The organism is Enterobacter chinensis, assembly GCF_034008295.1.
GTDB lineage: Bacteria > Pseudomonadota > Gammaproteobacteria > Enterobacterales > Enterobacteriaceae > Enterobacter > Enterobacter chinensis.
This window is the reverse complement of the sequence record NZ_JARDVI010000001.1, coordinates 113,802-169,320: the sequence shown is the minus strand read 5'-3', so window position 1 is coordinate 169,320 and position 55,519 is coordinate 113,802. Positions and strand designations below refer to the sequence as shown.

Genomic DNA, 55,519 nt, shown 5'->3' with positions numbered 1-55,519 from the left:
CCCCCACCAGCTTTCGGGACCTATCCATCTGTCGCCGGCGCAGAGGCTTACACCCGCGGCGACAATGAGCAACAGCACCAGCAAAAACAGGCGACGTCGATCGGAACGGTGCTGGCGATGGGCATAATCAAGCATATGTACGGTTATTAGTAGCGTGAGATGTAATTGATTTTACGGCGGGTTTACCAGAGAGCGCAAAGAAAAAAGGCCGCGTGGGCGGCCTTTTTGGTTAGTTCATATTACTCTGCTTTGGGCGTTGCGTTTTCGACACGGCTTTTTAACTTCTGGCCGGGTCTGAAGGTCACCACGCGGCGGGCTGTAATGGGAATATCTTCCCCCGTCTTCGGGTTGCGACCCGGACGTTGGTTTTTGTCTCGCAAATCAAAATTGCCAAAACCGGAGAGTTTTACCTGCTCACCATTTTCCAGAGCACGACGGATCTCTTCGAAAAACAGCTCTACCAGCTCTTTGGCATCCCGTTTGCTAAGCCCAAGCTTATCAAACAGATATTCTGACATTTCAGCTTTTGTAAGCGCCATAGGTTCAATCCCTCAATGATGCCTGGAATCGCTCTTTTAATGCCTCTACACATTTGGCGACGGTAGCGGCAATCTCCTCTTCTTCGAGTGTACGGCTGGTATCCTGAAGGATAAGGCTAATAGCGAGGCTCTTGAAACCTTCTGCTACGCCCTTGCCGCGGTACACGTCAAATAAGTTTACGCCAACTACCTGATTTACGCCAACTTTCTTACATTCGGCCAAAATATCTGCTGCGGGCACGTTTTCCGCGACCACAACCGCGATGTCACGGCGGTTTGCCGGGAAGCGGGAGACGTCCTGAGCCTGAGGAATCACGCGGTCTGCCACCAGGTTCCATTCCAGCTCAAACACGATGGTACGGCCGTTCAGGTCCAGTTTACGCTCCAGCTCAGGGTGAACAACCCCAATGAAACCAACGCGTTTGCCGTCTAAATAGATGGCCGCGCTCTGGCCCGGATGCAGCGCCGGGATGGCTTCTGCGCGGAATTCAATTTCAGATAATTTACCGGTCAGATCCAGAATCGCTTCCAGATCGCCCTTCATATCGTAGAAATCAACCGTGCCTTTTGCCAGGTCCCAGTGCTCTTCATAGCGGTTACCGCTGATAGCGCCAGCCAGCATGAGATCCTGACGGATGCCTAAATTTGCCTGATTATCCGGCACAAAGCGCAAACCGCTTTCGAAAATTCGCACGCGGTTTTGCTGGCGATTCTGGTTATAAACGATAGTGCCCAGCAGCCCCGTCCACAGGGACAGACGCATTGCAGACATTTCGCTGGAGATTGGGCTTGGCAGGATCAGCGCTTCCTGGCCCGGGTGGATCAGCTGCTGCAGTTTTGGATCAACAAAACTGTAGGTGATCACTTCCTGGTAGCCTTTGTCGTTCAGCATGGTTTTCACACGCTTCAGGGACAGATCGGCTTCACGGTGGGAGCCCATCACCAGACCGGCCTGGACAGGCTCGTCAGGGATGTTGTTGTAGCCGTATACGCGGGCCACTTCTTCCACCAGATCTTCTTCGATTTCCATATCGAAACGCCAGGATGGCGCAACGGCTTTCCACTCGTCCTGGCCTTCGGTCACGTCGCAACCCAGACGCTTCAGGATATCGGTCACCTGCGCATCGGCAACATGGTGCCCAATCAGACGATCCAGCTTGCTGCGACGCAGGGTGATGGTTGCGCGCTTCGGCAGAGTCTCTTCACTGGTGACGTCGATAACCGGGCCCGCTTCACCGCCGCAGATGTCAATCAGCAGACGGGTCGCACGTTCCATCGCTTTGTACTGCAGCGCCGGGTCAACGCCGCGCTCGTAGCGATGTGAGGCATCGGTGTGCAGGCCATGACGACGGGCGCGACCGGTGATAGAGAGCGGGCTGAAGAACGCGCATTCCAGCAGCACGTTTTGCGTCTCATCGTTCACACCAGAGTGTTCACCGCCGAAGATACCGCCCATTGCCAGCGCTTTAGCGTGGTCGGCAATAACCAGCGTGTCAGCGTTCAGTTTCGCTTCGCTGCCGTCCAGCAGAACCAGGGTTTCCCCCTCTTTCGCCATACGGACCACAATACCGCCTTCGATACGATCTTTATCGAACGCATGCATCGGCTGGCCCAGCTCCAGCAGAACGTAGTTAGTCACGTCAACTACCGCATCGATAGAACGGATACCGCAACGACGCAGTTTTTCTTTCATCCACAGCGGGGTTGGCGCTTTAACGTTGATGCCTTTCACCACGCGACCAAGATAGCGTGGGCAAGCATCCGCAGCGTCAACCTGAATAGGCAGCACGTCACTGATGGTCGCTTCAACCGGGACGATCTCCGGCGCATTCAGCTCGGTCTGGTTCAGCACGGCAACGTCGCGCGCCACGCCGATGATACCTAAGCAGTCAGCGCGGTTTGGCGTGACGCTGATTTCGATGGTGTTGTCATCAAGCTTCAGATATTCGCGGATATCGGTGCCGATTGGCGCATCCAGCGGCAGCTCAATGATGCCGTTGTGATCGTCGGAAATACCCAGCTCGGAGAACGAGCACAGCATGCCTTCAGACGGCTCACCGCGCAGTTTGGCGGCTTTAATTTTGAAATCACCCGGCAGCACCGCACCCACGGTCGCCACGGCCACTTTCAGCCCCTGACGGCAGTTTGGCGCACCGCAGACGATATCCAGCAGACGGTCACCGCCCACATTAACCTTTGTTACGCGCAGTTTGTCAGCGTTAGGGTGCTGACCGCACTCCACCACTTCACCAACCACCACGCCGTTGAATGCCCCTGAAACCGGCTCAACACCGTCCACTTCCAGACCCGCCATGGTGATCTGGTTAGAAAGCGCGTCGCTGTCCAGCGTGGTATTCACCCATTCGCGTAACCACAGTTCACTGAATTTCATTGTTCTGTCCTGCCCTTATTTAAACTGTTTGAGGAAACGCAGATCGTTTTCGAAGAATGCACGTAAGTCGGTCACGCCGTAGCGCAGCATGGTCAGACGTTCCATGCCCATGCCAAACGCAAAGCCGGAGTAAACTTCCGGATCGATACCCACGTTGCGCAGCACGTTTGGATGCACCATGCCGCAGCCCAGCACTTCCAGCCATTTGCCGTTTTTACCCATCACGTCAACTTCCGCAGACGGTTCAGTGAACGGGAAGTAGGACGGACGGAAACGGACCTGCAGATCTTCCTCAAAGAAGTTGTTCAGGAAATCGTGCAGCGTGCCCTTCAGGTTGGTAAAGCTGATGTTTTTATCAACAATCAGGCCTTCCATCTGGTGGAACATTGGGGTGTGGGTCTGATCGTAGTCGTTACGATAGACGCGGCCCGGCGCAATGATGCGGATTGGCGGTTCCTGATCCTTCATGGTACGGATCTGAACGCCTGAGGTCTGGGTACGCAGCAGACGCGTAGCGTCGAACCAGAAAGTGTCGTGGTCAGCACGAGCCGGATGATGGCCAGGAATATTCAGGGCGTCGAAGTTGTGGTAATCATCTTCGATTTCCGGGCCAGTCGCCACGGTAAAGCCGAGCTCACCGAAGAAACTTTCAATGCGGTCAATCGTACGCGTGACCGGGTGCAGACCGCCGTTTTCAATACGACGACCCGGCAGAGAAACGTCGATCGTCTCTGCGGCCAGACGCGCGTTCAGCACCGCACTTTCCAGCTCAGCTTTGCGCGCATTCAGTGCCTGTTGCACCTGCTCTTTGGCATCGTTAATCACCGCACCCGCTGCCGGGCGTTCTTCTGGCGGCAGTTCACGCAGGGTAGTCATTTGAAGGGTCAGGTGCCCTTTCTTACCAAGATATTCGACGCGGACATTGTCTAACGCGGCAACATCTGAGGCCTGATTAATGGCGGCTGTTGCACTGGCAACCAGCTCTGCGAGATGTGACATGATTTTCCTCATTATGTCGGTGCAGACACCGATCTGGTGGAGTTATTCTCTCAAATTCAGGCACAAAAAAAGCCTCCATCGGGAGGCTTATCTGGCGCTGTTTTTCGTTTCATCTTTCACGCGCTAGCCTCCTGAACTCAGGTGCTAAAGTAAAAGAAGAAGCGGAAAATAGCAGCATTCATGCTTGCGTTACCTTGTAGGGTAAAAACCGTTAAGACCTTATTGAAAAGCCTGGACGGGTAAAAGTCAATGTTCTGATAAAGTTATACCCTAAATAATTCAAGTTGTAACAAGGCGGCAAGAGAGAGAATCCTCAGGAGCTTACATCAGTAAGTGACTGGGGTGAACGAACGCAGCCAACGCAGGTACAGCTTGAAGTATGACGGGTATATGAAAAGAGGGAGCAAAGCCCCCTCTTCCAACTGGCTTATGCCAGTGCTGCTTTCGCTTTTTCGACCAGAGCGGTGAACGCTACTTTGTCGAATACTGCGATGTCAGCCAGGATCTTACGGTCGATTTCAACAGAAGCTTTTTTCAGGCCGTTGATGAATTTGCTGTAAGAAATACCGTTCTGACGTGCTGCTGCGTTGATACGCGCAATCCACAGTTGACGGAACTGACGCTTACGTTGACGACGGTCACGGTAAGCGTACTGACCTGCTTTGATAACAGCCTGGAAGGCAACGCGGTATACGCGTGAACGCGCACCGTAGTAGCCTTTAGCTTGTTTCAAAATTTTCTTGTGACGTGCACGTGCAATTACACCACGTTTTACGCGAGCCATATGTGCTCTCCTGTATCTATATTCTTAGTAAAAAAATTAAACGTTAACGGCTTATGCGTACGGCAGGCACGCGATAACCAGACCCAGATCGCCTTTAGAAACGAGGCCTTTTGGACGCAGGTGACGTTTACGCTTAGTAGATTTTTTGGTCAGAATATGACGCAGGTTTGCGTGCTTACGCTTAAATCCACCACCACCGGTTTTTTTGAAGCGCTTAGCAGCACCGCGTACGGTCTTAATTTTTGGCATCTTAATAACTTCCACTTCGCATTGTTAAATAAACGAAACATAGGCGAACAAAACCTATGAAACCCGAAGGCTCCACAGATTTTGCTGCTTGAAGGCCTTACTGTTTCTTCTTAGGAGCGAGCACCATGATCATCTGGCGGCCTTCGATCTTCGTAGGGAAGGATTCGACTACTGCCAGTTCACTCAGATCTTCACGGACGCGGTTAAGCACTTCCATGCCGATCTGTTGGTGGGCCATCTCACGACCGCGGAAACGCAGTGTGATCTTGGCCTTATCGCCATCTTCCAGAAAGCGAATCAGGCTGCGGAGTTTTACCTGATAATCGCCATCGTCGGTACCAGGACGGAATTTAATTTCCTTAACCTGGATAACTTTTTGCTTCTTCTTCTGTTCCTTAGAAGACTTACTCTTTTCATAAAGGAACTTGCCGTAGTCCATAATACGACAAACTGGCGGTTCGGCGTTAGGGCTGATTTCAACTAAATCTACTCCAGCTTCTTCAGCTTTTTCGATCGCTTCTCTCAGACTCACAATCCCCAGTGGTTCACCTTCAAGATCTGTTAAGCGAACTTCCTGGGCGCGAATCTCGCCATTGATACGATTCGGACGTGCCGTTTGAACTCGTTTTCCGCCTTTAATACCTTATTCCTCCAGTTGTTGAAGACTGCGGCTGCGAATCTCTTGTTGCAGCTTCTCAATCACTTCACTTACGTCCAGGCTGCCCAGGTCTTTACCACGGCGGGTGCGAACGGCAACTTTGCCTGCTTCCACCTCTTTATCACCACAGACCAACATATACGGGACACGACGTAAAGTGTGCTCGCGGATTTTAAAGCCAATCTTCTCATTTCTCAAGTCTGCTTTTACGCGAATGCCCGCATTTTGAAGTTTCTGCGTCAATTCTTTAACGTAATCCGCCTGAGAATCGGTAATATTCATCACGACAACCTGCACTGGCGCAAGCCAGGTTGGGAAGAAGCCTGCAAACTCTTCGGTCAGGATGCCGATGAAGCGCTCCAGAGAACCGAGGATTGCGCGGTGAATCATTACCGGCACCTGACGCTCGTTGTCTTCGCCAACATAAGAGGCGCTAAGACGCTGAGGCAGGGAGAAGTCCAGCTGTACAGTACCGCACTGCCAAGCTCTGTCGAGACAGTCATACAGGGTAAATTCAATTTTCGGACCGTAGAATGCGCCCTCGCCCAGCTGGTATTCGAACGGAATGCCGTTCTCTTCCAGCGCCACGGCAAGATCCGCTTCTGCGCGATCCCATGTCTCATCGCTACCGATACGTTTTTCCGGACGCGTTGAGAGTTTGACCACGATTTTCTCGAAGCCAAAGGTGCTGTACATATCGTAGACCATACGAATACAGGCGTTAACTTCATCACGTACCTGATCTTCCGTACAGAAGATATGCGCATCATCCTGAGTAAAGCCACGAACACGCATCAGACCGTGCAGCGCACCTGATGGTTCGTTACGGTGGCAGCTACCGAACTCCGCCATACGCAGCGGCAGATCGCGGTAAGATTTCAGACCCTGGTTGAAGATCTGAACGTGGCCTGGGCAGTTCATTGGCTTAATGCAATATTCACGGTTCTCAGAAGAGGTGGTGAACATCGCATCTTTGTAGTTGTCCCAGTGGCCGGTTTTTTCCCACAGCACACGGTCCATCATGAACGGGCCCTTCACTTCCTGATACTGGTACTCTTTCAGCTTGGAGCGTACGAAGGTTTCCAGTTCACGGAAGATAGTCCAGCCATCGTTATGCCAGAACACCATACCCGGCGCTTCTTCCTGCATGTGGTACAGGTCAAGCTGCTTACCGATTTTACGGTGGTCACGCTTCGCGGCCTCTTCCAGGCGCAGCAGGTACGCGTTCAGGGCTTTTTTATCGGCCCACGCGGTACCATAAATACGCTGCAACATCTTGTTGTTGCTGTCGCCGCGCCAGTAGGCACCCGCGATCTTCATCAGTTTGAAGTGATGACAGAAGCGCATGTTCGGCACGTGCGGTCCACGGCACATGTCGACGTATTCTTCGTGATGGTACAAGCCAGGCTTGTCATCATGCGAAATGTTTTCGTCAAGAATTGAGACCTTGTAGTTCTCGCCGCGCTTCACGAAGGTTTCACGCGCTTCGTGCCAGCTGACTTTCTTCTTGATGACGTCATAGTTCGTTTCGGCGAGCTCGTGCATACGTTTTTCGAGCGCGTCAATATCTTCCTGAGTCAGGGTGTGATCAAGGTCAACGTCGTAGTAGAAACCATTGTCGATAACCGGACCGATCGCCATTTTGGTGTTTGGCCACAGCTGTTTGATAGCATGGCCAAGCAGGTGCGCGCAGGAGTGACGAATGATCTCCAGACCTTCTTCGTCTTTCGCGGTAATGATTGCAAGCGTCGCATCGTTTTCGATCAGATCGGACGCATCAACCAGCTCACCGTTAACGCGGCCGGCGATAGTCGCCTTCGCGAGACCAGGACCGATGTCCAGGGCAACATCCATTGGGCTAACAGCGTGGTCGAAATGGCGTTGGCTGCCATCAGGAAGAGTAATTACAGGCATTTTATATCCTTATTTGCAGTGATGCCCCACACATAAGAGCATATACAAAGAAAATAATCGTGATTTGACAATAGATTACGACACCATCTGACCAACAATCGTCAAATTGGTTCGTCATCATTCACCTGCCGAAAATCAGACTACGTCGGATTTACAGCAAGGCTTGCAATGTTAACACTAACAAAAGGGAGATTGCACCCTCTGCCGGCAGATTGATGCGCTGGCACTTTCGCATGAATTTGCAGGTCGCATATTCCCGGTGCTCGCATTCCAGAAATGCTGGGCTACTCTTGAACAGGTCTTTAAACCCAAAGGTGCATACCATGAACGTATCTAGTAGAACGGTTGTGATATTGAACATCCTTTCAGCCACAGGTTTATTGTTGATTCTCGCCGAACGATTCCACTGGTTCTGAGCCTAACCCTGCGCTGGCATAACCCAATCGATCCTGAGAAGGGGCATATTTCGGCCCTGTTTGGTAGACTGTGGATATCAACGGACAAGGATTAGGTTATGCCAACAAAACGATTTGCCGTAAAACACTGGAAAATGGTGCTGGTGCTGATTGCCATCTGCGGCGCAATGCTGCTACTTCGTTGGGCGGCAATGATTTGGGGCTAGAGGCGAATAGCAGTAATCAGAAGGGACGTCAAAAGGCCTGAGATGAGAAACGGGCCGACATCATCATCGGCCCGCCATTATTACATTCTGTAACCCAGTGAAATCGTGGTTCTGCGATCGGTATGATCCGGTGCAGTTTCTGGTGGTGAAGAGTTCCAGGTTACGTTGTAAGCCACTTTCAGACCAAAGTGCTCGTTGATAGCCACGTTCAGCGCCGTCTCAGAGTTCAGCGTCGTATCGTCGGCACCAAATACTGAAACACCCTGGGTAAATTTGGTGTTGTCCGTCATCTGCCAGGCATAGGTACCGGAAGCGTAACCGAGCGGTTGGGTTTTGGTATCACCATCGGTGTACTCGTCATAACGCACACCCGGACCGAATTCAAAGCGGAAGCTGTGTACCGGACCATTCAGGAACTGGCGACCATAACCGGCGGTAAACACATCGCGCTGACGATATCCGTTGTAACGGTCGGTTAACCAGCTTGCCTGACCAAACAGGTAGTCATAGTCAGTCATGTTGTAACGGCTACGTCCGCCTACCGCATATTTCTCGGAAGAGCGTTCGTCATTAGCGGACGTGTTGCTGGCATTGCCCCACAGAGACCAGGCGGTGTTGCTACCGTACCAGGTGAGCGTACTGTCCGCCGTCAGAGAAGAGCTTTTCGTGTTACCGGATTGTGCCAGATACCCTGCGTTCAGGTTACCTTCAAAAGGTTTTTTCGCGGTGGTGGGATCGTCCATGACAGTAAAAACGGTATCATCGGCGGCTGCGTTCATAGCTGCAAACACGCCACCCGCCAGCATCAGTGCAGCGGGAACTGTCTTTAAAAGCTTCATTTTATTAAGGAGTCCGTACAACAAAAAAAGAGACCACACGGTCCCGGAATCTTTCTTGAGGATCAATGACAAGGCGTCCAGAGAAAGGTAACAAATTATAAAAAGCCGCAAATAACATAGCAATGTTTTCTTATTTCATTTTTTGAATAAGAACGATCCCAAAAAGCGTTTTATTTTATATAACCCGCGCCTCACTTTTCGTCAGTATTCATATTTAAAATCATACTGTTATTTACATTGCCTTCCTGACAAATGGTGCCAGACTAATAAGAACCCACGCTAAAAGGAGGTAATGATGGTTTCTATCTACACCCTGACGCTCTCCCCTTCCCTTGATTCCGCAACCCTGACGCCGCAGATTTACCCGGAAGGTAAATTGCGCTGTAGCGCCCCTGTCTTTGAGCCCGGCGGCGGCGGTATCAACGTGGCGCGCGCCATTACACACCTCGGCGGTAAAGCGACGGCAATTTTCCCTGCCGGCGGTGCCACCGGCGAACACCTGGTCTCTCTGCTGGCAGATGAACAGGTGGCCGCAGAGACCGTCGAGGCCAAAGACTGGACGCGGCAAAACCTGCATGTCCACGTGGAATCAAGCGGCGAGCAGTACCGTTTTGTCATGCCTGGTGCGAAACTTAGCGATGATGAATTTCGTCAGCTTGAAGAGAAAGTGCTGACGATAGAAAGCGGTGCGCTGCTGGTAATAAGCGGCAGCCTGCCGCCCGGCGTAAGCCCGGAAAAGTTAACCGGGCTGATTCAGGCCGCGCAGCAACGCGGGATCCGCTGCATTGTCGACAGCAGCGGCGAGGCCCTGCAGGCGGCCCTGGTACCAGGCAATCTTGAGCTGGTCAAACCCAACCAGAAAGAGCTAAGCGCACTGGTCAACCGCGCGTTGACGCAGCCTGATGATGTTCTCACTGCCGCGCAGGAGCTGGTACGCAGCGGCAAAGCACGACGCGTCGTGGTTTCCCTTGGCCCTCAGGGGGCACTGGCAGTTGATGAAGCGTCGTCCGTTCAGGTTGTCCCGCCGCCGATGAAAAGTCAGAGCACGGTAGGCGCTGGCGACAGCATGGTGGGCGCGATGACGCTGAAACTGGCGCAGGGCGCGTCGCTGCTGGAAATGACACGTTATGGCGTGGCGGCAGGCAGTGCCGCAACCATCAACCAGGGCACGCGTCTTTGTTCGTTATCCGATACGCAAAAAATTGTCGATTACCTGTCCCGAAATTAACGCCTGTTCCCCTTCATCTTTATGGAGGGGAATGTCATCTCTGAGTCGCCAAACGCAAACTATCGACTATGCTAAGAAAACTTCCATGATAACAATGAGGTGAATTATGAGCAGTGGTGACATCACCCGCTACGTCGTTACCATCAACCTTCATGAAGCATCGCTGACCGAGCTGAATGAGCTCAATAACGCCTTCACCCGGGCTAATTTTCTCCTCACGCTCACGGATGACGAGGGCAATGTTCATGATTTAGGCACCCTGGCATTTGGCCTGATAACCCCCCTGAGCCAGGAAGAGGTTCATGCGCTGGGCGCCAGTCTGGTGGAAAGTGTGACCGACAAGCCAGCCGAAATTGACGTGAAAACCTGGGAAAGCTGGCAGAAAAAAGAACAATAAGTGCCCTGTATGAATTTAAACCGCTCAGGTGTGCGTTAGTTCGTATTTTTTTACCGCAATTATGCGCTAACTTTATGATCTGGCAGACAACATGGGAGAGAAAACATGTGGCAGGCTATCAGTCATCTTTTAAGTGAGCAACTGGGTGAAGGTGAAATCGAACTGCGTAACGAACTGCCAGGCGGTGAGATCCATGCCGCGTGGCATTTACGCTACGCTGGGCGCGATCTTTTCGTTAAATGCGACGAGCGAGAGCTGCTCCCAATATTTACCGCCGAAGCCGACCAGCTGGAGCTACTGTCGCGCAGTAAAACGGTGACCGTCCCGCAGGTCCTGGCCGTGGGTAGCGACCGCGACTACAGTTTTCTGGTCATGGAATATCTCCCTGCCCGCCCGCTGGATGCCCACAATGCTTTCATTCTCGGTCAACAGTTAGCGCGCCTGCATCAATGGAGCGACCAGCCGCAGTTTGGTCTCGATTTTGACAACGACCTCTCCACCACGCCACAGCCCAACGCCTGGCAGCGCCGCTGGTCGACGTTTTTTGCCGAGCAGCGCATTGGCTGGCAGCTTGAGCTGGCCGCTGAGAAAGGGCTTGAGTTTGGCAATATTGATGCCATCGTCGAGCATGTTCAACAGCGTCTGGCATCCCACCAGCCTCAGGCCTCTTTGCTTCACGGCGATTTGTGGTCCGATAATTGCGCGCTGGGTCCCAACGGCCCCTACATCTTCGACCCGGCCTGCTACTGGGGTGACAGAGAGTGCGATCTTGCCATGCTGCCGCTACACCCTGAGCAGCCACCGCAAATATACGACGGGTACCAGTCTGTTTCCCCCCTACCGCCCGGTTTCCTCGATCGCCAACCGGTATACCAGCTTTATACGCTGATGAACCGTGCCATTCTTTTTGGCGGTGAACACCTTGTTAACGCGCAGCGGGCGCTGGAACGCATGCTTGCCGCCTGAGAAGAGAACGGGTGGCCTTACCGCCACCCTTATCGATTACAGAAAACCGAGCAGTGAGAAAAAGAAATATCCCGCCACAATGATGAGCACGGGAAGGATATAGAGCGGGAAAATCTGCAGGAAAATGGTATGACGCGGAACAACAATACGGGATTCAATCTGCTCCCGACTCATTCCTTCCGGGCCTTTGGCCTGTTCCAGAATTAACTGGTCCTCAACGCCTTCGCGTAAAAAGCGCGTCTGGCGGCTCATTCGCGCGCCAGAGGCCTGCAGGGCCAGGGCGACAAAGATGAGGGCGTAAATCACCCAGAAGCCGATATTCAACTGATGCTGAAAATCCGGGGTGGGTGAGTTGAACCAGAAGACATTCAAAAATGGCGTATTAAAACGCATCATCTCAATCATGACATGAGCGAAATCAAGCATTACCGCATTGATACCCGGCTGTTTTTCGCTGTGATCGTACATAAATTTGAGCACTGAAATCAGCGTAGAAATGACGGCAGGAATAAAAATCACCCAGCCAGCAATACGTTTTAAGACCGCGATGCGTCCAGCTTGTTGATACGTCATCAGTTCCTCTTCATAAAGACGCGTTATTTGTGCCTAAGTCTACCTGCTGGTCATCAATTTCGCCCGCTCTTTAAAAGCAATATGCTAAATTGCAGAGTGTGCTTAGCACTTATCGTCTGTCGAACACCCTGGATAAGGAGACGTTGTGATGTCGACACCGCGCCAAATTCTTGCCGCAATTTTTGACATGGATGGATTACTGATCGATTCCGAACCGTTGTGGGATCGCGCCGAACTGGACGTCATGGCCAGCCTTGGCGTTGATATCAACCGCCGTAATGAACTTCCTGATACGCTGGGTCTGCGCATCGATATGGTGGTTGAACTGTGGTTTGCCCAACAGCCATGGGTTGGACCCGGTCGCGATGAAGTGACCGCACGCATTATCAGCCGTGCCATTTCGCTGGTAGAAGAGAACAAGCCGCTGCTGCCCGGCGTACGTGATGCTGTTGCGCTGTGCAAAGCTCAGGGGCTGAAGGTCGGCCTGGCCTCGGCTTCACCACTGCATATGCTGGAAAAAGTGCTCACCATGTTTGAACTGCGCGACAGTTTCGACGCCCTGGCGTCCGCTGAAAAACTGCCTTACAGCAAACCCCACCCGCAGGTCTATCTGGACTGCGCCGCTAAGCTGGGCCTTGATCCGCTCAACTGTGTTGCTCTGGAAGATTCCGTTAACGGTATGGTGGCGTCGAAAGCCGCGCGGATGCGCTCCATTGTGGTGCCTGCGGAAGAAGGCCGCCACGATCCCCGGTTTGCCCTTGCCGATGTGAAGCTCACTTCACTGGCAGAGCTCACGGCGCAGCACCTGCAGGGCGGTTAACGTCCCCTCCGGTTTGTGACAAACAGTTACACCGTCACCTCTTCCGCCTACTGTATAAAAACCCTATACTGTATGAATTGACAGTTTTGTGGGTTTTATCATGACGGCGGAAGGCCACCTGCTTTTTTCTATTGCGTGCGCAGTATTTGCCAAAAACGCTGAACTCACTCCTGTGCTGGCGCAGGGGGACTGGTGGCATATTGTCCCTTCCGCCGTTTTGACCTGTCTGTTGCCCGATATTGACCACCCCAAATCCTTCCTCGGTCAGCGCCTGAAGTGGGTGTCGAAACCCATTGCCCGCGCGTTCGGCCACCGGGGGTTTACGCACAGTCTGCTGGCCGTGTTTGGCCTGCTGACGCTCTTCTATTTAAAAGTGCCCGATAGCTGGATAGTGCCCGCCGATGCCATTCAGGGAATGGTGCTGGGTTATTTAAGCCATATTCTCGCCGATATGCTCACGCCTGCGGGCGTGCCGCTGCTGTGGCCCTGCCGCTGGCGTTTCCGTTTTCCCATCCTTGCTCCTCAGAAAGGTAACCAGCTTGAGCGCGCGCTGTGCATGGCGCTGTTTGCTTACGCCGTCTGGATGCCACAAACATTGCCCGAAAACAGTGCAGTCCGCTGGTCTTCCCAGATGATTAATTCGCTGCAATTTCAGTTTAATCGCTTCATTCATCACCAGATTGAACAGTAAACCGACAAAATCATCCCGTTTGTCATAACCCATTCCATTTGGATATAAGCGCTACATCACACTTCTGCTAACCTTCCGCCAACAGGATCGGTAAAAACCGACCCGATAATAAATCAGGAGAACGGGGATGAATTTTCCACTCATCGCGAACGTCGTTGTGTTCGTTGTATTGCTATTGCTTCTCGCGCAGGCGCGCCACAAACAGTGGAGCCTGGCGAAAAAAGTGCTGGTTGGTCTGGCCATGGGTGTCGTATTTGGTCTGGCATTACAGGCGATTTATGGCTCCGATAATCCAGTTCTGAAAGATTCTATTCAGTGGTTCAACATTGTCGGTAACGGCTATGTCCAGCTGCTGCAGATGATCGTTATGCCGCTGGTGTTCGCCTCTATTCTGAGCGCCGTTGCGCGCCTGCATAACGCAACTCAGCTGGGTAAAATCAGCTTCCTGACCATTGGTACGCTGCTGTTTACCACGCTGATTGCCGCGCTGGTGGGTGTGCTGGTGACCAACCTGTTTGGCCTGACTGCCGAAGGTCTGGTTCAGGGGAGCGCTGAAACGGCGCGTCTGACCGCGATTCAAACCAACTATGTGGGTAAAGTGGCTGATCTGACCGTGCCGCAGATGGTGCTCTCCTTCATTCCGAAGAACCCGTTTGCTGACCTGACCGGCGCGAGCCCAACCTCCATCATCAGCGTAGTCATTTTCGCCGCGTTCCTCGGCGTGGCGGCGCTGAAGCTGCTGAAAGACGACGCGCCAAAAGGCGAACGTGTGCTGACCGCAATTGATACCCTGCAAAGCTGGGTGATGAAGCTGGTTCGTCTGGTGATGCAGTTAACCCCTTACGGCGTCCTGGCGCTGATGACCAAAGTGGTTGCCGGCTCTAACCTGCAGGACATCATTAAGCTGGGTAGTTTCGTCGTCGCCTCTTATCTGGGCCTGGGCATTATGTTCGTGGTGCACGGTATCCTGCTGGGCGTGAACGGCGTCAGCCCGCTGAAATATTTCCGTAAAGTCTGGCCGGTACTGACCTTTGCCTTCACCAGCCGTTCCAGCGCCGCGTCTATTCCGCTGAACGTTGAAGCGCAAACCCGTCGTCTGGGCGTGCCTGAATCCATCGCCAGCTTCTCTGCCTCCTTTGGCGCGACCATTGGTCAGAACGGCTGTGCGGGTCTGTACCCGGCAATGCTGGCCGTGATGGTCGCCCCGACGGTGGGTATCAACCCGCTGGATCCAGTATGGATTGCCACGCTGGTCGGGATTGTTACCGTAAGCTCCGCAGGCGTTGCGGGTGTTGGCGGTGGCGCAACCTTCGCCGCGCTGATTGTTCTGCCTGCGCTGGGTCTGCCGGTCACGCTGGTCGCCCTGCTCATCTCCGTTGAACCGCTGATCGACATGGGCCGTACTGCGCTGAACGTCAGCGGCTCAATGACCGCCGGAACGCTGACCAGCCAGTGGCTGAAGCAGACTGACAAAGCGATTCTGGAAAGTGAAGACGACGCCGAGCTGGCGCACCGTTAATCACTGTAGAAATAAAAAAACCGCCTGATGGCGGTTTTTTTATGGCTGTTATTCTTCAACCTCTTCATCCTGGCGGATCTGCATCGCCCACCGCTGCGCCGCTTCCGGCACTGTAAAAGTGGGAGAGCGGCGGAAATGTTCGCCGATCAGCACAAAGGCCACGAATTTACCCCGCAGTTGCCAGACATCGCGATACCCCTCCACTTTCAGGGCATGGTCAGGCGGCGCGGGCTCAACGCGGGGCACATAGCTAATAACCTGGCGGTTTTGTTGACGAAGAGGTTTCATAAGCGACTGGTTCACTAAAGCAAATTCTTGAAGCAGGAAAATCCTATGATAGCCGATCCTGCAGCCTTCCGTCGCGCACCGAGTGGGTGAGATGGCTCCTTTCGTTAAGGACGGCATGTGAAAACTCTTAGTTCGCGAGCCATCTCGCGACATTGTTCTATCCTTAATAGGGTTTTTAGCAATGAATCAAGGAGAATCGTGCAATGTCGAACAAAGATAAAACACATCAATCACCCATTCATGGCACTGAAGAATCTCAACCGGGCATGGACTCTCTCGCCCCTTCAGACGGCTCTCACCGCCCCTCCCCTGGCCCTTCCGCCCCTGGCGAACAGCCTACCGCACCGGGAAGTATGAAATCCCCGGACACCGGGAACGAGAAGCTGAAATCCCTTGAGCCGCACCGTAAAGGCGGCGAAGGTTTTGCGCTCACCACCAATCAGGGCGTACGCATCGCAGATGATCAGAACTCCCTGCGGGCGGGGACGCGTGGGCCAACCCTGCTGGAAGACTTTATCCTGCGGGAAAAAATCACCCATTTTGATCACGAACGGATACCGGAACGCATCGTCCATGCGCGCGGTTCCGCTGCGCACGGCTACTTCCAGCCATACAAGAGCCTGAAAGCGATCACTAAAGCGGATTTCCTCTCCGACCCGGATAAAATCACCCCGGTGTTCGTGCGTTTCTCCACCGTGCAGGGTGGCGCGGGTTCAGCAGACACGGTGCGCGATATCCGCGGCTTTGCCACCAAGTTTTATACCGAAGAAGGTATTTTCGATCTGGTAGGCAACAACACCCCGGTGTTTTTCATTCAGGATGCGCATAAATTTCCTGACTTTGTCCATGCGGTAAAACCGGAGCCCCACTGGGCCATACCGCAGGGACAAAGTGCGCACGACACCTTCTGGGACTATGTCTCCCTGCAGCCTGAAACCTTGCACAACGTGATGTGGGCGATGTCAGACCGGGGCATTCCGCGCAGTTATCGTACGATGGAGGGATTTGGTATTCATACCTTCCGTCTGATCAACGCCGAGGGAAAAGCCACGTTTGTCCGTTTCCACTGGAAGCCCGTTGCGGGTAAAGCCTCCCTGGTATGGGATGAGGCGCAGAAGCTGACCGGGCGCGATCCGGACTTCCATCGCCGCGAGCTGTGGGAATCCATTGAAGCAGGTGACTTCCCGGAGTATGAACTGGGCCTGCAGCTCATTCCGGAAGAGGACGAATTTAAGTTCGATTTCGATCTTCTGGACCCGACGAAGCTGATCCCGGAAGAGCTGGTGCCGGTTCAACTGGTGGGTAAAATGGTGCTCAACCGCAACCCGGATAATTTCTTTGCCGAAAACGAGCAGGCCGCGTTCCACCCGGGGCATATCGTGCCGGGGCTGGATTTCACCAACGACCCACTCTTACAGGGACGTTTGTTCTCGTATACCGATACGCAGATCAGTCGTCTTGGCGGGCCGAACTTCCACGAAATTCCGATTAACCGGCCAACCTGCCCGTACCACAATTTCCAGCGTGACGGGATGCACCGTCAGGATATTGATACCAACCCGGCCAACTATGAACCGAACTCCATCAACGATAACTGGCCGCGTGAAACCCCTCCCGGACCAAAACGCGGTGGATTCGAGTCGTATCAGGAGCGTATCGATGGCAACAAAATTCGCGAACGCAGCCCGTCATTCGGCGAGTATTACGCCCACCCGCGCCTGTTCTGGAACAGCCAGACGCCGATTGAGCAGCAGCACATTATCGGCGGCTTCAGCTTTGAGCTTAGCAAAGTGGTACGCACATACATCCGCGAGCGCGTGGTCGATCAGCTAGCGCATATTGATATTCAGCTTGCCCAGAGCGTGGCGGATAACCTGGGTATTACGCTGACCGATGAACAGCGCAACCTGGCTCCGCCAAAAGAGGTTAACGGCGTGAAGAAAGATCCGTCGCTGAGCCTGTATGCGGTGCCGGGTGGCTCGATTAAGGGCCGCGTAGTCGCCATCCTGCTGAACGACAAAACCCGCGCCAGCGACGTGCTGGGGATCATGCAGGCGCTGAAAACCCAGGGCGTGCACGCCAAACTGCTCTATTCGCGCATGGGTGAAGTGACCGCCGATGACGGCTCCGTGCTGCCGGTGGCAGCGACCTTTGCCGGTGCGCCGTCGCTGACCGTTGATGCGGTGATTGTGCCGTGCGGGGATATTGCCAGCCTGCTGAACAACGGTGACGCCGTTTATTACCTGCTGGAAGCCTATAAGCACCTTAAGCCGATCGCGCTGTCCGGCGATGCGCGACAGTTTAAAGCGCAGCTGAAGGTGGCCGAACAAGGTGAGGACGGCATTGTCGAAGGAGATAACGTTGATAATGCGTTTATGACGAAGCTGTTTGATTTGCTCGCCGCACACCGCGTCTGGTCGCGCAGCAGTAAGATTGACCAGATCCCAGCGTGAAAAAAGCCGGGTGGCGCTTGCGCTTACCCGGCCTACATTTCGACTGGTTTTGTAGGCCCGGTAAGGCGAAGCCGCCACCGGGCTTTGTCTTAAAGATCCCCGAAAGTCCCCAACCGATACCCACGCTCGGCAATCGCGTATTTCAGCGAGGCCGACGTCAGCACATCCAGCTCCGCCAGACGCGGCCAGCAGTAGGCGCTCTTACGCACGGTATTATCCACAAAGGCAGGATGCGCCATCACTTCCACCGACGTTTCACCACGGGCGGCGGAATCATCCAGCACCTTCAGGAACAGCGCTTCGTCGATTTCATCGCCATAAAACGCGCTGCTGAACCCCGCTGTGGTTGTCACCGCGCACTCCGGCAACCCGCGTATCTCGCGATCCACACGCATCGCCACGCCTTTGCGCTGAGCAAACGCCGCGACAATCGGGAAAATCGCCGGGATCATATGCACGTGGTGATGGCTGTCGATGTGCGTCGGTGCCTGACCAAACACGTCAACAAAGCGGTTGAACTGACACTCCAGCTCGCGGGTAATCTCATCAAGCGGCAGAGCGCCCTGCTCCGCCAGTTCCCAAATCCACTTGCCCAGATGTCCTTCGCGGGTCAGGCCAGGCATCGGCGAAAGCGGCATCCCGAGCGTCAGCACAAAATGTATGCCGACGCCCAGCGCTGGCACTTCGCGGCTCAGCTGCGCCGCGTGTTCAACCGCTTCACCATTAACCAAAGCCGTTGTAGAGGTCACAACCCCCCGGCGACAGGCTTCAATAATGCCGTAGTTTTGGCCTTTCGAGAGGCCAAAGTCATCGGCATTAACGATCAGCAGGTTTTCCATTGTGCATCCTCTCAGTGCTGTTTGAACTTCAGCTTCTCGATCGTGGCGGCAAAGTTCGGCAACCATTTTTCATGCGCCAGAATCATCTCCCTGGCCAGCTGCTCCGCATCGCGGTCAGAATGCACCAGCGGGCTAAGGTTCAGCGCCAGCAGCACGTCATTGAGTTCACCGCTTAGCGCCGCGTTGCTGGCAGCCACTTCAAAGCCTTTGATGGTGTGAATAAGACCCATGACCTTATCATCAAAATGGGTGATGCGCGGATGGGGTTTTGCGCCATCGCGCCCCAGGATGCAGGTCATCTCAACGGCCCAGTCAGCCGGGATGTTGTCGATGTAACCGTGATGCGGCACGTTAACGTAGTGCTCCGCCTGCTTGTCATTGTAAATGGCGTTGATGACTTCACATGCGGCATCGGAGTAGTAGGCCCCGCCGCGCTGCTCAAGTTCTTTCGGTTTGACGTTCAGGTTCGGATCTTTATACAAATCAAACAGCTGTTTCTCAACTTTCTGTACTATTTGTGCACGCGCTCCGCCTTTATAGTACTCGCCCATTTCGATAGCCAGCATCTCTTTCTGCTTGAAGTAGTAGAGCAGATAAGAGCATGGCAGCAGATTCAGGGAGCGGATCAACCCTTCGCTGAACGGCAGGTCGAAGATATTTTTCACCGATGCGGCAGTCAGGCGGCCGGAAGCCACACCGTCGAGCAGTTCGGCAAAACGCGATTTTCCGTTCACGATAACGTCTTTAATAAACACCATGTGGTTCAGGCCGAACAGATCGATGGAGAGATCGTCGCTGTCGGTCAGTTCCAGTACGTCACGAATGAACATCTTCATGCCAATCGGAATATTACAGACGCCGATAAACCGTTTGAACCCGGTGTGGCGATAAACCGCCTCGGTCACCATCCCGGCCGGGTTGGTAAAGTTAATCACCCACGCGCTCGGGCAGACCTCCTGCACATCTTTGACGATGTCGAAAATGACCGGAATGGTGCGCAGACCTTTAAACAAGCCGCCCGCGCCGTTGGTTTCCTGCCCCAGATAACCGTGGCTCAGGGGAATGCGTTCGTCCAGTTCACGCGCTTTGAGCTGGCCCACGCGCAGCTGGGTGGTCACAAAGTCAGCGTCTTTTAATGCCTGGCGACGATCGAGCGTCTTATGCACGGTCAAGGGTACACCGGCTTTTTCAACCATTCGTTTGCACAGGTCGAAAATGATATTCAGTTTTTCCTGACCTTCCTCAACGTCAACCAGCCATAATTCGCTGACCGGTAATTCATGATAACGTTTCAGGAAACCTTCCAGTAATTCCGGGGTATAGCTGCTGCCGCCACCAATGGTCACGACTTTTAATTTCTTTTGCATAACATCTCCCTTCGTGTATCAGGTTAATCGCCTGCAAGGTATAGCGGACTCTTCCCGCTATTTGGGCAAGCAATCAAGGCAATATTTGTGGCGAATGAACTCGCCAGGTACTAATTAATTACCGTCAAATTTTTCCGGTAACTGTTTGGTGTGAATGAGGTAAATTTCTTAAAGGTTTTTATAAACAGGCTGGGGCTACTGTAACCGGACTCATAAGCAATATCGGTGACAGAATAGTTGGTAATTTCCAGCTGTTTTTTGGCAAAGTTAATGCGGATTTCATTAATAATCTGCACGGGCGTTTTACGATAATAACGCTGCGTCGCACGGGTCAGATATTCCTGGGATTTCCCCGACAGAGAGACCATATTTTCCAGCGCGTTTTCGCTGAACTGACCCTTATCGTGCATCAGTTCAACGGTGCTGCGCAGCCATTGCGGGATATCATCCGTCACCTGCTGCTCTTCACGATGATGACGCAGTCGGTTCATCACGTAGAAGGTGACCGTTTCAATAAACTCATCAAATTCATTGTCGCGGAAGTTAAGCGAGGCAATAACCGTTTCAATCCAGGTCATGAACTCGTTTTTGACCCGATAGACCTGGGACGCCACAAAACAGAACGGCACCAGCGGCAGATAGTGCTTCTCAAAGAAGCGTCTGCTGACGCCCACGTTCAGAATGCGGGTCGCACCAAATTCGTAAAAGCTCTGGTGATGGGATCCCATCGGCAGGAAGACAAAATCCCCTCGCTCAAGCAGAACGCGCTTGCCGTTGATCTCCTGGTAGTAGCGACCGGTCAGAACAATCGTGAACTCGTAGTAGTCATGCTGGTGCAGACCACTGGCGCTTTCCGTCTTGTTGTAGATAACCACGTGAAAATTCTTGCCATTAAACAGCTGCTGCTCAAGTGCGGTTTTAATTTCCATCGTGCTGACCTCCTGCCACTCAGCCTGACTTACTGCATCTTCTCGTGAAGCTCGATTAGCTCCGCCACCAGCTCACGCGCCAGCATCGACGTCATCAGGTGGTCCTGCGCGTGAACCAGCACCAGGCTGACCTTCATCTTCCCTTCGCCCTGGTCACCTTCAATCAGCTTTGTCTGCACCAGGTGCGCTTCATTCAGCGCCATACGGGACTGGTCCATCATGGTTTTCGCGGCGGCGAAATCCCCCTGCTTGGCCTGCTTGAGTGCGGCATACGCCAGGCTGCGGGCCTGCCCGGAGTTGATGATAAGACCCATCACCACTTCTTCGAGATCGTTCTCTGCGGTTTCTTCTGCAACGATACTATCCAAATCTAACATCTTTAAGCTCCTTGTGGCTGGCGCGAGTTGCCCCGCGCCGGTCAATCTTAGAATTTCAATGAGAGGGCAATATCCTCTTCGCTCTCTTCTTCATCGATTATGGTGGCGGCTTTGTTCGCAATCGCCACAAACGGCATGTAGAGCAGGGTTGCAATCCCGAGGTTGAATATCGCCAGCAGGAAGGCTGCAACGCTACCGTTGGTGTTGAAGAAGGCGCCCAGACCCGCCGGCATGGTCCACGGTGCAATGTTGGTGACTGGCGGAATGATGCCCATGTAATACGCCGTCAGGGTAATAGCGGCCAGCAGCGGCTGAATCAGGATGAACGGAATGAACATCACCGGGTTCATGATGATTGGCAGACCGAACAGAATCGGTTCGTTAATCTGGAAGATGCCTGATGGCAGCGCCAGTTTCGCGACCTGACGGTAATCAGCGCGACGAGAGACAATAAAGACCGCGATGATCAGACCCAAGGTCGCCCCGGTACCACCCAGGAAGATATAGGAGTCAAGCATCGGCTTCGCCCACACATGGAAGGTTTTACCCGCTGCCAACGCCGCGTCAACGGAGCCGTACTGCTGGTAAAGCGCAACGTTTTCCAGTGCCCATGGGGTCATAATCCCGCTGTCCAGCGCGGCCAGAGCCAGTGAACCATGCACGCCGAAGAACCACAGCAGAGAAGTGAAAATCACATACGCCCAACCAACCACGCCACCCATCGACGCCAGCGGCGTAGAGATAGAATCCATGATGATCTGGTGGAAGTTCGTGCCCCAGTGAGAAAGCGCCCAGGCAATAATCCCCATAATGGAGAGGATAATGAAGCCTGGAATCAACGCGGAAAATGAACGAGATACAGATGCCGGTACGCTATCCGGCAGGCTGATAACCCAGTTGCGACGGATAATAAAGGTGAACATCTCCGCCACCACCAGACCGATAACAATACCGGAGATGATGTTAGCCCCGCCCAGCCAGTTGGCACCAACGGCATAGGCTTCACCGACGCTGTAAGGGGTTACGGTCATAAAGGCGGCAACGGATAATAACCCGGCGGCAAGTGGATCCACTTTCCGCTCTTCTGCCAGCGCCATCCCAATAAAGAAAGGCGCCATCAGCGACATAATCCCCAACGTACCGTTATAGACGTTGCCGCCGATGGCTTTTAAACCGTTAAGGGTTTCAATAGTGGACGCGTCTAACCGAATTCCTAATGAATAAAAGAAGGAACCTTCACCAAAGCTCAGAAAAACGTTGTTAATTAAAACGAACATGGCCCCGGCCAGCGTCAACGGCATTAATTTAATAAAGCCGTTTTTGATGGCATTAACGTGAGGCTGCTTTCCTATTTTAACAGCAAAAGGAAGGAGTACCTTTTCAAGTGAAGCGATGACTTTACTCATAGGAAAATACCCTTAAATGCCGCAACAGAGGTTACGGCGTAATTGTGTGTGAAATTACTCTTTGACGGGAAAAATAAAAATTAATTAGCAGCTTTTTTAATTGCTGCCACAGCAGCTTTCAGTACACCTAAACCATCAATCTTGCCGTACAGCCCCGAGTCGATCACCTCGACCGGTTTATTGGGTAACAGTCGTTGTATTTCGGGCAACATATAGGCAATTTGCGGTCCCAGTAAAACAACGTCGGCGGTCTGGCCTTTTTCGCCCGCCAGCGTCTCTGGAAACGCTTCAATCACCACAGGGACTTCATACTTTTCAGCCTGCGCACGCATCTTTGACACCAGCAGTGAGGTTGACATGCCCGCTGAGCAGAACAGGTAGATATGTTTCTTTTCCATCGTAATTTCCCTCTTGTATGACTACCTGCCATCGCGCTATCACTCGACTCGCTGTCCCGGCAGACAGGTAGCTTGCGTACTGTTGTTTGTCGTTGGAGTGAGTATACGCAATGGTACAGACAGGGGATAATTCTGGATAGACTCAAATTGTCTCTCATTGACCTGGCTTGTTGACTCCCTTCACATTTCGGGCAAATAATTCGCGCAAAGAAATAAGATTTACGTATGCATAAAAAACCGGCCCATGGGCCGGTTTGTTAACATTCTCAGGTAAGCAGCGTTACTGCGCCTTAGGTGCCTGCGGATCGGTATCGTATTCAGCACAGGTCTGATAGCCGGAGTTAATAACATGACCGGTATCATCCAGGGCGACAAAGTAGGTTTCTGCCTTACCATCACGTTGACCCAGGATATAGGTCTGGCAGGTCCCTTTCGCATGAATCATGGTCACTTCAGAAGAAGGTTTACCGGCAATCGCAGCCACCTGCGAACGGGTCATCCCTTTTTTGACGTCTTTCACTACGGGCTGCGTAAACTGATCCTTGGTGCGATCGTAAGCCGTACACCCTGCCAGCATAGTCAGTACCGCCGCTGCGCTAAGAATTCCTGCTACGTTCTTGTTCATATTCCGTCCTCTTGTTTATCAGCGTGTTATCTAAGCATGGGATAAAAAGTACTATTGTTCAACTTTGTGAATTGTGCCAGACGAATTTCGGAAAATTCTAATAAAACAACGATAACCTGCTAAATCGGCGCAAATTAACGCACTCGAAACTGTGATCCTTGTCGTTTCTCGCCCAAAGGGTTAGTTTTAACAGTTAACACATTCTGTTTATGGGGGGCGTGATGGCTCTGCAACAAGAGATTATCCAGGCGCTGGGCGCGAAGCCCGCGGTAGATGCAAATGAAGAGATCCGCCGCAGCGTGGATTTTTTAAAATCGTATTTAAAAACGAACTCTTTCCTGAAATCTTTGGTGCTGGGCATCAGCGGCGGCCAGGATTCGACGCTGACCGGCAAGCTCTGCCAGATGGCGATTTCAGAGCTGCGCGACGAGACGGGCGATGAGACGCTGCAGTTTATCGCTGTACGTCTTCCTTATGGCGTACAGGCCGACGAGCAGGATTGCCAGGACGCCATTGCCTTTATCCAGCCTGACCGCGTGCTCACCGTCAATATTAAAGGATCGGTGCTGGCAAGCGAGCAGGCGCTGCGCGAAGCGGGTATTGAGCTAAGCGATTTTGTTCGCGGCAACGAGAAAGCCCGCGAGCGCATGAAAGCGCAGTACAGCATCGCCGGGATGACCAAAGGTGTCGTCGTAGGCACCGACCATGCGGCAGAAGCGATCACCGGTTTCTTCACCAAATACGGCGACGGCGGCACCGACATTAACCCGATCTTCCGCCTGAACAAGCGTCAGGGTAAGCAGCTGCTTGCCGCGCTGGGCTGCCCTGAGCATCTCTATAAGAAAGCACCGACAGCGGATCTGGAGGACGATCGTCCTTCCCTGCCGGATGAAGCGGCCCTTGGCGTCACCTATGACAACATTGATGATTATCTGGAAGGTAAAAAACTGGATGACGGTACCGCGAAAATCATCGAAAGCTGGTATCTGAAAACCGAACACAAACGTCGCCCTCCGATTACGGTGTTTGACGATTTCTGGAAAAAATAAACGCAAAACGGCAACCCCGTTTCGTAGGCCGGGTAAGCGCAGCGCCACCCGGCTCTTTTTTAACCACCACACACCTGCTACACTGTATACCTGAACAGTATATGGAGTGGTATGTGAGCAGGCGTCAATCCGCCCCGCGTCTTGAGTTTGAAGCGGCGGCTATCTACGAATATCCCGAGCACCTTCGCCCCTGGCTTGAAGCACTGCCTAAACTGCCGGGCGTGTACATCTTTCACGGTGAAAGCGACACTCTGCCGCTCTATATCGGCAAAAGCGTCAATATTCGAAGCCGGGTGTTATCCCATCTGCGTACGCCGGATGAAGCCGCCATGCTGCGCCAGTCGCGACGTATTACCTGGTTCCAGACGGCGGGAGAAATGGGCGCGTTATTACTGGAAGCGCGGTTAATCAAAGAACAACAACCGTTGTTCAATAAGCGCCTGCGCCGCAATCGTCAGCTCTGCTCCCTGCAGATAACCGCCGGCAAACCGCAGGTTGTCTACGCGCGCGACGTCGATTTTTCTCATGCCCCGAATCTCTATGGGCTGTTCGCCAATAAACGTGCCGCACTCCAGGCGCTGCAAACGCTGGCGGACGATCTACAGCTTTGCTACAGCCTTTTGGGTCTGGAGGCAACCACCCGCGGGCGCGCCTGTTTCCGATCCGCGCTGAAGCGCTGTGCGGGCGCCTGCTGTGGGAAAGAGAGCGTTGAGGCGCATCACGCCCGGCTCCTCGCAGGCCTGGCGACCATCAGCGTTAACTGCTGGCCGTGGGAAAATGCCGTCGCGCTAAAAGAAGTGGGTGAAGCGATGACCCAGTATCACATTGTCAACAACTGGTTCTGGCTGGGCGCCGTCGACGACATCAACGACGCGGCAACCTTGTTGCGCACGCCCGTCGGGTTTGACCACGATGGCTACAAAATTCTCTGTAAACCCGTTTTAGCCGGTAAGTTTGAGGTCATTGTGCTCAATGACCTGGCAGCCACATGATTTCGCTGAACAGCAGGGTACCCTGAGGCTCCAGCAGACGCAGAGTATGGGTCCCCTCCTCCCAGCTGGCACCCTGATCGGCTGTCAGCAATTTATCGCCCAACTGCCATGCACCGCTTAACACGAAGACCACGCCCCCGCGTGTTCCAAAGGTGGTAAAGGTACGGTCGGCAACGCGCACCTTCGCCTGACAGCAGTCGCGACGGGTCATAATGTTGAAGTCCATCGCCATCTTTCCATCCGAAAGCAGCGCCTTTACCGGCAGGTCGCCGGCAAAACTGTAGGGCTGATGGTGCTTGAGGATATGAAAGAACGCCTGACCGGCATCGAGCGTCACCTCCCCTCCTTCCAGCAAGGTAATCACCCGATCGACGCCGGGGAAAGAGGAGAATTCGCCGTTGCTGGCGATAGTCGCGATACTGGCACGCCAGTGAAAATCGCGCGTCGCGGGAGGGAAACAACAAATCTCACGCGTTTCGCCAGCACCATTGCGCCAGAGGCTGACCGGCATCTTACGGATATCAAAGAACTCCATCACCACTCCTGAATGGCACAACCCGTGCCAGGGCAAGGATATCGCTATCGTTGCTGTCTTGTTTGTTATCGTTGGGTATTCACAGACACAGTATCGGCAGCAGAGCGGACAGGCCTTAGCAGAACGTTAATAAAAATTCTAACGCCATGACTCTACAAACATTCTCTGAAGCGACTACAGGAGAATACCGCGCTGGTGGCGGCAGACAAGAGGGCAGGAAAGAAAAACCGCCGGTCCTGTCCACAGCGGTTGCGCTTTTGTGGACAGGATCCCGGCGGTCTTAAGAGAGTGAACCGATTATTCGGTTGGTGCTGGCATTTTACCTTCCATCGCCGGACGTTCTGTCAGACGCTTCTCAAAATTCGCATTAAATTGTTTTTTCTGTTCCGGCGTCAGAATGTTGTAGATCTTATTCTGGGTTTCCATATGAGCCAGCATGCGGGCTTTGTGCTGCTCGGCCATTTTGTCGATCTGCGCTTCGGCTTTCGCCTTATCGAAGCTGTCGCTGGCGATGATGTCATGCATCGCACGACGCTCTTCAAGAGGAGGACGTTTCATCTGGTCGCGTTCGCTTTTCTTGATGTCGCGGATCTGCTGCTTCTGCGCATCCGTCAGGTTGAGATCCTTAAACATCATCATCTCGTTGTGCATACCCGGCTTGCCTTTATGATGCATCATCATTTTGCCTTCAGCAGGCGCAGCAGCGGTAGTGGTCGCGGTATCTGCGGCGAACGCCATGCTAGTAGCGCCCAGAGCCAGGGTAGAAGCAACAAACAGTGCAGTAAACTTACGCATAATTTATTTCCTTTCTTTCAGTTATTCTTCGGCGCTATGCCGTGTTGACGAGATTAACTTTACGGGGTTTATCGTCAATTAGTCAGAGCAACGGTAAAACAATGAAAGTGTAAAAAACAAATTTTCGCCAAATGTGGAGGAAATAAGGATAAAGCGTGGAGAGTTGCAACAAAAAATATTCAATACGATGATTTTAAAGAAATTAAGCAGAAGTATAGCGAAGTGAAGATTAATAATAAAGCAATTCACCAGGAATATTCCGCAAAAGAAGGGTGAGCGCTTTAAACGTTAAGAAAAGAGGTTGTATTTCCCCTCCCGGATGACAAGAGGGGAAACGTTCAGGATATTTTTTCCAGCATCAGTCCGGCTCGCAGGCCAAACGCCACGGTGGGATTCGGGAATAAAACATACTCGGTTGTTTTTTGTACCTCGTAACGCTCTTCGCCATCTTCAGCCAGCAGCGCCCCTTTGCGAAACGGCGTGAAGTTCAGGGTGTGCGCGGCCATATGAAGCAGGAAGGCATCGCTGCGGCGCGTGATCTGCTGCACGACCCGATACCGCTCAACGGGCTGATGCGCGTGCTCGGGAACCGTCCCGCCCAGCAGCGCCCGAAGGGCAAGGTGCGTTGGCGCAAAGCGGGACAGATCGTTCTGGCCGAACGGCAGTGCTTTTCCCAGCTCCAGCGTACAGGCCAGCGCGCCGAAGTTTTCACAGGTAAAGTGGGTAAACGTTCCGCCCGGCGACTGATGAAATACCAGCGCCTCCAGCCCCGCGTCACCCAGCCAGCTCAGGAATGCTTCATCCCACGGCTGATTGCGCTGCGGCAGAACGCCAAAGCGGACATGGTAAGACGCGCGAATGGCGGTATGCAGATCAAGATGCCAGCGCGCGGGTCCCGCAGCCGCAAAAAACGCGGTCACGACGTTCTCCAGCCACTGTGCCCGCGCCGTTTCGTCACTCTGCGGGAACTGCGACCAGCGCCCGCCGAACATGCGGTTAATGTCACTCACCAGATACCGTTTGTTTTGCGCCAGCGCAGGCGGATTCCCGAGCACCACCAGCACGCGGCACGTAAGCGCAATCTCTCCGCGATACAGCGCGCGCAGCAGCAGGTCAACAATCTCAACGGGCGCCGTTTCATTCCCGTGGATGCCCGTTGAAAGCAGCAGCGACAGCTCACTTTTTGCACCCGGCGTCAGCTCAAGCACCCCGCGCCCCAGCCAACGCCAGCGGAATGAGGGGCCCTCCCCCTCACTCTGTTCCGGCGTTTCATCGGCCAGGGTCAGTGCCAGTAAATTTTCCATACCCACTCCTTAGCGCTGGAACGGATAAACCGATCCCAACTGCAGGATTGATGTTAACGCGTCCAGCGCCTCGCGCCCTTCTCGCAGCAGCTGCGGGTCGACCAGGTCAGCCTGCGTTAGCCGGTCGCGATAGTAGCGTTCGACCCAGTCATTCAGCCGCGTAAAGAGCGTATCGTTCATCATGACCGCCGGGTTCACCGCCTGCATTTCGTCCTGGGTTAATACCACGCGCAGGCGTAAACAGGCTGGACCACCGCCGTTGGCCATGCTTTCACGCAGGTCAAACACGCGCAGCTCGTCAATCGGGTTATCGGCCTTCACCAGCTCCGTCAGGTATCGCCACACTCCGTTATGATCCCGGGACTCTTGCGGCAGGACCAGCATCATGCTGCCGTCATCGCGGCTCAGCAACTGGCTATTGAACAGATACGTTTCGACCGCATCCTGCACGCTGACCGCCTGCGTTGGTACCTGAATCGGCATAAATCCAGGCACGCGTTCACGCAGCGTGGCAAGCAGCGTCTCCTGATGGGCAAACGCCTGCTCGTGGCAGAACAGCACCTGGCGGTTAGAGACGGCAATCACGTCGTTATGGAACACGCCCTGGTCGATCACCTGCGGGTTCTGCTGGGCAAAAATTACCTGTGAAGGATTAACCTGGTTCAGGCGGGCGACCGCCTGGCTGGCCGCCAGCGTCTGGCGCGCGGGATAGCGAACAGGGGCGGAATGACCACCCTCCTCGCGCCCGTAGATAAACAGCTGCACGCCAGGATCGCCGTAATCGCCCCCCAGACGGTTATGGTTGGCGGCGCCTTCGTCGCCAAACATCGCCACCTGCGGCAGGGCCTGATGCACCTCAAAATGGGCGTCATGCTTGAAAATGGCGCGCAGCACGCGCTCGGTGGTTTCCGCTTCGGTGGCGCGGTGGAATTTGTTATTCAGGTTCGCCACCGTCAGATGGACTTTGCCATCCAGGGTATCGGCTGACGGTGCGACGGTCGCGGCGTTTGCGACCCACATCGAGGAGGCGGAGCTTGCCGCAGAGAGCAGGTGCGGCGTCTGCGTACCCGCTTTTTCGACCACCTGCTCATCGCTGCCGGTGAAGCCGAGCTGGCGTAACACCGCCACGTTCGGGCGTTCCTGCGGCGGAATAACCGCCTGCGGGAAACCGGCATCCGCCAGCGCTTTCATTTTTAGCAGCCCCTGCTTCGCCGCCAGCTTCGGGTTTGAGACCTGAAAGCGGTGCTTCGTCGAGGCTTCATTACCAAAGGAGAGACCGGCATAGTGGTGCGTCAGCCCCACCAGCCCGTCAAAGTTAACTTCACGCGCTTTCATGACGATCCCCTCCGGTAAAATCCAGCCCCGGGTTGAGCGTTTCCGGCAGCGTCAGCGCCGGGGTTTCCAGGCTCGCCATCGGCCATGCACAGTAATCCGCGGCATACCACGCGCTGGCGCGATGGTTGCCCGACGCGCCCACGCCGCCGAATGGCGCGGTACTCGCCGCACCCGTAAGCGGTTTATTCCAGTTCACAATCCCGGCGCGCGCTTCCAGCAGCAGTTGTTCAAACTTCTCGCGATGCGGCGAAATCAGCCCGCTCGACAGGCCGTAGCGGGTGTTATTGGCCATTGCAATGGCCGCATCAAAATCGTCGTAGCGCCAGACGCACAGCAGCGGGCCAAAGACCTCTTCATCCGGCACGTTGCTCGCCCCGCTCATTTCAACGATGCCCGGCGTCAGCAGCGAGGTACCCGGCTGAACCTGCTTCGGCTCGAGTAAGGTTTTCGCGCCGCGCGCGACGTGGTCCTGCCAGGCCTTCAGCACGTTCAGCGCGGCCTGCTCGGAAACCAGCCCACCGATAAACGGCTGCGGGTCGGCATCCCACGCGGCTGGCACCAGACGCGCGCTCACCTCGACCAGACGTTTCAGGAAAGCATCCCCCTGCGCGCCCCGCTTCACCAGCAAACGGCGGGCGCAGGTGCAGCGCTGTCCGGCGGTAATAAAGGCGGACTGAATCGTCAGGTGCACCGCAGCGTCGATATCATCAGGGTCTTCCACAATCAGCGGGTTATTGCCGCCCATCTCCAGCGCCAGAATTTTCTCCGGCTGTCCCGCCAGCTGGCGATGCAAGTGATAGCCCGTACCGGCGCTGCCGGTGAACAACAGACCGTCGATATCGCTCAGCGCGCTCAGCGCCTGACCGGTTTCACGACCACCCTGCACCAGATTCAGCACGCCCGGCGGCAGGCCAGCCTGTTCCCACAGCCTAACCACCGCCTCGCCGGTGAAGGGCGTTAACTCACTCGGTTTGAAAATAACGGTATTGCCCGCCAGCAGCGCGGGCACAATATGGCCATTCGGCAGATGCCCCGGGAAGTTGTACGGACCAAACACCGCCAGTACGCCGTGCGGGCGGTGGCGCAGCGTGGCCGCGCCGTCCGGCATGTCGGTGTGCTGTTCGCCGGTGCGGGTGTGGTACGCCTTCACCGAAATGGCGATTTTATTGATCATCGCCGTCACTTCCGTTGCCGCTTCCCAGCGCGGCTTGCTGGTTTCTGACGCGATGATGCGCGTCAGTTCGGCTTTGTTCGCTTCCAGCAGCCCGGCAAATTTTTCAACCATCGCCTGGCGCACGGCGAAGGGCTGTTTTGCCCACGCCGGAAACGCGCGGCGAGCGGCATGACAGGCCTGTTCAACCTGCGCGGCGCTGGCGTCGTTCCCCTTCCAGAGCACCTCTTTTCCTACCGGATTGGTCTTTACGCGCTGTTCGCCTTCGCCCGTGACCCAGTCACCGTTAATCCATAATGTCATGCTGTTTTCTCCTCAGGGCAGAGACGCACCAGGCGAACCTTATCGCCGGCGTTACATTTCAGGGCATCCAGCTCCGCAGCCGTCAGCACCAGACGTTCACATTTCGGGTTGGTCCGCACCAGCATGGCGCGGAAGTTGGTGTAATTTTCGTTCGACACCAGGCATGCCGGCCAGTCACCCGGCGCGGGCTGGCCTTCAGAGACCTCAACCAGCCGGCTTTTACGGATTGCGCGTACGCGGTCGATATCGCATTCAAGCGTCGGCCCACCGTCAAAGATGTCGACATAGTTACGGTAGCGGAAGCCCTCTTTCTCCAGCACCGCGCGGGCAGGCGCGGTTTGCGGATGAACTTCGCCGATCACCGCCTGCGCTTCCGGCGTTAAGAAATGGGTATAGATAGGATGCTTTGGCATCAGCTCCGCGATAAACGCTTTCTGACCGGTACCGCACAGGTAGTCCGCCCGGCTGAACTCCATTGAGAAGAAGCGCTCGCCCAGGCTCTCCCAGAACGGTGAGTATCCGGTGTCGTCGATCACGCCGCGCATCTCTGCGACCACTTTTTCGTTAAAGCGATCGCGGAAGGCAGCCATAAACATAAAGCGCGATTTGGAGAGCAGATAGCCGTTGCCCTCTTTGCGCCACGCCGGGTCGAGGAACAGCGTGCAGAGCTCGCTGGCGCCCGTGTGGTCGTTACAGAGAAACAGCGTAGGCAGCGCGTTATAGACGTTCAGTTCTTTCGAGGCATGAACCATGGTGCCGACGCGGTAGTTGTACCACGGGTCGTTAAGCCCAACGGCCACTTCAATGGCGCAGATCCCGGCCACGGTCCCCGTGTCGGTGTCTTCCAGCACGAACACATACCCCTGTTCGCTTTTTGGCAACGTCCCCTGCCAGGTTTGCAGGGCGCGCTCAATGCGCGCCGACAGCGTTTTTTCATCGGCAGGAAGCGAGGTCAGCCCGCCTCCCGTCTTACCGGCAAGCTGCATGAGCCCGGCGATATCGCCGCGCTCAACGGGACGGATGACCATCATGATGACACCCCGGACTTCACCTGTTCACACGCCAGCGCAAAACGATCCAGACCGGTTTGCACCTCTTCCTCGCTGACAATCAGCGCAGGAGCAAAACGCACCACGTTGGCACCGGCAATCAGTACCATCACGCCCATTTTTGCCGCTTCCTGTGAAATAAGTTTAGCTTTTCCAGCAAACTCAGAGGTGAGTTCACAGCCAATTAACAGCCCCAGCCCGCGAATTTCTTTAAACATCCCCGTTTTGCTGTTGATGGCATTCAGGCGTTCAACGAACCAGTCGTGACGTTGTTTAACGCCTTTCAACACCTCAGGCGTGTTAATGATGTCGAGAACCTGTCCGGCAACGGCGGTTGCCAGCGGGTTGCCGCCGTAGGTGGTGCCATGGGTGCCCACGGTCATCACGCTGGCGAATTTATCGGTGGTCAGCATCGCCCCAATCGGGAAGCCACCGCCCAACGCTTTTGCGGTAGAGAGAACGTCCGGCGTGACGCCGTAATGCATATAGGCATACAGCTCGCCGGTGCGGCCCACGCCGGTCTGCACTTCGTCGAAAATCAATACCGCGTCGTGACGGTCGCACAGCTCGCGCAGCCCCTGCAGGAAGGCTTTTTGCGCCGGTAGAACGCCGCCCTCGCCCTGCATCGGCTCTACGATCACCGCGCAGGTGGTGTCGTTAATCAGCTCGCTGGCGGACTGCAGATCGTTATAGATGCCGTGGCGAATATCCGGCGGCAGCGGTGCGAAATCCTGCGAGTAGGAAGGCTGGCCGCCCGCGCTGACGGTAAAGAGCGTGCGCCCGTGAAACGCATTTTTAAACGCCACGATGCCGCTCTTGTGGGTACCAAATTTATCGTGCGCATATTTGCGCGCCAGCTTCAGCGCCGCTTCGTTGGCTTCCGCCCCCGAGTTACAGAAAAAGACTTTTTCAGCAAACGTCGCGTCGATCAGCTTTTTGGCCAGACGCAGCGCAGGCTCGTTGGTGAAGCCGTTGCCGGTATGCCAGAACTTCGCCGCCTGGTCGTTCAGCGCCTGACGCAGCGCCGGGTGTGCATGACCCAGCGCATTCACCGCAATCCCACCTGCAAAGTCGATATACTCTTTACCCTGCTGATCCCACAGGCGCGAGCCTTCCCCACGAACCGGAATAAAAGCCGCCGGAGCGTAAACCGGCATCATCCATTCATCGAAATTTTCACGCGTAATTGACAGAGACATAGCGACCTCATCCGGTAAATAAAAGGTTATTTGAATGTTAAATAATTGAGTGTTTGCACTGTGAATGTAGATTGCAGCCTTCGTGCCAGCCAGCGATAAAAATGCATAAACGGATTGGGGCATCAGAATATCAATGAGTTACAATATGGAGTTATTCACTGTTAGTGCATAAAAAGTGAATATTTTTACGACAAGCGGCGCTTTGCCGCATGAAAATCAGAAAGAGTATGCACGAGCCAAATATAATTCTGGAATTGTGATCGCTCGCGAAATTTATCGGTCATTTACGCCCTGTTTGGGGGCGAAGCGCGTCAGAATGGTGCAAATATTGCACCACTGGCATTATCTGTCGCAGTTATTGGTGGATCCCCGTAACAGTTGTCGCAAATTCTGCTACCATCCTTGCACTATTCACCTTGCACTGGCAGCGACTATGAAATTTGTCTCTTTTAATATCAACGGCCTGCGTGCCCGCCCTCATCAGCTTGAAGCTATCGTTGAGCAACATCAGCCAGATGTGATCGGCCTGCAGGAGACCAAGGTTCACGACGACATGTTCCCCCTCGAAGTGGTGGCGAAACTTGGTTACAACGTCTTTTATCACGGTCAGAAAGGACACTATGGCGTCGCGCTGCTCACCAAAGCGCCGCCGGTTTCCGTGCGTCGCGGCTTCCCCGGCGACGGTGAAGAGGCGCAGCGTCGCATCATCATGGCGGAAGTGCCTTCTGCGCTTGGAAATATCACGGTCATTAACGGCTATTTCCCACAGGGTGAGAGCCGCGATCACGAGACAAAATTCCCGGCCAAAGCGAAGTTTTATCAGGATCTGCAGGACTACCTGACAGCCGAACTCAAAAAAGAGAATCCGGTGCTGATCATGGGCGACATGAATATTAGCCCGACGGATCTGGATATCGGTATTGGCGAAGAGAACCGCAAGCGCTGGTTACGTACCGGCAAATGCTCCTTCCTGCCGGAAGAGCGTGAGTGGATGGAGCGCCTGCTTGGCTGGGGCCTGGTGGATACGTTCCGCAATGCCAACCCGGAAACGCAGGACCGCTTCTCGTGGTTTGACTACCGCTCAAAAGGCTTTGACGATAACCGTGGCCTGCGTATCGATCTCCTGCTGGCCAGTTCACCGCTGGCGGAGCGCTGCATTGAAACCGGGATCGACTACGATATCCGCAGCATGGAAAAACCGTCTGACCACGCGCCGGTGTGGGCTAAATTCAAGCTGTAATGACGCGTGAACAGTCGAAAAATCGCATTCCTGTGCGCCCTTCTGGGCGCATTTGTTCTGACGTTTGTCGTGCTTCCCCCGGGCACACTCTCCCTGGAAGGGATTAAAACTCACCAACAGGCGTTACTCTCCCATGTTGACCACGAACCGCTACGAAGCGCGCTGATCTTTTTTGCGCTCTATGTGCTGGTCTCCGCCCTGTCGATACCCGGCGCGGCAATCCTGACCCTGCTGGGCGGTGCGCTGTTTAGCCTGTGGGAAGGCACCGTGCTGGTCTCGTTTGCCTCGACGCTCGGGGCCACGCTTGCGATGCTCGCCAGCCGTTATCTGCTGCGGGACTGGGTCCAGCGCCGCTTTGCTCAGCAGATGAAAACGGTGAATGCCGGCATAGCGCATGACGGCGCGGGCTATCTTTTTGCCCTGCGCCTGATGCCGCTGTTCCCGTTTTTTCTGGTGAATTTGCTGATGGGTCTGACCCGCATTGGAGTCTGTCGCTACTGGTGGGTTAGCCAGGTCGCCATGCTGCCGGCCACGGTTATCTTTCTGAACGCCGGGCGCGAGCTGGGAAACGTGTCATCGCTCCGCGATATTTTGTCGCCGGGCATGCTATTCGCCTTTACACTATTGGGGTTATTACCGCTAGCTAGCCGATGGCTGTTTTCCCGTTTCACCTCTTCGTTCAAAAAGTGAGGCATTATGCGCCGTGTGCGTTTTTGCGCGTTTCTGACTGGTCTGCTGCTGACCGCCCCTCTCTGTGCCGCCGACAGCTGGCACGCTATCCAACAACAGGCCAAAGGCCAGACCGTCTGGTTTAACGCCTGGGGCGGCGATCCGGCGGTCAACCGCTATCTGGAGTGGGTCAGCGGTGAGATGCAAACACACTACGCCATTACCCTCAAAATCGTCCCGCTGGCGGACGCTGGCGATGCGGTAAAACGGATCCAGACGGAAGCCACAGCAGGGCGTAATACGAACGGCTCAGTCGACCTGCTGTGGGTTAACGGGGAAAACTTCCGCACGTTAAAAGAGGCTAACCTGCTGCAGACCGGGTGGGCACAGAGGTTGCCAAACTGGCGCTATGTCGATACCCGCAAACCCGTGACGGAAGATTTTGCCATTCCAACCGACGGCGCGGAATCGCCGTGGGGCAGCGCACAGCTGACCTTTATCGGCCGTCAATCCAGCATGCCGACGCCGCCGGAGGATCCTCAGGCGCTGCTGGCCTACGCGCAGCAGCACCCGGGCAAGGTCAGCTATCCTCGCCCACCTGATTTTACCGGCACGGCATTTCTTGAGCAGCTGCTACTGACGCTCACCGCTCACCCACAGGCGCTGCAAAAGGCACCCGATAACAGCTTTGCCCAGGTGACGGCGCCGCTCTGGGATTACCTCGACAAACTCCACCCGCTGCTGTGGCGAGAAGGCAAAGACTTTCCCCCGTCACCTGCACGCATGGATAACTTGCTTGCCAGCGGTAGTCTGAATCTGTCGCTGACCTTCAACCCGGCGCATGCGCAGCAAAAAGTCGCCCGCGGCGAACTGCCCTCAGACAGCTATAGCTTTGGTTTCCACGGCGGAACGATTGGCAACGTCCATTTTGTGGCGATTCCGGCCAATGCCAGCGCGAGCGCAGGGGCAAAGGTGGTCGCCAATTTCCTGCTTTCACCGCAGGCGCAAATCCGCAAAGCTGACCCGGCCGTCTGGGGAGATCCGAGCGTGCTGGATGCAAACGCATTGCCAGAAGGTGAAGCGAAACAGCTGCTGGCCCACACGCCACAGGGCCTGCCGAAGGTGCTTGCAGAGCCGCAGTCCGCCTGGGTAAACGCGCTGGAGCAGGAATGGCTGCGTCGTTACGGCACCCGCTAAGCGGGCTTGTCTGGCTGGCGATGGCGGTTATCTATCTGCCGCTCCTGCCCGCCGGTGCAATGCTGTTAGCACCGGCGTTTTCTGTGACAAACTGGCAGCTGCTGCTCAACGACCCGCAGCTGCCTCAGGCAACCGTCGCCACGCTGGTATCAGCGCTCATTGCCACGCTGGGTGCCTTGCTGATTGCCCTTATCCTCGTCAGCCTTTTCTGGCCCGGCAAACGCTGGCGACGCCTCACCACGCGCCTGCCGTGGCTGTTGGCGATCCCGCACGTGGCGTTCGCCACCAGCGCGTTACTGCTGTTTGCCGAGGGCGGTTTGTTTTATCAGGTCTGTACCGTCTGTACGGCTCCATTTGACCGCTACGGCACCGGACTGGGGGTGACACTTGCCGTCAAAGAGAGCGCGTTTGTGCTGTGGGCCATTTACGCCGTGCTGCCGGAAAAACGGCTCGCGCAGCAAAAGATCGTCCTGCAGACCTTCGGTTACGGACGGTTTCAGATACTTAACTGGCTGATCCTACCGACGATCGCCCCGGTCCTCGGGGCGGTGATGCTGGCGGTACTGGCGTGGTCGCTGTCGGTGGTGGATGTGGCGATCGTTCTCGGCCCCGGAAACCCGCCAACCCTGGCCGTGCTGGCCTGGCAGTGGCTGAGCCAGGGCGACGCGCAGCAGCAGGCAAAAGGGACGCTGCTGTGCCTGCTTCTCCTTCTGCTGCTGGCCGCCCTTGCCGCCCTGGGGTACGGCCTTTGGAAAATCTGGCGCCGCAGGGTTCCTGACCTCACCGGAACACGCCGCAGGTCTCAGCGCGTTCTGCCTGAACGTGCATTAAGCGGCTTTCTGCCCGCATGCGGCATACTGTGCGCTGCGGTTCTGCTCATGCTGGCGCAGCGGGACGATATCGGGCCCGTGGGTACCAGCCTTTCCTTCGGTCTGCTGTCGAGCCTGATTGCCCTGGTCATCAGTTTTCTCTGGCTGGAATGGGGGCCACATCGCGGCGCGGCGTGGGTGTGGTTACCGCTTGCCCTTCCGGCACTGCCGCTCGTCACCGGCCAGTACGCGATTGCGTTGCGCCTGGGACTCGACGGGCACTATGCCGCCGTGCTCTGGAGCCATCTGCTGTGGGTATTACCGTGGATGCTGCTGGTGCTGCAGCCCGCCTGGCGCCGGATCGATCCCCGGCTTATCCTTACCGCCAGAACGCTCGGCTGGCGACGGGCAAAAATCTTCTGCCTGCTGAAATGCCCTCTGCTGTTGCGCCCTGCGCTGCTGGCCTTTGCCATCGGTTTTTCAGTCAGCATGGCGCAATACATGCCGACTCTGTGGCTGGGCGCGGGGCGTTTCGCCACGCTGACCACCGAGACCGTCGCGCTCAGCAGCGGGGGCAGCATCCCGGTTCTGGCTAACCGGGCGTTGGGGTTACTGCTGGTCACGGGGGCAGTGTTTGGCCTTGCCGCACTGCTATCACGGCTCGCGGGCCGCTACCGACAAGGATTACGTTAATGCTGAAGGTAAAAGATCTCACCATCGAACCGCTTTTCCGCGAGGTCAATTTTTGCGTGCCCCGCGGAGAGATTGTCACCCTGATGGGCCCCTCCGGCAGCGGGAAATCGACCCTTTTTGCCTGGATGGTCGGCGCACTGTCGGACGATTTTCATGCGCGGGGCGAACTGTGGCTCGATTCGCGTCGCTGCGACGGCCTTCCCGTGGAATCTCGCGGGCTGGGCATTCTCTTTCAGGACGCGCTGCTGTTTGACCCTTTCAGCGTCGGGCAAAATTTGCTGCTGGCGTTGCCTGAGCGGATCGTCGGACACGCGCGTCGGGAAGCGGTCGAGCAGGCGCTGGATTCCGCCGGGCTTGGCGACCATTACGCCAGCGATCCGGCCACCCTCTCCGGCGGGGAGCGCGCCCGGGTTAGCCTGCTGCGCGCCCTGCTCGCTGAGCCGCAGGTGCTGCTGCTGGATGAACCGTTCAGCCGCCTCGATAAAGCGTTACGGGCGTCATTTCGGGCATGGGTATTTGACGCCGTCCGCGCACGCGATATCCCGGTGGTGCTGGTCACGCACGATGAGGACGATATTCCGCCCGACGGCGAGCGGATTGAGATTTCTCGCTGGCAATAATGTGCTAACGCAATGTTTTCCGTTTCGGGAGAGACGACAATGCCCCCCTCTTTTATTGACGTCAGGTTATTCGATGAAACGTGTTTCTCAACTGACCGCGCTGGCCCTGCTCTGCGGCCTCGCCTCTTTTTCCTCTCTGGCGGCTGATATGCCCAACGCGATGACGCTGTCTCAGCTTCAGGCACAGCACGGCACGCCTGTCGACACCCGCGCCAGCGCGTTCTATAACGGCTGGCCGCAAACGCTCAGCGGCCCCTCCGGACATGAACCCGCCGCACTCAACCTGGCAGCGGCCTGGCTGGACGCGATGAGCGACGAGCAGATTGCGCTCTGGGCCAAACAGCATCAGCTTACGCCTGCGACAGCCATTGCGCTGTACGGTGACGAGAGCGATAACCAGGCGGTGAAAGCGCGCCTGGAGAAGGCCGGATACCGCCATGTTTCGCTTCTCAGCGATGCCCTGCAGACGCCTGACCGCCTTCAGCGCATGCCTCATTTTGAACAGCTCGTCTACCCGCAGTGGATCCACCGCCTCCAGCAGGGTAAACCCGTGACCGCCGCGCCGGCGGGTGACTGGAAAGTGATTGAGGCCGCCTGGGGCGCACCGAAGTTTTACCTGCTGAATCACATTCCCGGCGCGGGCTACATCGACACCAACGAGGTGGAAAGCGAGCCGCTGTGGAATAAAGTCTCCGACGACAAGCTAAAAGCGATGCTGGCGAAGCACGGGATCCGTCACGACACTACCGTCATCTTGTATGGCCGCGACGTTTACGCCGCCGCGCGCGTGGCGCAGATTATGCTGTATGCAGGCGTGAAGGATGTCCGTATTCTCGATGGCGGCTGGAAGGCGTGGTCGGACGCAGGCCCGCCGGTTGAGCGCGGTACGCCCGCGAAAGTCACACCGGCCCCTGATTTTGGCGCGCCGATCCCCGGCCAGCCGCAACTGATGGTCGATATGGAGCAGGCGCGCGGGATGCTGCACCGCCAGGATGCCTCCCTGGTCAGCATTCGCTCGTGGCCGGAATTCATCGGCGAAACCAGCGGCTACAGCTACATCAAGCCAAAAGGTGAAATTGCCGGTGCCCGCTGGGGTCACGCAGGTAGTGATGCCACCCACATGGAGGATTTCCATAACCCGGATGGCACCATGCGCAGCGCTGACGATATCGCCGCCCAGTGGAAGCGCTGGAATATTCGACCGGAACAGCACGTCGCGTTTTACTGCGGCACCGGGTGGCGGGCGTCAGAAACCTTTATGTACGCCCGGGCGATGGGCTGGAAGAATGTCGCCGTCTATGACGGCGGCTGGTACGAATGGAGCAGTCACCCGCAGAACCCGGTCAGCACCGGCGAGCGCGGGCCAGAGAGTGCTCTCTAAGGGTTGAGGGACTTCAGCGTCACATAACCGCTCCAGATGCGCGTTGTGGTGGTCAGCCAGCACAGCGCGCCGAATACCCACGCAAACAGCGCAAAGTGTGCCGGGAAAAGGCAGCACAGCACAAACAGTGCGATGGTCTCTGTCCCTTCCGTTAACCCACCGATGTAATAAAACGATTTGTGTGCATAACCGGGGTTGTCGATGTCGTGCTTCGCGGCCAGCGCCGCAAAGGCCAGAAAACTGCTGCCGGTGCCGATAAACGCAAACAGCAGCCAGGCGGCGGCCAGTGAATTCTCTGCGGGAGCAGCCAGCGCAAAGCCAAACGGTACCAGGGCGTAGAATAAAAAATCGAGCGCGATATCGAGAAATCCCCCCGCATCCGTCAGCCCTCTCCGGCGCGCCAGTGCACCGTCCAGACCATCCAGTAAACGGTTGAGCACGATGGCGGCAAGCGCGGCCGGATACCAGCCAAGAGCCAGAAACGGCAGCGTCAGCACGCCGATGGCAAACCCGGACAGGGTTAATCCGTCGGGCGTGATGCCCGGCTTATCCAGCAGGGACACCAGACGATTCAGGGCCGGTTTTATGCGCGGGTGCAGGTGGCGATCAAGCATGGGGAGTCTCGTTAAACGTGGCGCACAGCCCCTGAGCCGGAATGTCCAGGGCGGCATTAAAGCGGGCAGAGAGATTCTGAAACGCAATGAGCGCCGTCATCTCGGTAATGGCATCATCCGTAAAGTGGCGTTTCAGCGCCGTTCTGATTGCCTCATCCGCCCGAGGAGGCGTGGCGGTCACCGCCTCGGCGTAGGCCAGCGCCGCGCGCTCTTGCTCAGTGAATAAAGCTGAATCATGCCAGTTCCCCACGGCCTGGACTTTATCCAGCGCACCGCAGCGCTCGGCCAGCCGCAGGCTGTTGGCATCAACACAGAATGCGCAGTGACAGAGTTGCGACACCCGCGTCATGAGCAGCGAACGCAGCACGGGCGTCAGGCGCGCGTGACGACGCTCCAGAAATCCGACAAACAGCGCCACCAGCCAGAAAAGACGCGGCATGCGCCCCCACCAGCGCGTGGGGTTAAGCACGGCGCCAAAATGTTTTTTCTGCATGGCGGCAATCGGTTTTAAACTCGCCGGAAGGGTTGGGATGGGCTCGACCCAGGTGGACGTCTCTTTCACCGGATTCTCCTGATGGCTGGACTCTGACAAAGGGCACGATAATATGGTGTTTTACGTTATCAAGTATTGACGCCCATGCTAAAAACAATTGATGTCGTTGCGGCCATCATCGAAAAAGACGACAAAATTTTACTGGCGCAGCGCCCTGCCCACGCTGACCAGCCCGGGATGTGGGAATTCGCAGGTGGAAAAGTGGAAGCCGGAGAGACGCAGCCCGAGGCGCTTGTTCGCGAACTGTGGGAAGAACTCGGCATTCAGGCCAGGCCGGGGCAGTACGTGGCGAGCCACCAGCGGGAAGTCTCGCAGCGGGTAATCAACCTTCATGCCTGGCACGTTCCTGCTTTTAGCGGCGAGCTCGCGGCGCACTACCACAGCGCGCTGGTGTGGTGTACGCCTGAAGAGGCGTTTGGCTACGCCTTAGCCCCAGCGGATATTCCGCTACTGGAAGCGTTTATTGTTTTACGCGACGCCAGACCAGCGGGTTCGTACTGATGGTGCGTTCATCTCGCTGGCACTGCAACAGGACACCGTCCGCTTTCACCACGGCCCCTTCCGAGTAGTTCTGATTCTGATAGATGCAGCACTGATTGCAGGGCTGCACCGTTTGATTCTGGCCGCTGGAGCTAAAAACCTCCGGCGGTATATTCACTTCCACATCCGGGCGAATGCGGTCAGCCTGAGCGCCTGCGGTCAACATTAAAGCTAACGTGGCCATCACGTAACGGTTCATAGACTTACCTTCCTGTTTTGTCCTGATAATGACTATAACGGTAAATCGCGCAGAACCTTTAATTTAACGCGCCATCGCTTTTGGTTATGACTCAGCCCGGGTCATTAATTTCCCTTTCGGCATAAATTTCTGCTTGCTTCACAAAGCGGTACGGGTGGTATAGTCAAAAAAACAACACAAATCGCCTACGTCATATACAAACATTATTATAAGAGGTTCTTATATCTATGGATCAGACACGCACTCTGGAAAGTTTCCTTGCCCATGTTCAGCAGCGCGACCCGCACCAAAGCGAGTTTGCCCAGGCCGTTCGTGAAGTGATGACCACCCTGTGGCCCTTCCTTGAACAAAACCCGCGTTATCGTCAGATGTCTCTGCTTGAACGCCTGGTCGAGCCAGAGCGCGTGATCCAGTTCCGTGTGACCTGGGTGGACGATCGTAATCAGGTTCAGGTTAACCGCGCGTGGCGCGTGCAGTTTAACTCCGCCATCGGCCCGTTTAAGGGTGGGATGCGCTTCCACCCTTCCGTGAACCTGTCGATTTTGAAATTCCTCGGCTTCGAGCAGACGTTTAAAAATGCGCTGACCACTCTGCCGATGGGCGGCGGTAAAGGCGGAAGTGATTTCGATCCCAAAGGCAAAAGCGAAGGCGAAGTCATGCGCTTCTGCCAGGCGCTGATGACCGAACTCTATCGCCACCTGGGCCCGGATACCGACGTTCCTGCCGGTGATATCGGCGTGGGCGGACGTGAAGTGGGCTTTATGGCCGGGATGATGAAAAAGCTCTCCAATAACAGCGCCTGCGTCTTTACCGGCAAGGGGCTGTCGTTTGGTGGGAGCCTGATCCGCCCCGAAGCCACGGGGTACGGCCTGGTCTATTTCACCGAGGCCATGCTCAAGCGCCACGGTTTAGGCTTTGAAGGCATGCGCGTGGCGGTGTCCGGCTCCGGCAACGTGGCGCAATACGCTATCGAAAAAGCGATGCAGTTTGGCGCCCGCGTGGTGACGGCGTCAGACTCCAGAGGCACAGTGGTGGATGAAGCCGGCTTCACGGCGGAGAAACTGGCACGCCTGTGCGAAATTAAAGCCAGCCGCGATGGCCGTCTCGCAGACTATGCCGCGGAGTTGGGTCTGACGTATCTGGAAGGCAAACAGCCGTGGAGCGTACCGGTAGATATCGCCCTGCCGTGCGCAACGCAGAACGAACTGGATGTGGACGCCGCGCGTACCCTGATTACCAACGGCGTGAAGGCGGTGGCCGAAGGGGCGAATATGCCGACCACCATCGAAGCGACCAATCTGTTCCTGGAAGCGGGCGTGCTGTTTGCGCCGGGCAAGGCCGCAAACGCGGGCGGCGTGGCGACCTCCGGCCTGGAGATGGCGCAAAACGCCGCGCGTCTCGGCTGGAAGGCGGAGAAAGTGGATGCACGCCTGCACCATATCATGCTGGATATCCACCACGCCTGCGTGGAGTATGGCGGCGAGGCATCGCAAACCAACTACGTGCGCGGGGCGAATATCGCCGGGTTCGTGAAGGTGGCGGATGCGATGATTGGGCAGGGCGTGCTTTAAACTTTTGCTGCGTTCTCGCCCTGTAGGCCCGGTAAGGCGTAGCCGCCACCGGGTTTTTTTTCAGGCCGCAGCGCTGCTTTTCGCCGGGTGGCGGCTTCGCCTTACGTTTAAGAGGCTGCCGCGCTCTTTTTCTTTTTAAACGGCTTCTTCGCACCGCCGCCCGGTGCCACCATCCCTCTGAACCGCTTCACCGGCGTGCTGCGCGCCTGATCGATCAGCTGGTACAGCGTCCCCACCAGCGGCTGCATAAAGTCCTGATAGCGGCACTGCTTTTCGCTGATCTGCGTCAGTACCGACTCCCAGTGTGCGGTCATGTCCGGCCTGGCGGCCAGCTCCGGCAGAGAGTGGATTAGCGCGCGGCCCGGTTCCGTTGAATGGATGTAGCGTCCCTTTTTCTCCAGGAAGCCACGCTTAAAGAGCAGCTCAATGATCCCCGCGCGGGTTGCTTCCGTACCCAGACCATCGGTGGCGCGCAGGATCTTCTTCAGATCTTTATCCTGCACGAACCGGGCGATTCCGGTCATCGCTGAAAGCAGCGTCGCATCAGTGAAATGGCGCGGAGGCTGGGTCTGACGCTCAACCACTTCGCCCTTCTCGCACAGCAGTTCATCGTCTTTAGCAACGACCGGCAGCGGCGTGCCGTCGTTCTCTTCGTCACGTTCTTTGTTACCCAGCAGCGTACGCCACCCCGCTTCTGCCAGGAAACGCGCTTTGGCGACAAATTTCCCTTTGGCGATCTCCAGTTCGATCACGCACTTACGGAATACCGCGTCCGGGCAGAACTGCATCAGATACTGACGCGCAACCAGGTTATAGACCTTCGCTTCGTTATCCGTCAGGTTGACGTTGCTGGCGCGGGCCGTCGGGATAATCGCGTGGTGGGCATCCACCTTTTTATCATCCCAGCAGCGGTTATGGGTGTCCGGGTTTACCGCCGGCTGCGGGAGCAGATCCGGCGCGTGGACGCTAATGGCGTTCATCACCGAATGGCGTCCGGCAAAGTGCTCTTCCGGAAGATAGCGGCTATCCGAACGCGGGTAGGTGATGAGCTTATGGGTTTCGTAGAGCTTCTGGCAGATATCCAGCACGTTTTGCGCGCTCAAGCCAAACTTTTTGGCGGCCTCAATCTGCAGCGCAGACAGCGAGAACGGCAGCGGCGCGGGTTCTGATTCCCGTTTATCGTTATAGCTGGTGACGATTGCCGGCTGGCCGGTAATGCGGTTAACCACATGCTCCGCCAGCGGACGGTGCAGCAGGCGCCCCTCTTCATCCTGATACGATTCACAGGCGTCGCTCGGCTGCCAGACGGCGGTAAAGCGCTCGTCTTTCGGGGTGACGATATGCGCTTTCACTTCAAAGAAATCTTTGGCGACGAAGTTCTCAATCTCTTCGTCACGACGCACGACCAGCCCCAGCACCGGCGTCTGCACGCGACCCACGGAGAGTACGCCCTGATAGCCCGCGTTACGCCCGAGGATGGTGTAGGCGCGGGTCATGTTGATACCGTACAGCCAGTCCGCGCGCGCGCGCGCCAGCGCGGAGACGCACAGCGGGATAAACTCGCTGTTGGAACGAAGACGCGAGATCGCACGCTCGACCGCCTGCGGGTTGAGGTCGTTGATGAGGCAGCGCTGTACCTGCTGGCGCTTTTCCGGCGCCAGTTCAAGATAGTCCAGCACTTCATCCACCAGCAGCTGTCCTTCCCTGTCCGGGTCACCCGCGTGCACGATTTCAGCGGCTTCATGCAGGAAGCGCTTGATCACGTTCAGCTGTTTGGTGACCGAAGGCCGGGGCTGCAGGCGCCATTTTTCAGGCACGATGGGTAGATCGTTCAAATTCCAGCGGGCGTAGCGGCTGTCATAGACATCCGGCTGCGCCTGCTCAAGCAGGTGACCAATACACCAGGTGACCACCTGCCCGTTACCGCATTCGATAAAGCCATCGCCCTTGCGATGCGGTTTAGGCAGCACGTCGGCAATGGCTCGGGCCAGACTCGGCTTTTCGGCAATAAACAACCGCATCGAATTAACGGATCTCAATCATCGGTCGGCCACCGCGCGCGGTGACCAGCTCGCCGATCGCCGTCAGGGTAATGCCAAACTCGGCGGCTGTCGCCTGAACCTCGGCTTCAGATTCCGGCGTGACCGCCAGCAGCAGGCCGCCGGAGGTTTGCGGATCGCACAGCAGGTTGCGCCATTCTTCCGGCATTTCGCCCATCAGATGGCCGTAGCTGGCGAAGTTGCGCTGGGTACCGCCCGGGACTGCACCCTGAGCAATGTACTCTTCCACGCCCGGCAGCTTCGGCACGTCCTGATACCAGACCTTCGCCTGCACGCCCGCGCCCTGACACACTTCGGAGAGATGCCCCAGCAGACCAAAACCGGTTACGTCGGTCATCGCCTTCACGCCGTCGATATTGGCGAATGCTGCACCTGCGAGGTTCATCTGGCACATAACTTCTGTCGCCAGACCTTTGTGTTCCGGTTTCAGCAGGGATTTTTTCTCGGCGGTGGTCAGCACGCCAATACCCAGCGGCTTGGTGAGGAACAGCTTGCAGCCCGCCTGCGCGGTGCTGTTGCGCTTCACGCGTTCGGTAGGGACCACGCCCGTGACGGCCAGGCCGAAGATAGGCTCCGGCGCATCAATCGAGTGACCACCGGCCAGCGCAATTCCCGCCTGCTGGCAGGCAAAACGACCGCCATCAATCACCTCGCGGGCAATTTCCGGCGCAAGGGTGTTGATTGGCCAGCCCAGAATGGCGATGGCCATAATCGGTTTGCCGCCCATGGCGAAGATATCGCTGATGGCGTTGGTGGCCGCAATGCGCCCGAAATCGAACGGGTTGTCGACAATCGGCATAAAGAAGTCAGTGGTACTGATAATACTGGTGCCGTTACCTAAGTCATAAACTGCAGCATCGTCGCGCGTTTCATTGCCGACAAGCAGGTTCGGGTCGACAAACTTCGCCTGTTCACTGTGCAGGATGGTCTCCAGCACTTTCGGGGAAATTTTACAACCGCAACCGGCTCCGTGGCTGTATTGCGTTAAACGAATGGTTTGCTCGCTCATGGACGTCTCCTGTCATCTCAATCGCGCTATGGTAGCGCTCATTCCATAAAGAGGTAAGTATGACTGTCTGAATTCTGCGGCAGATGCTCAGAATCCAGACAGTTTAGCGTGCGTTATCAGAAACGGCTGACGAAAGGCGTCGTGTCCGGCACGCTGATGGTGCTGGAGGCTTTAAGCTGTGGGGTACCGAGATAGAGGAAACCGACAATTTTGTCATGCTCACCGCAGCCAAAACCGTCACGGACTACCGGGCTTTCGGTCAACGGACCGGTGCGCCAGATACCGTTAAATCCTTGTGCAACGGCGGCCATTTGCATCGCCATCACTGCACAGCCTGCAGACATTTCCTGTTCCCAGACGGGCACTTTATGGTCAGCCTGGCATTTTGCCACGACAGCGACGATCATCGGGGCGCGGAACGGGGCATTACGCGCCTTGTCGATCCCCTTCTCATCCTGCCATGCGGCAACCGCGCCCTGCTCCAGCAGCTGGCTGAAACGATCGCGCCCTTCGCCTTCAATCACAAAGAAGTGCCACGGCTGCAGTGTGCCATGATCGGGGGCACGCATACCGGCACGCAGAATGTTCTCCATCTGCTCGCCTGCCGGGGCAGGTTCGGCCAGACGGGAAGCGCTACGGCGGTTAACAAGCAGTTCGAGTGCGTCCATTGGTTAACTCCTTTCTTGAAATTTACTCACAAAATTAACACGACGGCAGATTTTGTTACAGCCTGGCAGGCGATTCCTGCTGACAAGTGGCGGTTGGGTCATTACGATAACCCAACATTACCGTCCAGTGGCGACGGAAACAGTCATTTTCTGGTTAGGGAGAATACATGCGAACCCTTTGGCGAATTATTGCCGGTTTCTTTAAATGGACGTGGAGACTGCTCAACTTCGTCCGCAACCTGGTGATGAATATCTTCTTCATCTTCCTGGTTCTGGTTTGCGCGGGCATCTGGATGCACATCAGCAGTGCAAATCAGGCGCAGCACTCAACGCGCGGCGCGCTATTACTCGATATCACCGGCGTGATCGTTGATAAGCCTTCCACCAGCAGTCGCCTGAGCGTGATTGGTCGCCAGCTGTTTGGCGCAACTTCAGACCGTCTGCAGGAAAACTCGCTGTTCGATATCGTTGATTCCATCCGTCAGGCGAAAGACGATCGTAACATCACCGGGATCGTGCTGGATCTGAAAGATTTTGCCGGAGGCGATCAGCCTTCAATGCAGTACATCGGTAAAGCGCTGCGCGAATTCCGCGACAGCGGCAAGCCGGTGATTGCCGTGGGCGACAGCTACAGCCAGGGGCAATATTATCTGGCGAGCTTTGCCAACAAAATCTGGCTCTCCCCGCAGGGGACGGTCGATCTGCACGGCTTTGCCACCAACGGCCTGTACTACAAGTCTCTGCTCGACAAGCTGAAGGTCACCACCCACGTCTTCCGCGTCGGGACCTATAAGTCTGCGGTTGAGCCGTTTATCCGCGATGACATGTCCCCTGCCGCCCGTGAAGCAGACAGCCGCTGGATTGGCGAACTGTGGCAGAACTATCTGGGCACCGTTGCCGCTAACCGCCAGATTACACCTGAGCAGGTGTTCCCTGGCGCGCAGGGCGTGCTGGAGGGTCTGCGCAAAGTTGACGGTGATACCGCGAAATATGCGCTTGATAACAAACTGGTTGATGCCCTGGGCACCAGCGCCGAGATTGAAAAATCCCTGAGCAAACAGTTTGGCTGGAGCAAAGAGGACAAAAATTACAGCGCCATCAGCATGTATGATTACTCGACGAAAAAACCGGATGAGAACGGTGACAGCGTTGCGGTCGTCTTTGCGAACGGTGCCATCATGGACGGTCAGGAGACCCCGGGGAACGTGGGCGGCGATACTACCGCGTCACAAATCCGCGATGCTCGCCTCGATCCGAAAGTGAAAGCGATTGTCCTGCGGGTGAACAGCCCTGGCGGCAGCGTCAGCGCCTCCGAGGTAATCCGCGCTGAACTGGCTGCGGCACGAGCCGCCGGCAAGCCGGTAGTCGTATCAATGGGCGGAATGGCCGCCTCCGGAGGGTACTGGATCTCAACGCCAGCCAACTACATCGTCGCCAACCCAAGCACGCTGACCGGCTCAATTGGCATCTTCGGGGTCATCAACACCGTGGAAAACAGCCTGGATTCTCTGGGCGTGCATACCGATGGCGTTGCCACCTCTCCGCTGGCGGATGTGTCGGTGACAAAATCCCTGCCGCCAGAAGTCTCTGAGATGATGCAGCTCAGCATTGAGAATGGCTATAAACGCTTTATCACCCTGGTAGCGGACTCGCGTAAAAAGACGCCTGAGCAGATCGACCAGATTGCACAGGGCCACGTCTGGACCGGCCAGGATGCGAAGAGCAACGGTCTGGTCGACAGCCTGGGCGACTTCGATGACGCGGTGAAGAAAGCCGCCGAACTGGCAAAGCTCAAGCAGTGGCATATCGAGTATTACCAGGACGAGCCGTCGTTCTTCGATATGGTCATGGACAGCATGTCCGGCTCGGTACGCGCCATGCTGCCGGAGGCGATGCAGGCTTACCTGCCAGCGCCGGTTGCCACGGCAGCGAAAGCGATGAAGGCGGAAAGCGATAAGCTTGCGGCCTTTAACGATCCACAAAGTCGTTACGCGTTTTGCCTGACCTGCGCTAACGTCCGTTAAAACCGTCCCCTCTTCTCGCGAAGGGGGGATTTTTTCTTTTGAATAACAAGAACTCACTACCATGCAGAAGAAATCGATTTATGTAGCCTACACCGGCGGTACCATCGGTATGCAGCGCTCTGAAAACGGCTATATCCCTGTCTCCGGTCATCTTCAGCGTCAGCTTGCGCTGATGCCAGAATTCCACCGTCCGGAAATGCCTGACTTTACGATCCACGAATACGAGCCGCTGATGGACTCTTCCGATATGACGCCGGAAGACTGGCAGCACATCGCGGACGACATTAGAGCCCATTACGACCAGTACGACGGCTTTGTGATCCTGCATGGTACCGACACCATGGCCTTTACCGCCTCGGCGCTCTCCTTCATGCTGGAGAACCTCGGCAAGCCGGTAATCGTCACCGGGTCGCAAATTCCGCTGGCGGAACTACGCTCAGACGGTCAGATCAACCTGCTTAACTCCCTGTACGTTGCGGCGAATTACCCGATTAACGAAGTGTCGTTGTTCTTTAACAACCGCCTCTATCGCGGGAACCGCACCACCAAAGCCCATGCCGACGGTTTTGACGCCTTCGCCTCGCCAAACCTGCAGCCTTTGCTGGAGGCGGGCATTCATATCCGTCGTCTGGGAACACCGCCTGCGCCAAATACTGCCGGCGAGCTGATTGTGCATCCGATCACTCCGCAACCGATTGGCGTGGTCACCATCTACCCGGGTATCTCTGCGGATGTGGTGCGTAACTTCCTGCGCCAGCCTGTCAAAGCGCTGATTTTGCGCTCCTACGGCGTAGGCAATGCGCCGCAGAACGGCGAATTCCTGAAAGAGCTTCAGGAAGCCAGCGAGCGCGGGATTGTGGTGGTAAACCTGACGCAGTGTATGTCCGGTAAAGTCAACATGGGCGGCTATGCCACCGGCAACGCGCTGGCGCATGCGGGAGTAATCAGCGGCTTCGATATGACCGTTGAGGCAACGCTGACTAAACTTCACTATTTACTGAGTCAGGATCTGGATATTCAGTCCATTCGCAGCGCGATGATGCAAAACCTGCGCGGCGAACTGACGCCTGACGAATAAGGAGGTCTCATGAAGCAACGCGCCCTGCTCCTGGTCGATTTGCAAAATGATTTCTGCGCGGGCGGTGCGCTGGCCGTCGCCGAAGGTGACAGCACCGTTGACGTGGCAAACACGCTGATTGACTGGTGCAAAGCCCGCAGTGAAGCGGTTGTCGCGAGTCAGGACTGGCACCCGGCTAACCACGGCAGCTTTGCCAGCCAGCACAGCGTTGAGCCTTTCACTCAGGGTGAACTCGACGGATTGCCACAAACCTTCTGGCCGGATCACTGCGTGCAGCAGACGGAAGGCGCGGAGCTGCATCCGCTCCTGAATCAGAAGGGCATCGATGCGGTGTTCCATAAAGGTGAAAACCCGGCTATCGACAGCTATAGCGCGTTTTTTGATAACGGGCATCGCCAGAAAACAGCGCTGGACGCGTGGTTACGTCACCATGAAATCACGGAGCTGATTGTGCTGGGCCTGGCAACGGATTACTGCGTGAAGTTTACCGTGCTGGACGCGCTCCAGTTAGGCTATACCGTCAGCGTGATCACCGACGGCTGCCGCGGGGTGAACATTCAGCCGCAGGACAGCGCCCAGGCGTTTATGGATATGGCCGCGGAAGGCGCAACGCTGTATACGCTCGAAGACTGGCTGGAGACGCAGGCGTAAGCCTTTTTTAGCCGGGTGGCGCTGCGCTTACCCGGCCTACAAAACCAAAGAAAGTAGGCCAGTCGCCACCCGGCATTTCTTCCCCAATCCCCATAAAGTGAACTCCCTCGCATCCTCAGCGAAGCGGCAATGCTATTCTCGTCAGGTTGTTTTTTCGCCACGCCTTTTCTGTGGCGTGGTTGTTTTGTTTAGTCAAAGAGGAACTTGTATGAAACGTTTGCCCTTGCTGGCAGCATTGCCCTTGCTTTGCGCGTCACTTGCCTCAGCCAATTCCCTGATGTCCGTGGGCTACTTCAATGGGGGTGGCGATGTAACCGCCGGACCGGGTGGCGACATCAACAAATTAGACGTCCGCCAGATTACTCATCTGAACTACTCGTTTGGTCTGGTCTATAACGATGAAAAAGACGAAACCAACGCCGCACTGAAAGATCCGTCAAAGCTGCACCAGATCTGGTTATCGCCCAAAGTCGCCTCCGACCTCGCATTAATCCCTACCCTGCGTAAACAAAATCCGAACCTGAAAGTCCTGCTCTCCGTTGGCGGCTGGGGCGCGCGTGGCTTCTCTGGCGCAGCGGCAACCAAAGAGAGTCGCGCGGTATTTATCCGCTCCGCGCAGGAGATTGTCGACAAATACGGTCTGGACGGGATCGATCTCGACTGGGAGTATCCGGTAAACGGTGCGTGGGGACTGGTCGCAAGCCAGCCCGCCGACCGGGATAACTTCACCGCCCTGCTAAAAGAGATGCGCGCCGCCTTCGGGCACAAAAAGCTGGTTACCATTGCGGTAGGCGCCAATGCGGAAAGTCCGAAAAGCTGGGTGGATGTCAAAGCCGTCGCTCCCCTGCTCGACTACATCAACCTGATGACCTACGACATGGCGTACGGTACGCAGTACTTCAACGCCAACCTGTATGACTCCCGCGCCTGGCCGACGGTGGCCGCCGCGGACAAATACAGCGTGGATTTTGTGGTGAACAACTATCTGGCCGCCGGGCTGAAGCCGCAGCAGATGAACCTCGGAATCGGTTTCTATGGCCGCGTGCCAAAACGCGCGGTGGAGCCGGGCATTGACTGGACGAAACCCGATGCGCAAAAAAATCCGGCCACGCAGCCCTACTTCGGACCTCAGGAAATTGAGTTGTTCAGGTCACTCGGCTATGACCTGAGCAAAGATACCTATGTGAAGTACAACGATATCGTGAAGAAGCTGCTGAACGATCCGCAAAAGCGTTTTACCGAGCATTGGGATGAACAGGCAAAAGTGCCGTGGCTGTCGGTGAAAGGTGCCGATGGCAACGCGCTGTTTGCGATTTCGTATGAGAACCCACGCTCCGTTGCGATAAAAGCGGGCTATATAAAAGAGAAAGGTCTCGCCGGGGCAATGTTCTGGGAGTACGGTGCGGATGACGAAAACCTGCTAGCGAAGCAGCTGGCGGAGTCGCTCGGGATCCCGCACAAGTAGTGAGGCAATCAAGCCCTCTCCCCTGTGGGAGAGGGTTGGGTGAGCCTATCAACCCACGCCGTTATTGCATCTTCATCGTCACAATCGGCTTCGGCGTGATGCCAAAGTCCTCTTTCAGCTCACGCTTGCTCTTCATCACCATCTGACCCTGGGTGTCGATCGTCATGTGCTGCGCGTTGGTGTTATTGCGCGCCTGCCACAACATCACCAGCTGCAGGCTGTTCTCTTTTTGCTCCGGCGTCAGCGCGACGCCATCGGGCCATTTACCCAGCTCTACGGCGGTTACCAGACGCTGATAAATCTCCGGCGTCATGCCGTTAATCATGTCATCAATATTCAAAATCGTCCCCTTTCAAAGGAATAATTTGCTGAATCGTTTTTTCAACCCTTGATCTGGTCGCCGTTTTCGTCGTCAGTGAAGCTCATTGAAGCCGAATTCACGCAGAAACGCTCACCCGTTGGCTGAGGGCCATCCGGGAAGACGTGTCCCAGGTGCGCATCGCAGGTGCCGCAGCGAATTTCCGTGCGCACCATACCGTGCGACGAGTCGGTCAGGTAGCGGATTGCCTCATCGCTCACCGGCTCGAAAAAGCTCGGCCAGCCGCAGCCAGAATCAAATTTCGTTTGTGAATTGAACAGAGGGGCATCACAGACCAGGCAGTGGTAGACGCCGTCTCGCTTGTTGTGCAGTAAACGCCCGGTGAATGGCGGTTCCGTTCCGTGATTCTGCGTCACGTAAAACTGCATTTCTGTGAGGTTTTTTTTCAAATCATCAGGGTTACGTTGGTTCGACATATGCTTACATCTCGCTGTAGAAACAGACATCTTTTAACCCGGATTCTAACAAAACATTAACACCCTTGCGTGCACTTTTGATCTAAACTTATGTGTCGCGAAAAGGCGGTCAGGCAATTGTGATCATGTTCACATTTTTATCCTGCGAGGACTTTAAAATTCCGGGCGCAGCCCCCATTTGGTTGCAAGCTCAAAGGGAAAGTGAGGCGAGTCAGTCGCACAAACGTTAGTCACAGGATTGATTTGTCGCAATGATTGACACGATTCCGCTTGACGCTGCGTAAGGTTTTTGTAATTTTACAGGCAACCTTTTATTCACTAACAAATAGCTGGTGGAATATATGACTATCAAAGTAGGTATCAACGGTTTTGGCCGTATCGGCCGTATTGTTTTCCGTGCTGCTCAGAAACGTTCTGACATCGAAATCGTTGGTATCAACGATCTCCTGGACGCTGAATACATGGCGTACATGCTGAAGTACGACTCAACTCACGGTCGTTTCGACGGCACCGTTGAAGTGAAAGACGGCCACCTGGTTGTTAACGGTAAAACCATCCGCGTTACTGCTGAGAAAGACCCAGCTAACCTGAAATGGAACGAAATTGGTGTTGACGTTGTAGCTGAAGCTACCGGTATCTTCCTGACCGACGAAACCGCGCGTAAACACATCACCGCTGGTGCGAAGAAAGTTGTTCTGACTGGTCCTTCCAAAGACAACACCCCAATGTTCGTTCGTGGTGCAAACTTCGAAAAATATGCTGGCCAGGACATCGTTTCCAACGCATCCTGCACCACCAACTGCCTGGCACCGCTGGCTAAAGTTATCAACGACAACTTCGGTATCGTTGAAGGCCTGATGACCACCGTTCACGCTACCACCGCTACTCAGAAAACCGTTGATGGCCCGTCTCACAAAGACTGGCGCGGCGGCCGTGGCGCGGCTCAGAACATCATCCCATCTTCTACCGGTGCTGCTAAAGCTGTAGGCGTTGTACTGCCAGAGCTGAACGGTAAACTGACTGGTATGGCGTTCCGCGTTCCAACTCCTAACGTATCCGTTGTTGACCTGACCGTTCGTCTGGAAAAAGCTGCTTCTTATGAAGAAATTAAGAAAGCAATCAAAGCTGCTTCCGAAGGCGCAATGAAAGGCGTTCTGGGCTACACCGAAGACGACGTTGTTTCTACCGATTTCAACGGCGAAGTGTGCACTTCCGTGTTCGATGCTAAAGCAGGTATCGCACTGAACGACAACTTCGTTAAACTGGTATCCTGGTACGACAACGAAACCGGCTACTCTAACAAAGTACTGGACCTGATCGCTCACATCTCCAAATAAGTTGAGATGAGTGCTTGATCCAAAAAGGCGACTTCGGTCGCCTTTTTTATTTATAAGACAGAGGATTGCTTAATGATTAATAAAATTTTTGCACTTCCGGTAGTCGAACAACTTACCCCTGTGCTTTCCCGCCGTCAGATTGACGGTGCCGACGTTATCGTCGTTGACCATCCACGCGTGAAGGCCTCCGTGGCGCTGAACGGCGCTCACCTGCTCTCCTGGAAACCGGAAGGTGAAGCCGAAGGTTTATGGCTGAGCGATGCGACCTCTTTCAAAAAAGGGGCGGCTATCCGCGGTGGTGTACCGATCTGCTGGCCGTGGTTCGGCCCGTCCGCACAGCCGGGTTTGCCTTCTCACGGGTTTGCCCGTAACCAGCAGTGGACCCTGAAAGCGCATAATGAAGATGAAAACGGCGCAGTGCTGACCTTTGAGCTGCAGGCGAATGATGAAACCCGCGCCCTCTGGCCGCACGATTTCACCCTGTACGCCCGCTTTAAGCTGAGCAAAACCTGCGAAATCGAACTGGAAGCCCACGGTGAATTCGAAACCACCGCTGCCCTGCATACCTACTTCAACGTGGGTGATATCAGCGCAGTGAAGGTGAGCGGCCTTGGCTATACCTTTATCGACAAAGTAGATAACGCCAAAGAAGGTAAACTGAGCGACGGGGTACAAACGTTCCCTGACCGTACCGACCGCGTCTATTTGCACCCGGAAGCCTGCAGCGTGATCCACGACGGCG

59 protein-coding genes and 1 other annotated feature (2 of these 60 only partly in view) are annotated in these 55,519 nt (G+C 55.6%); of the genes, 25 read left to right on the top strand and 34 right to left on the bottom strand.

What is annotated here, in order from left to right; translation table 11 throughout:
- The 9 genes from btuC to thrS all read right to left on the bottom strand — a co-directional run.
- Positions 1-135, bottom strand: partial view of a vitamin B12 ABC transporter permease BtuC gene (gene btuC, locus PYW49_RS00890; RefSeq protein ID WP_320385356.1) — the 5' portion only. Its footprint begins 846 nt before the window's first position; the window shows 135 of its 981 coding nt (coding positions 1-135); its start codon is at positions 133-135; its stop codon lies off the left edge, out of view.
- A 104-nt stretch (positions 136-239) separates the two neighbouring features.
- On the bottom strand, positions 240-539 hold the full coding sequence (gene ihfA / locus PYW49_RS00885) for an integration host factor subunit alpha (RefSeq protein WP_003857805.1): 300 nt from the start codon (positions 537-539) through the stop codon (positions 240-242).
- 4 nt (positions 540-543) lie between these two features.
- Complete coding sequence (gene pheT / locus PYW49_RS00880; RefSeq protein WP_320385355.1) at positions 544-2,931, bottom strand: phenylalanine--tRNA ligase subunit beta; 2,388 nt, start codon at positions 2,929-2,931, stop codon at positions 544-546.
- Between the two features lie 15 nt (positions 2,932-2,946).
- Positions 2,947-3,930, bottom strand: a complete 984-nt coding sequence (gene pheS, locus PYW49_RS00875; protein WP_134349961.1) for a phenylalanine--tRNA ligase subunit alpha — start codon at positions 3,928-3,930, stop codon at positions 2,947-2,949.
- Between the two features lie 62 nt (positions 3,931-3,992).
- Positions 3,993-4,117 (bottom strand) — a sequence feature (Phe leader region).
- Positions 4,068-4,112 (bottom strand): pheST operon leader peptide PheM, encoded by a 45-nt coding sequence (gene pheM / locus PYW49_RS00870; protein ID WP_001386830.1) that lies wholly within the window; start codon positions 4,110-4,112, stop codon positions 4,068-4,070. (Overlaps the previous feature by 45 nt.)
- 240 nt (positions 4,118-4,357) lie before the next feature.
- Positions 4,358-4,714 (bottom strand): 50S ribosomal protein L20, encoded by a 357-nt coding sequence (gene rplT, locus PYW49_RS00865; RefSeq protein ID WP_000124850.1) that lies wholly within the window; start codon positions 4,712-4,714, stop codon positions 4,358-4,360.
- Positions 4,715-4,765: 51 nt separating this feature from the next.
- Positions 4,766-4,963 (bottom strand): 50S ribosomal protein L35, encoded by a 198-nt coding sequence (gene rpmI, locus PYW49_RS00860; RefSeq protein WP_003030583.1) that lies wholly within the window; start codon positions 4,961-4,963, stop codon positions 4,766-4,768.
- A 97-nt stretch (positions 4,964-5,060) separates the two neighbouring features.
- Entirely contained in the window at positions 5,061-5,603 is a 543-nt protein-coding gene (infC, locus tag PYW49_RS00855) for a translation initiation factor IF-3 (RefSeq protein ID WP_059443439.1), read from the bottom strand.
- Between the two features lie 3 nt (positions 5,604-5,606).
- Positions 5,607-7,535 carry a threonine--tRNA ligase gene (gene thrS / locus PYW49_RS00850; protein ID WP_320385354.1) on the bottom strand — a complete coding sequence of 643 codons (1,929 nt, stop codon included), beginning with the start codon at positions 7,533-7,535 and terminating at the stop codon, positions 5,607-5,609.
- Positions 7,536-7,750: 215 nt separating this feature from the next.
- Here thrS and yncL point away from each other — a divergent pair, with 215 nt between their 5' ends.
- Positions 7,751-7,951 carry a stress response membrane protein YncL gene (yncL, locus tag PYW49_RS00845; protein ID WP_080471855.1) on the top strand — a complete coding sequence of 67 codons (201 nt, stop codon included), beginning with the start codon at positions 7,751-7,753 and terminating at the stop codon, positions 7,949-7,951.
- A gap of 98 nt (positions 7,952-8,049) precedes the next feature.
- Positions 8,050-8,157 carry a small membrane protein YniD gene (gene yniD, locus PYW49_RS00840; protein ID WP_008500658.1) on the top strand — a complete coding sequence of 36 codons (108 nt, stop codon included), beginning with the start codon at positions 8,050-8,052 and terminating at the stop codon, positions 8,155-8,157.
- Between the two features lie 80 nt (positions 8,158-8,237).
- Here the strand turns inward: yniD and PYW49_RS00835 are convergent, their stop codons facing one another.
- Positions 8,238-8,996, bottom strand: a complete 759-nt coding sequence (locus tag PYW49_RS00835) for a DUF481 domain-containing protein (RefSeq protein WP_320385353.1) — start codon at positions 8,994-8,996, stop codon at positions 8,238-8,240.
- Positions 8,997-9,291: 295 nt separating this feature from the next.
- On the opposite strand from PYW49_RS00835, the gene pfkB reads away from it, so the two are divergent.
- The 3 genes from pfkB to PYW49_RS00820 all read left to right on the top strand — a co-directional run bounded on the left by pfkB (position 9,292) and on the right by PYW49_RS00820 (position 11,587).
- A complete protein-coding gene (pfkB, locus tag PYW49_RS00830; protein ID WP_320385834.1) occupies positions 9,292-10,224 on the top strand; it encodes a 6-phosphofructokinase II in 933 nt (310 codons plus the stop codon).
- A 106-nt stretch (positions 10,225-10,330) separates the two neighbouring features.
- Positions 10,331-10,621: a type V toxin-antitoxin system endoribonuclease antitoxin GhoS gene (gene ghoS / locus PYW49_RS00825; protein WP_134349959.1), complete on the top strand. Its 291-nt coding sequence runs from the start codon at positions 10,331-10,333 to the stop codon at positions 10,619-10,621.
- Between the two features lie 105 nt (positions 10,622-10,726).
- Positions 10,727-11,587, top strand: a complete 861-nt coding sequence (locus PYW49_RS00820; protein ID WP_008500662.1) for a fructosamine kinase family protein — start codon at positions 10,727-10,729, stop codon at positions 11,585-11,587.
- Positions 11,588-11,623: 36 nt separating this feature from the next.
- Here the strand turns inward: PYW49_RS00820 and PYW49_RS00815 are convergent, their stop codons facing one another.
- Positions 11,624-12,160: a YniB family protein gene (locus tag PYW49_RS00815; RefSeq protein ID WP_134349958.1), complete on the bottom strand. Its 537-nt coding sequence runs from the start codon at positions 12,158-12,160 to the stop codon at positions 11,624-11,626.
- A 148-nt stretch (positions 12,161-12,308) separates the two neighbouring features.
- On the opposite strand from PYW49_RS00815, the gene hxpB reads away from it, so the two are divergent.
- From hxpB to tcyP, 3 genes are all read left to right on the top strand, one after another.
- Positions 12,309-12,980: a hexitol phosphatase HxpB gene (gene hxpB / locus PYW49_RS00810; protein ID WP_134349957.1), complete on the top strand. Its 672-nt coding sequence runs from the start codon at positions 12,309-12,311 to the stop codon at positions 12,978-12,980.
- Positions 12,981-13,080: 100 nt separating this feature from the next.
- Complete coding sequence (locus tag PYW49_RS00805; protein WP_134349956.1) at positions 13,081-13,671, top strand: metal-dependent hydrolase; 591 nt, start codon at positions 13,081-13,083, stop codon at positions 13,669-13,671.
- A gap of 127 nt (positions 13,672-13,798) precedes the next feature.
- On the top strand, positions 13,799-15,190 hold the full coding sequence (gene tcyP / locus PYW49_RS00800; RefSeq protein WP_320385352.1) for a cystine/sulfocysteine:cation symporter: 1,392 nt from the start codon (positions 13,799-13,801) through the stop codon (positions 15,188-15,190).
- Positions 15,191-15,238: 48 nt separating this feature from the next.
- Here the strand turns inward: tcyP and cedA are convergent, their stop codons facing one another.
- Positions 15,239-15,595, bottom strand: coding sequence for a cell division activator CedA (gene cedA / locus PYW49_RS00795; protein ID WP_407057600.1), 357 nt, complete (start codon positions 15,593-15,595; stop codon positions 15,239-15,241).
- Positions 15,596-15,681: 86 nt separating this feature from the next.
- On the opposite strand from cedA, the gene katE reads away from it, so the two are divergent.
- Positions 15,682-17,931, top strand: coding sequence for a catalase HPII (gene katE / locus PYW49_RS00790; RefSeq protein ID WP_320385351.1), 2,250 nt, complete (start codon positions 15,682-15,684; stop codon positions 17,929-17,931).
- A gap of 89 nt (positions 17,932-18,020) precedes the next feature.
- Here the strand turns inward: katE and chbG are convergent, their stop codons facing one another.
- The 7 genes from chbG to osmE all read right to left on the bottom strand — a co-directional run bounded on the left by chbG (position 18,021) and on the right by osmE (position 23,872).
- Positions 18,021-18,770 (bottom strand): chitin disaccharide deacetylase, encoded by a 750-nt coding sequence (chbG, locus tag PYW49_RS00785; protein ID WP_320385350.1) that lies wholly within the window; start codon positions 18,768-18,770, stop codon positions 18,021-18,023.
- 11 nt (positions 18,771-18,781) lie between these two features.
- Positions 18,782-20,137: a 6-phospho-beta-glucosidase gene (locus PYW49_RS00780; protein WP_320385349.1), complete on the bottom strand. Its 1,356-nt coding sequence runs from the start codon at positions 20,135-20,137 to the stop codon at positions 18,782-18,784.
- Positions 20,138-20,247: 110 nt separating this feature from the next.
- Positions 20,248-21,066: a transcriptional regulator ChbR gene (gene chbR / locus PYW49_RS00775; RefSeq protein WP_059310970.1), complete on the bottom strand. Its 819-nt coding sequence runs from the start codon at positions 21,064-21,066 to the stop codon at positions 20,248-20,250.
- 29 nt (positions 21,067-21,095) lie between these two features.
- Positions 21,096-21,443, bottom strand: a complete 348-nt coding sequence (gene chbA / locus PYW49_RS00770) for a PTS N,N'-diacetylchitobiose transporter subunit IIA (RefSeq protein WP_134349950.1) — start codon at positions 21,441-21,443, stop codon at positions 21,096-21,098.
- A 47-nt stretch (positions 21,444-21,490) separates the two neighbouring features.
- Entirely contained in the window at positions 21,491-22,849 is a 1,359-nt protein-coding gene (gene chbC / locus PYW49_RS00765; RefSeq protein WP_134349949.1) for a PTS N,N'-diacetylchitobiose transporter subunit IIC, read from the bottom strand.
- Positions 22,850-22,929: 80 nt separating this feature from the next.
- Positions 22,930-23,247 carry a PTS N,N'-diacetylchitobiose transporter subunit IIB gene (gene chbB, locus PYW49_RS00760; protein ID WP_008500676.1) on the bottom strand — a complete coding sequence of 106 codons (318 nt, stop codon included), beginning with the start codon at positions 23,245-23,247 and terminating at the stop codon, positions 22,930-22,932.
- A gap of 280 nt (positions 23,248-23,527) precedes the next feature.
- Positions 23,528-23,872 carry an osmotically-inducible lipoprotein OsmE gene (gene osmE, locus PYW49_RS00755; protein ID WP_010430142.1) on the bottom strand — a complete coding sequence of 115 codons (345 nt, stop codon included), beginning with the start codon at positions 23,870-23,872 and terminating at the stop codon, positions 23,528-23,530.
- Positions 23,873-24,093: 221 nt separating this feature from the next.
- On the opposite strand from osmE, the gene nadE reads away from it, so the two are divergent.
- Positions 24,094-24,921, top strand: a complete 828-nt coding sequence (nadE, locus tag PYW49_RS00750) for an ammonia-dependent NAD(+) synthetase (RefSeq protein ID WP_134349948.1) — start codon at positions 24,094-24,096, stop codon at positions 24,919-24,921.
- 113 nt (positions 24,922-25,034) lie between these two features.
- Positions 25,035-25,913 (top strand): excinuclease Cho, encoded by an 879-nt coding sequence (gene cho / locus PYW49_RS00745; protein ID WP_320385348.1) that lies wholly within the window; start codon positions 25,035-25,037, stop codon positions 25,911-25,913.
- Here the strand turns inward: cho and ves are convergent.
- The 7 genes from ves to astC all read right to left on the bottom strand — a co-directional run bounded on the left by ves (position 25,891) and on the right by astC (position 33,604).
- The gene (gene ves, locus PYW49_RS00740; protein WP_320385347.1) at positions 25,891-26,448 is read right to left on the bottom strand and encodes an environmental stress-induced protein Ves; all 558 of its coding nucleotides are present in this window, start codon (positions 26,446-26,448) and stop codon (positions 25,891-25,893) included. The genes cho and ves overlap by 23 nt on opposite strands.
- Before the next feature lie 297 nt (positions 26,449-26,745).
- Entirely contained in the window at positions 26,746-27,243 is a 498-nt protein-coding gene (gene spy, locus PYW49_RS00735; RefSeq protein WP_134349945.1) for an ATP-independent periplasmic protein-refolding chaperone Spy, read from the bottom strand.
- A 338-nt stretch (positions 27,244-27,581) separates the two neighbouring features.
- On the bottom strand, positions 27,582-28,547 hold the full coding sequence (gene astE, locus PYW49_RS00730; protein ID WP_320385346.1) for a succinylglutamate desuccinylase: 966 nt from the start codon (positions 28,545-28,547) through the stop codon (positions 27,582-27,584).
- 9 nt (positions 28,548-28,556) lie between these two features.
- On the bottom strand, positions 28,557-29,882 hold the full coding sequence (astB, locus tag PYW49_RS00725; RefSeq protein ID WP_320385345.1) for an N-succinylarginine dihydrolase: 1,326 nt from the start codon (positions 29,880-29,882) through the stop codon (positions 28,557-28,559).
- Positions 29,869-31,356: a succinylglutamate-semialdehyde dehydrogenase gene (gene astD / locus PYW49_RS00720; RefSeq protein WP_320385344.1), complete on the bottom strand. Its 1,488-nt coding sequence runs from the start codon at positions 31,354-31,356 to the stop codon at positions 29,869-29,871. The genes astB and astD overlap by 14 nt, the downstream gene beginning before the upstream one ends.
- Entirely contained in the window at positions 31,353-32,387 is a 1,035-nt protein-coding gene (astA, locus tag PYW49_RS00715) for an arginine N-succinyltransferase (protein WP_134349941.1), read from the bottom strand. Before astA ends, astD begins: the two co-directional genes overlap by 4 nt.
- On the bottom strand, positions 32,384-33,604 hold the full coding sequence (astC, locus tag PYW49_RS00710; protein ID WP_134349940.1) for a succinylornithine/acetylornithine transaminase: 1,221 nt from the start codon (positions 33,602-33,604) through the stop codon (positions 32,384-32,386). Before astC ends, astA begins: the two co-directional genes overlap by 4 nt.
- A gap of 433 nt (positions 33,605-34,037) precedes the next feature.
- Between astC and xthA the strand changes: the two genes are divergently transcribed.
- From xthA to PYW49_RS00680, 6 genes are all read left to right on the top strand, one after another.
- Entirely contained in the window at positions 34,038-34,844 is an 807-nt protein-coding gene (gene xthA, locus PYW49_RS00705; RefSeq protein ID WP_320385343.1) for an exodeoxyribonuclease III, read from the top strand.
- Positions 34,845-34,850: 6 nt separating this feature from the next.
- On the top strand, positions 34,851-35,534 hold the full coding sequence (locus PYW49_RS00700; protein WP_134349938.1) for a TVP38/TMEM64 family protein: 684 nt from the start codon (positions 34,851-34,853) through the stop codon (positions 35,532-35,534).
- Between the two features lie 15 nt (positions 35,535-35,549).
- A complete protein-coding gene (locus PYW49_RS00695; protein WP_407057599.1) occupies positions 35,550-36,710 on the top strand; it encodes an ABC transporter substrate-binding protein in 1,161 nt (386 codons plus the stop codon).
- Complete coding sequence (locus PYW49_RS00690) at positions 36,683-38,212, top strand: ABC transporter permease family protein (protein WP_320385341.1); 1,530 nt, start codon at positions 36,683-36,685, stop codon at positions 38,210-38,212. The genes PYW49_RS00695 and PYW49_RS00690 overlap by 28 nt, the downstream gene beginning before the upstream one ends.
- A complete protein-coding gene (locus PYW49_RS00685; RefSeq protein WP_320385340.1) occupies positions 38,212-38,832 on the top strand; it encodes an ATP-binding cassette domain-containing protein in 621 nt (206 codons plus the stop codon). Before PYW49_RS00690 ends, PYW49_RS00685 begins: the two co-directional genes overlap by 1 nt.
- A 73-nt stretch (positions 38,833-38,905) precedes the next feature.
- On the top strand, positions 38,906-40,213 hold the full coding sequence (locus PYW49_RS00680) for a sulfurtransferase (protein ID WP_320385339.1): 1,308 nt from the start codon (positions 38,906-38,908) through the stop codon (positions 40,211-40,213).
- Here PYW49_RS00680 and PYW49_RS00675 read toward each other — a convergent pair.
- Together PYW49_RS00675 and PYW49_RS00670 are read right to left on the bottom strand one after the other, a co-directional pair.
- Entirely contained in the window at positions 40,210-40,827 is a 618-nt protein-coding gene (locus tag PYW49_RS00675) for a CDP-alcohol phosphatidyltransferase family protein (protein ID WP_134349933.1), read from the bottom strand. The two genes, PYW49_RS00680 and PYW49_RS00675, sit on opposite strands and share 4 nt — an antisense overlap.
- The gene (locus PYW49_RS00670; protein WP_134349932.1) at positions 40,820-41,389 is read right to left on the bottom strand and encodes a carboxymuconolactone decarboxylase family protein; all 570 of its coding nucleotides are present in this window, start codon (positions 41,387-41,389) and stop codon (positions 40,820-40,822) included. The genes PYW49_RS00675 and PYW49_RS00670 overlap by 8 nt, the downstream gene beginning before the upstream one ends.
- A 75-nt stretch (positions 41,390-41,464) precedes the next feature.
- Here PYW49_RS00670 and PYW49_RS00665 point away from each other — a divergent pair, with 75 nt between their 5' ends.
- Complete coding sequence (locus tag PYW49_RS00665) at positions 41,465-41,881, top strand: pyrimidine (deoxy)nucleoside triphosphate diphosphatase (RefSeq protein ID WP_320385338.1); 417 nt, start codon at positions 41,465-41,467, stop codon at positions 41,879-41,881.
- Here the strand turns inward: PYW49_RS00665 and PYW49_RS00660 are convergent.
- Positions 41,841-42,119 (bottom strand): YnjH family protein, encoded by a 279-nt coding sequence (locus PYW49_RS00660; RefSeq protein WP_134349930.1) that lies wholly within the window; start codon positions 42,117-42,119, stop codon positions 41,841-41,843. The two genes, PYW49_RS00665 and PYW49_RS00660, sit on opposite strands and share 41 nt — an antisense overlap.
- Positions 42,120-42,346: 227 nt before the next feature.
- Here PYW49_RS00660 and gdhA point away from each other — a divergent pair, with 227 nt between their 5' ends.
- The gene (gdhA, locus tag PYW49_RS00655; protein WP_134349929.1) at positions 42,347-43,690 is read left to right on the top strand and encodes an NADP-specific glutamate dehydrogenase; all 1,344 of its coding nucleotides are present in this window, start codon (positions 42,347-42,349) and stop codon (positions 43,688-43,690) included.
- A 107-nt stretch (positions 43,691-43,797) separates the two neighbouring features.
- On the opposite strand, the gene PYW49_RS00650 is transcribed toward gdhA, so the two are convergent.
- The 3 genes from PYW49_RS00650 to PYW49_RS00640 all read right to left on the bottom strand — a co-directional run bounded on the left by PYW49_RS00650 (position 43,798) and on the right by PYW49_RS00640 (position 47,427).
- Positions 43,798-45,711, bottom strand: a complete 1,914-nt coding sequence (locus tag PYW49_RS00650; RefSeq protein ID WP_320385337.1) for a DNA topoisomerase III — start codon at positions 45,709-45,711, stop codon at positions 43,798-43,800.
- Between the two features lie 4 nt (positions 45,712-45,715).
- A complete protein-coding gene (gene selD / locus PYW49_RS00645) occupies positions 45,716-46,759 on the bottom strand; it encodes a selenide, water dikinase SelD (protein WP_134349927.1) in 1,044 nt (347 codons plus the stop codon).
- Between the two features lie 116 nt (positions 46,760-46,875).
- Positions 46,876-47,427, bottom strand: a complete 552-nt coding sequence (locus PYW49_RS00640) for an NAD(P)H nitroreductase (RefSeq protein ID WP_320385336.1) — start codon at positions 47,425-47,427, stop codon at positions 46,876-46,878.
- Positions 47,428-47,594: 167 nt separating this feature from the next.
- Between PYW49_RS00640 and sppA the strand changes: the two genes are divergently transcribed.
- The 4 genes from sppA to PYW49_RS00620 all read left to right on the top strand — a co-directional run bounded on the left by sppA (position 47,595) and on the right by PYW49_RS00620 (position 52,645).
- On the top strand, positions 47,595-49,451 hold the full coding sequence (gene sppA / locus PYW49_RS00635; protein ID WP_320385335.1) for a signal peptide peptidase SppA: 1,857 nt from the start codon (positions 47,595-47,597) through the stop codon (positions 49,449-49,451).
- A 61-nt stretch (positions 49,452-49,512) separates the two neighbouring features.
- Positions 49,513-50,529: an asparaginase gene (gene ansA, locus PYW49_RS00630; RefSeq protein ID WP_320385334.1), complete on the top strand. Its 1,017-nt coding sequence runs from the start codon at positions 49,513-49,515 to the stop codon at positions 50,527-50,529.
- A 9-nt stretch (positions 50,530-50,538) separates the two neighbouring features.
- On the top strand, positions 50,539-51,180 hold the full coding sequence (pncA, locus tag PYW49_RS00625) for a bifunctional nicotinamidase/pyrazinamidase (RefSeq protein ID WP_320385333.1): 642 nt from the start codon (positions 50,539-50,541) through the stop codon (positions 51,178-51,180).
- 208 nt (positions 51,181-51,388) lie between these two features.
- Positions 51,389-52,645: a glycoside hydrolase family 18 protein gene (locus PYW49_RS00620; RefSeq protein WP_320385332.1), complete on the top strand. Its 1,257-nt coding sequence runs from the start codon at positions 51,389-51,391 to the stop codon at positions 52,643-52,645.
- 61 nt (positions 52,646-52,706) lie between these two features.
- On the opposite strand, the gene PYW49_RS00615 is transcribed toward PYW49_RS00620, so the two are convergent.
- On the bottom strand, positions 52,707-52,985 hold the full coding sequence (locus PYW49_RS00615; protein WP_320385331.1) for a YeaC family protein: 279 nt from the start codon (positions 52,983-52,985) through the stop codon (positions 52,707-52,709).
- Positions 52,986-53,026: 41 nt separating this feature from the next.
- Positions 53,027-53,440, bottom strand: a complete 414-nt coding sequence (msrB, locus tag PYW49_RS00610) for a peptide-methionine (R)-S-oxide reductase MsrB (RefSeq protein WP_320385330.1) — start codon at positions 53,438-53,440, stop codon at positions 53,027-53,029.
- A gap of 341 nt (positions 53,441-53,781) precedes the next feature.
- Between msrB and gapA the strand changes: the two genes are divergently transcribed.
- Positions 53,782-54,777, top strand: coding sequence for a glyceraldehyde-3-phosphate dehydrogenase (gene gapA / locus PYW49_RS00605; RefSeq protein ID WP_010430074.1), 996 nt, complete (start codon positions 53,782-53,784; stop codon positions 54,775-54,777).
- Between the two features lie 72 nt (positions 54,778-54,849).
- Positions 54,850-55,519, top strand: the 5' portion of a protein-coding gene (locus tag PYW49_RS00600) for a D-hexose-6-phosphate mutarotase (RefSeq protein WP_134349920.1). It continues 215 nt past the right edge of the window; only the first 670 of its 885 coding nucleotides appear in the window; the start codon lies at positions 54,850-54,852; its stop codon lies beyond the right edge, outside the window.

Excerpts from the sequence above, each read along its gene's own strand:
- ihfA (WP_003857805.1), bottom strand. The coding sequence starts at position 539 with ATGGCGCTTACAAAAGCTGAAATGTCAGAATATCTGTTTGATAAGCTT.
- pheT (WP_320385355.1), bottom strand. The coding sequence starts at position 2,931 with ATGAAATTCAGTGAACTGTGGTTACGCGAATGGGTGAATACCACGCTG.
- pheS (WP_134349961.1), bottom strand. The coding sequence starts at position 3,930 with ATGTCACATCTCGCAGAGCTGGTTGCCAGTGCAACAGCCGCCATTAAT.
- rplT (WP_000124850.1), bottom strand. The coding sequence starts at position 4,714 with ATGGCTCGCGTAAAACGTGGTGTAATTGCACGTGCACGTCACAAGAAA.
- rpmI (WP_003030583.1), bottom strand. The coding sequence starts at position 4,963 with ATGCCAAAAATTAAGACCGTACGCGGTGCTGCTAAGCGCTTCAAAAAA.
- thrS (WP_320385354.1), bottom strand. The coding sequence starts at position 7,535 with ATGCCTGTAATTACTCTTCCTGATGGCAGCCAACGCCATTTCGACCAC.
- yncL (WP_080471855.1), top strand. The coding sequence starts at position 7,751 with ATGCGCTGGCACTTTCGCATGAATTTGCAGGTCGCATATTCCCGGTGC.
- yniD (WP_008500658.1), top strand. The coding sequence starts at position 8,050 with ATGCCAACAAAACGATTTGCCGTAAAACACTGGAAAATGGTGCTGGTG.
- PYW49_RS00835 (WP_320385353.1), bottom strand. The coding sequence starts at position 8,996 with ATGAAGCTTTTAAAGACAGTTCCCGCTGCACTGATGCTGGCGGGTGGC.
- pfkB (WP_320385834.1), top strand. The coding sequence starts at position 9,292 with ATGGTTTCTATCTACACCCTGACGCTCTCCCCTTCCCTTGATTCCGCA.
- ghoS (WP_134349959.1), top strand. The coding sequence starts at position 10,331 with ATGAGCAGTGGTGACATCACCCGCTACGTCGTTACCATCAACCTTCAT.
- PYW49_RS00820 (WP_008500662.1), top strand. The coding sequence starts at position 10,727 with ATGTGGCAGGCTATCAGTCATCTTTTAAGTGAGCAACTGGGTGAAGGT.
- PYW49_RS00815 (WP_134349958.1), bottom strand. The coding sequence starts at position 12,160 with ATGACGTATCAACAAGCTGGACGCATCGCGGTCTTAAAACGTATTGCT.
- hxpB (WP_134349957.1), top strand. The coding sequence starts at position 12,309 with ATGTCGACACCGCGCCAAATTCTTGCCGCAATTTTTGACATGGATGGA.
- PYW49_RS00805 (WP_134349956.1), top strand. The coding sequence starts at position 13,081 with ATGACGGCGGAAGGCCACCTGCTTTTTTCTATTGCGTGCGCAGTATTT.
- tcyP (WP_320385352.1), top strand. The coding sequence starts at position 13,799 with ATGAATTTTCCACTCATCGCGAACGTCGTTGTGTTCGTTGTATTGCTA.
- cedA (WP_407057600.1), bottom strand. The coding sequence starts at position 15,595 with ATGCCGTCCTTAACGAAAGGAGCCATCTCACCCACTCGGTGCGCGACG.
- katE (WP_320385351.1), top strand. The coding sequence starts at position 15,682 with ATGTCGAACAAAGATAAAACACATCAATCACCCATTCATGGCACTGAA.
- chbG (WP_320385350.1), bottom strand. The coding sequence starts at position 18,770 with ATGGAAAACCTGCTGATCGTTAATGCCGATGACTTTGGCCTCTCGAAA.
- PYW49_RS00780 (WP_320385349.1), bottom strand. The coding sequence starts at position 20,137 with ATGCAAAAGAAATTAAAAGTCGTGACCATTGGTGGCGGCAGCAGCTAT.
- chbR (WP_059310970.1), bottom strand. The coding sequence starts at position 21,066 with ATGGAAATTAAAACCGCACTTGAGCAGCAGCTGTTTAATGGCAAGAAT.
- chbA (WP_134349950.1), bottom strand. The coding sequence starts at position 21,443 with ATGTTAGATTTGGATAGTATCGTTGCAGAAGAAACCGCAGAGAACGAT.
- chbC (WP_134349949.1), bottom strand. The coding sequence starts at position 22,849 with ATGAGTAAAGTCATCGCTTCACTTGAAAAGGTACTCCTTCCTTTTGCT.
- chbB (WP_008500676.1), bottom strand. The coding sequence starts at position 23,247 with ATGGAAAAGAAACATATCTACCTGTTCTGCTCAGCGGGCATGTCAACC.
- osmE (WP_010430142.1), bottom strand. The coding sequence starts at position 23,872 with ATGAACAAGAACGTAGCAGGAATTCTTAGCGCAGCGGCGGTACTGACT.
- nadE (WP_134349948.1), top strand. The coding sequence starts at position 24,094 with ATGGCTCTGCAACAAGAGATTATCCAGGCGCTGGGCGCGAAGCCCGCG.
- ves (WP_320385347.1), bottom strand. The coding sequence starts at position 26,448 with ATGGAGTTCTTTGATATCCGTAAGATGCCGGTCAGCCTCTGGCGCAAT.
- spy (WP_134349945.1), bottom strand. The coding sequence starts at position 27,243 with ATGCGTAAGTTTACTGCACTGTTTGTTGCTTCTACCCTGGCTCTGGGC.
- astE (WP_320385346.1), bottom strand. The coding sequence starts at position 28,547 with ATGGAAAATTTACTGGCACTGACCCTGGCCGATGAAACGCCGGAACAG.
- astB (WP_320385345.1), bottom strand. The coding sequence starts at position 29,882 with ATGAAAGCGCGTGAAGTTAACTTTGACGGGCTGGTGGGGCTGACGCAC.
- astD (WP_320385344.1), bottom strand. The coding sequence starts at position 31,356 with ATGACATTATGGATTAACGGTGACTGGGTCACGGGCGAAGGCGAACAG.
- astA (WP_134349941.1), bottom strand. The coding sequence starts at position 32,387 with ATGATGGTCATCCGTCCCGTTGAGCGCGGCGATATCGCCGGGCTCATG.
- astC (WP_134349940.1), bottom strand. The coding sequence starts at position 33,604 with ATGTCTCTGTCAATTACGCGTGAAAATTTCGATGAATGGATGATGCCG.
- xthA (WP_320385343.1), top strand. The coding sequence starts at position 34,038 with ATGAAATTTGTCTCTTTTAATATCAACGGCCTGCGTGCCCGCCCTCAT.
- PYW49_RS00690 (WP_320385341.1), top strand. The coding sequence starts at position 36,683 with ATGGCTGCGTCGTTACGGCACCCGCTAAGCGGGCTTGTCTGGCTGGCG.
- PYW49_RS00685 (WP_320385340.1), top strand. The coding sequence starts at position 38,212 with ATGCTGAAGGTAAAAGATCTCACCATCGAACCGCTTTTCCGCGAGGTC.
- PYW49_RS00680 (WP_320385339.1), top strand. The coding sequence starts at position 38,906 with ATGAAACGTGTTTCTCAACTGACCGCGCTGGCCCTGCTCTGCGGCCTC.
- PYW49_RS00675 (WP_134349933.1), bottom strand. The coding sequence starts at position 40,827 with ATGCTTGATCGCCACCTGCACCCGCGCATAAAACCGGCCCTGAATCGT.
- PYW49_RS00665 (WP_320385338.1), top strand. The coding sequence starts at position 41,465 with ATGCTAAAAACAATTGATGTCGTTGCGGCCATCATCGAAAAAGACGAC.
- PYW49_RS00660 (WP_134349930.1), bottom strand. The coding sequence starts at position 42,119 with ATGAACCGTTACGTGATGGCCACGTTAGCTTTAATGTTGACCGCAGGC.
- gdhA (WP_134349929.1), top strand. The coding sequence starts at position 42,347 with ATGGATCAGACACGCACTCTGGAAAGTTTCCTTGCCCATGTTCAGCAG.
- PYW49_RS00650 (WP_320385337.1), bottom strand. The coding sequence starts at position 45,711 with ATGCGGTTGTTTATTGCCGAAAAGCCGAGTCTGGCCCGAGCCATTGCC.
- selD (WP_134349927.1), bottom strand. The coding sequence starts at position 46,759 with ATGAGCGAGCAAACCATTCGTTTAACGCAATACAGCCACGGAGCCGGT.
- PYW49_RS00640 (WP_320385336.1), bottom strand. The coding sequence starts at position 47,427 with ATGGACGCACTCGAACTGCTTGTTAACCGCCGTAGCGCTTCCCGTCTG.
- sppA (WP_320385335.1), top strand. The coding sequence starts at position 47,595 with ATGCGAACCCTTTGGCGAATTATTGCCGGTTTCTTTAAATGGACGTGG.
- ansA (WP_320385334.1), top strand. The coding sequence starts at position 49,513 with ATGCAGAAGAAATCGATTTATGTAGCCTACACCGGCGGTACCATCGGT.
- pncA (WP_320385333.1), top strand. The coding sequence starts at position 50,539 with ATGAAGCAACGCGCCCTGCTCCTGGTCGATTTGCAAAATGATTTCTGC.
- PYW49_RS00620 (WP_320385332.1), top strand. The coding sequence starts at position 51,389 with ATGAAACGTTTGCCCTTGCTGGCAGCATTGCCCTTGCTTTGCGCGTCA.
- msrB (WP_320385330.1), bottom strand. The coding sequence starts at position 53,440 with ATGTCGAACCAACGTAACCCTGATGATTTGAAAAAAAACCTCACAGAA.
- gapA (WP_010430074.1), top strand. The coding sequence starts at position 53,782 with ATGACTATCAAAGTAGGTATCAACGGTTTTGGCCGTATCGGCCGTATT.